The following is a 52,807-nucleotide window of genomic DNA, read 5'->3' as shown; positions in this document are numbered from 1 at the left end:
GCTGCCCCCAAGAAGGCTGCAACTGCTGCCAAGGCCGCTGCTCCCAAGAAGGCTGCAACCGCTGCCAAGGCCGCTGCTCCCGCAAAGGCTGCCCCCAAGAAGGCTGCAACTGCTGCCAAGGCCGCAGCTCCCAAGAAGGCTGCAGCAGCACCCGCTCCTGCCGCAGTAACCGAAACCGCTGCACCCGTGGCACAGACCCGCCTGGCACCTCAAGCCGCCTGGCCCTTCCCCACAGGTAACAAGCCCTGATCGGTTCGCTGACCTGCACGCCATAAAAAAGCCCGGCCTCTCTTGCGAGAGTCGGGCTTTTTTACATGCCTGATATCAGTGCCCTCAGGGCACGGACACCCAATCAGGGCTGGAAGTCCAGCTGATAGTTCTGCGGGCCGCGATGTGCAACCTTGAGCGCCCCCATGCGATTTCCCAGTTCGGCGCAACGCACCAGGTCCCAACCACGCTCCAGACCAAACAGGAAGGCACCGCGCCAGGCATCGCCGCAACCCGTGGGATCGACCACGGCAGCGGGCTTCACCGGAGCAACCAATGTCTTTTCACCCTGCTGCCAGACTTCGCAGCCTTCGGCGCCCAGGGTCACAACCAGGCCGCGCACCTTGTGCGAGATCTCGTCAAAGTTCAGGCCCGTGCGCTCGCTGAGCATCTTGCCTTCATAGTCGTTCACTGCCACCCAGTCGGCCTGCTCGATAAAAGCCTTGAGCTCGTCGCCATTGAACATGGGCAGGCCCTGGCCGGGATCGAACACAAAGGGAATGCCTGCAGCCTTGAACTGGGCGGCGTGCTCGATCATGGCTTGACGGCCATCGGGAGCAATAATGCCGATCTTGATATCGGCAGCCATGTCGGCAGTGATGCGATTCTCGTGCGCCTGCATCATGGCGCCTGGGTGGAAAGCCGTGATCTGGTTGTTGTCATGGTCGGTCATGATCATGCACTGCGCCGTATGCGTGCTCTGCAGCTGACCCACATGACGGGTCTCAATGCCCAGTTCCTTGAAGCGCTGCACATAATCCGCACCGTCGCTGCCCACCATGGCCATGGGGTGCGCATCGCCGCCGAGCAGCTTCAGGCTATAGGCAATATTGCCGGCACAGCCACCAAAGTCGCGGCGCAGCGTGGGCACCAGAAACGATACATTCAGTATGTGCAGCTGGTCGGGAAGAATCTGGTCTACGAAACGACCTTCAAAGGTCATGATGTTGTCGAATGCCAGCGACCCGCAGATCAAAGCGGCCATGGTGCGTTCTCTTTCAGAAATGAATTAGGGATAAAAAACCAGCGCCCGGTAACCCGCCACTGCAGCGCCGAGATCCTGCACCTGCACAGGAACGTTCACGCTCCACTCCTGACGGGCATGCAGCGGCTCCGGGGCACCCAGCAGCCTCAGGTCGATCACACGGCGCAGCAAAGGCCTGTCCTGTGCATCGGTCAAGGTCAGCTCGGCCATGGGCATGGCCACTGGCACATCGGAGCGGTTCTCCAATGTCAGGCTCCACTGGTACTGATGGTCATCGGCAAGTTGCTTGAAGCCCGAGCCACTGATCACCACATCGGCAATCGCGCGGCGGGCCTGCAGCTCGCAACCCGCCAGACTGCAGGCCTTGGTCAGCACAGGGGCCAGCGCCGGATATTGCGCAGCCAGCACATCGCGTTGCAGCCAGGCATATTGCCCCACGACACCGGCTACGGCTACCAGCGAGCCCAGCACCAGCGCCACACGCATGCCTGCCGAGTGCCAGAACGCCTGCCGGCGGGCCTGACGCACAAAGCCAGGTTCATTGCCGGCAATGGCAGCGGCCTCATCCTGATCCGCATCCGTGACAGCCTGCGCCTGGTCCCTGGCGGGTTGTATAGCGCCGATATCGGCATGCAGCAGCGCCTCCTTCGAGACAGCTTCGGCCTGGGCCTCATCCTTGAGGTCCTGCGCGGCCTCGGCCATCAGGACCTCGCTCGGCGGCGGCGGTACAAGCAGCTCCGGCTCGGTGGGAGCGGGAATATCACCAGACTCCAGCCCATACTCCGGCTCGCTCGCATCCAGATGAGGATCATGCTGAGCAGCCGCTGCATCCTCTTCAGTCAGAGGGCGCGCCTGATCTGCAAACGAGGGCTGTGCATCCGCCATCCCGGGCATGGACCCGGACGGCTCGGATTCGGAAACCACATCGGCAGACTCTGCTGCCGGTGCGACTTCTGCGACCTGGGCAACAGTCGGTGCCGCGTCTACCGAGTCCGATGCCAGCTCCTGCAAGGCCTCAGCCTTCTGCGTATCGGGGGCGGGAGCATCCGCGGCATCCTGCTGAGGCCAAACCGGCGTCCGCTGTTCTCCGGCTTCCGTCTGCTGCACCTCCTGCACGGCAGGCCTCTGCGGCGCATCAGCAGCTTCCGGCTGCAGCAGCTCGTCGGGCACGGACTGCAACTCCTGCGAGGCATCAAAGACGCTTTGGCACATCCCGCAGCGCACCCAGCCCTGCGAGATGCGCAGTTGGTCGGCGACCACTTTGAAGCGGGTTCCACAGGAGGGGCAACGGGTGACTTGGCTCATCAGGGTTCAATTGTAGGCAGCAACAACCCGCACACCTGCTGGCTGCGGGTTTGCGTCGCAATCAGGCTGCTCGCTGTGCAGTCATGAGAATCCAGCCGTCTTCGCTGTCGGCCACCTCCAGCTTGAGATAAGGCGCATAGGCCTCCTTCAGCTCGTCGGCCTGGCGTTCCAGAATGCCCGCCAACACCAGATTGCCGCCAGCTTGCACACGACCGCACAGCAGCGGCGCCAGCACCTTGAGCGGCGTAGCCAGAATATTGGCCAGCACGGTCTGGTACTCGCCGCCAGCCGCATCTGGCAGGCCGGCCCTGACTTCCACATGGTTGGCACTGGTGTTGTAGTTGGTCGATTCCACGGCCGCGGGATCGATGTCCACCGCATCCACATCGGTCGCGCCGAACTTGGCTGCACCAATGGCCAAAATGCCCGAGCCACAGCCATAGTCCAGCGTGCGTCCCAGGGTACCCTTGGGCTGGCGTGCAATCCAGCGCAGACACATGCGAGTAGTGGGGTGGGTGCCGGTACCGAAAGCCAGACCAGGGTCCAGACGGATGCTGACCTTGGCCTGCTCGGGCAGTTCATGCCAGGTGGGCACGATCCAGAACTCGGGCGTGATATCCACGGGCTCGAACTGCGACTGCGTCAGGCGCACCCAGTCCTGCTCGGGCACGGGCTTGAGGGCCAGAATCTTGCAGCCCTCAAAAAAGTCCTGCGGCAGCAGCAGATCACGCGCCTCGGTGGCTGCGGCTTCGTCGGGATAGAGGGCGATCACGCGGCTGCGGTTCCAGCCTTCCTTCGGTGCCGGCATGCCAGGCTCGCCGAACAGTGCCTGCTCGGCTTCGGTCTGCGCATCGGCATCTTCTACGGACACGCTCAATGCATCGAGTGCATCCAGCGCTTCGCTAATGGTTTCGACCCGATCTTCGGGGCACAGCAGGCTCAGCTCGAACATGGCCATCCTTTCTAGCAACTGCGTCTCCATGCCAGGTCAGCCCTGATGGAGAGAACGCACTTGTACTTTCCTGAAAAACGAAAATGCTGGCCTCCGTTGCCAGAGGCCAGCATGGGAACTCAGAGCAGCAAGGCTCCTGATCTCATCGCTTGTTGGGCGTGCGATGCGTCAGCCACTCTTCCAGATAGTGGATGTTGGTGCCGCCTTCCATGAACTTGGAGTCGACCATCAGATCCTGGTGCAGCGGAATATTGGTTTTGATGCCTTCCACCACGGTCTCCAGCAAGGCCGTGCGCATGCGGGCCATGGCCTGCTCGCGAGTATCGCCATAGGCAATGATCTTGCCGATCATGGAGTCGTAGTTGGGCGGCACGAAGTAATTGTTGTACACATGGGTGTCAACACGTACGCCAGGACCGCCGGGAGCATGCCACATGGAGATGCGGCCGGGCGAAGGGATGAACTTGTACGGATCTTCGGCGTTCACACGGCACTCGATGGCGTGCCCCTTGAACTCGACCTGGCGCTGGGTGAAAGGCAGCTTCTCGCCGGCAGCGATCATGATCTGGGTGCGCACGATGTCGATGCCCGTGATCAGCTCGGTGATGGGGTGCTCCACCTGCACGCGGGTGTTCATCTCGATGAAGTAGAACTCGCCGTTCTCGTACAGGAACTCGAAAGTACCCGCACCGCGATAGCCGATCTTCTTGCAGGCCGCAGCGCAGCGCTCGCCGATCTTCTCGATCAGACGACGGGGAATGCCGGGAGCCGGAGCCTCCTCGATCACCTTCTGGTGGCGACGCTGCATGGAGCAATCGCGCTCGCCCAGATACACGGCGTTCTTGTGCGTATCGGCCAGCACCTGGATCTCCACGTGACGCGGATTCTGCAGGTACTTTTCCATGTAGACGGCAGGATTGCCGAAAGCAGCGCCGGCTTCGGCCTTGGTCATCTGCACGGCATTGATCAGCGCAGCTTCGGTGTGCACCACACGCATGCCGCGACCGCCGCCGCCGCCCGAGGCCTTGATGATCACGGGATAGCCGATGGTCTTTGCAATGCGCTTGATGAGCGCGGGATCATCGGGCAGTTCGCCGTCCGATCCGGGCACGCAAGGCACACCGGCCTTGATCATGGCTTGCTTGGCCGAAACCTTGTCACCCATGGTACGGATGTTCTCGGGAGTCGGGCCGATAAAGGTGAAGCCGCTCTTTTCCACTCGCTCGGCAAAGTCGGCGTTCTCGGACAGGAAACCGTAACCGGGATGGATGGCTTCTGCATCGGTCACCTCGGCAGCCGAGATGATGGCCGGCATATTGAGGTAGGACAGCGGAGAAGGAGCCGGGCCGATACAGACGGCCTCATCGGCCAGCTTGACGTACTTGGCATCACGATCGGCTTCGGAGTACACCATCACCGCCTTGATACCCAGCTCACGGCAAGCGCGCTGGATGCGCAGGGCGATCTCGCCCCGATTGGCAACCAAAATTTTCTTAAACATGAAGTTCCTCGCAGCTTGGTGCCTGTGCCGCGGCACAGACTACTGCCAATGACTCAGTCGCGCAGCCAGTGGCTAGCGCACCTCGGCGCTGCCATGCGAACTGCACGCAACGCCTCATGATCTATCACTCGATCACGAACAGAGGCTGGCCGTATTCCACAGCCTGGCCGTTTTCACCCAGAACGCGAACAATGGTGCCGGTCTTGTCGGCTTCGATTTCGTTGAGGATCTTCATGGCTTCAACGATGCAGATGGTTTCGCCTTCCTTGACCTGGCTTCCCACATCCACAAAGGGCTTGGCGCCGGGGCTGGAGGCACGGTAGAAGGTACCGACCATGGGCGACTTGACCACATGGCCTTCAGCAGCAGCAGGTGCTGCGGCCGCCACGGGGGCAGCGGCAACGGGAGCTGCCGCCAAGGGGGCAGCCATCACAGGAGCGGCTTGCACGGGGGCAGCAACGTATTGGTGAACCACACCTTCGCTCTTGACGATACGGACCTTGCCCTCTGCTTCGGTGATCTCCAGTTCCGACACATTCGATTCGGACACCAGATCAATAAGGGTCTTGAGTTTTCGCAAATCCATGGGAGCTCCAGCGACGTATTTCTAAACAGGGCGCGAATTTACCTCAAATTCGGCCTTCTGCGTGCATTGGCAGATATTTTTCACTAACGTCGCCATGGAATTTAGTTACCTACACTTTTCTGACGACAAGAGCAATGTTCATTCGCTCTATTTGCTCCAATCTGTCAGATCTTCGCTGGAAAGCTCGCCTATTTTACGTTGCCGCACTTGCCCCTTGGCATCAAACAGAACCGTGAATGGCAGGCCTCCCTGCAAGTTACCCAGACTTCTGCTCAGTCCCAATCCCCCTTGCATGGCGATGGCTACGGGAAATTGCACAGGCTGACGCTGCAAAAAACGCAGCACGGCTTCGGATTTGTCGACCGCGAGACCAACGACCTGAATACCTTTTGCACCCTGCTGCGCCGCAAATTCGCTGAGCATGGGCAGCTCCTTGACACAGGGCGGGCACCAGGTGGCCCAGAAGTTGACCAGCAAGGGCCGCCCCTGGAAGCCTGCCATGACAAAAGGCTTGCCATCGGGCGTTTCAAAGGTCTGACCCCACAGTTGCGCCTCGATGCCAGGGCCCATGGCCTGAGGCTGGCTGCGCCACCAGGCCACGCCGGCGCCGCCCCCGGCCGCCACTGCGGCCACTGCGGCGGTCAGCCACAGACGGCGCGAGCCATTGGTCGACTTGTTCTCAGAGGTGTTTTCACTCATCGCAGCTCTCCTGCAGCAGCTTGCGCAAGGCCTTGGCATCACCACGCGGGCTGCGGCCATGGCTGTCGGACTTCATGGCACCGCGCATATCATCATGGTCGTAGACCAGCAGATGCACGCCCACGGTTTCATTGATCGGCTTGCACAGTGCATGAATGGAAAGTGCCTCGACCGGCTTGCCCTGAAAGCCTGTGACCGTGCTCGGATCGTATTGCACATGGTTGTTGATGAGCGCTATTTCGGCAGACTTGGGATCATCGCAGAACAGTTGCAGATAGATATCCGACAGCCGCGTGGCCGTGCCGCGCCAGACTGCTCCGGCCAGATGCGGGCGAAACTCCTGCAGCCTGTCCATCCAGACCAGGGCCAGCTCGCGCAGTGCCTGCAACTCCTGCGGCTGGGTGTCGCCGCAGAACAGCTCTATATATTCACGCACCGCTTCTTCAAGCTGGTCGTTGTCGGGCAGCGCCGTGCGGCCGGGCAGGCCGAGCTGACGCACGGCCCGTTGCTTGGCCGGACCCCATTCGAGGCCTTCCTCCACCACCAGGCGGGCCGCTGTCTGAGCGATTTCAGCAGTCACGTTATCCAAACTCATAGCGCTATTTCATCACGCCCGCCGCAGCAGGCGCGGCAGGTCATGCTCGCATTGTGACCCAGATGAATGACCGCACTTTGACCTGGCCCGTACAGACCAAGGTTTTGATAGCTGCTAGCGACCGCTTTGTATCGAACCGAAAGTAAAAACACATTTAAATCCATATAGGTCATGCGCAACCAGCTATCAATTTGATAAGAAAGGTTACCGTCAGCGCTCAGGCGGGCCATGGCTTGCCTCCAGGTCATGCAGGCAAACGTAGAATCCCCGGCCATGCACATACATATTCTGGGCATTTGCGGCACCTTCATGGGGGGCCTGGCCGCCTTGGCACGAGAAGCCGGTCACAGGGTGACGGGCTGCGATTCCGGTGTTTACCCGCCGATGAGCGATCAGCTGCGCCAGTTGGGCATCGAGCTGATCGAGGGCTATGGCGCCGACCAGATTGCGCTCAAGCCCGATATGTATGTGGTCGGCAACGTCGTCAGCCGCAAACGTCTGCCCGACGGGTCGCCCAAATTCCCGCTGATGGAGGCGATTCTGGACACCGGCGCCGCCTATACCAGCGGCCCGCAATGGCTGGCCGAGCATGTGCTGCGCGGTCGCCATGTGCTGGCCGTGGCCGGCACCCACGGCAAGACCACCACCACATCCATGCTGACCTGGGTGCTTGAGTGCGCAGGTCTGCAACCCGGTTTCCTGGTCGGCGGCGTACCACTGGACTTTGGCGTCTCCGCCCGCCTCGGTGCGGCCCAGCGCCCCGCCGCTGGTCCTGGCCCCGTCGGTGACGAACCCGTGTTTGTGATCGAGGCCGATGAGTACGACACCGCCTTCTTCGACAAGCGCAGCAAGTTTGTGCACTACCGCCCCCGCACGGCCGTGCTCAACAACCTGGAATTCGATCACGCCGACATCTTTGACGATCTGGCAGCCATCGAGCGCCAGTTCCACCACCTGATACGCACCGTACCGTCGACCGGTCGTGTGGTGAGCAACGGCCTGGAAGAGAGCCTGACCCGCGTACTGGCCCAGGGCTGCTGGAGCGAAGTGCGGAGCTTCGGCTCGGCTGTCAGCGATTTCAGCGCCGATGGCGATCCCAGCGACTTTGCCGTGCTGCACCGCGGCAAAAAGGTGGCGCAACTGCGCTGGAGCCTGACCGGCGTGCACAACCAGCTCAATGCACTGGCCGCCATCGCTGCCGCCGACCATCTGGGCGTTAGTGCCGAGGTGGCTTGCGAAGCCCTGTCGCGCTTTCAGAACGTCAAGCGTCGCATGGAACTGCGCGGCACGGTCAACGGCATCGAGGTCTATGACGACTTCGCCCACCACCCCACAGCCATCCGCACCACCCTGGACGGCCTGCGCCGCAAGCTCGGGGCAGAGGCCCGCATCCTGGCAGTGTTCGAGCCTCGCAGCAACACCATGAAGCTGGGCACCATGAAGAGCCAGTTGCCCTGGTCGCTGGAAAGCGCCGATCTGGTCTTCTGCCACACCGCAGGCCTCGACTGGGATGCCGCCGAAGCCCTGGAATCCATGGGCGTAGGCCCCGGCCAGCGCGCTCAGGTAGCAGGTGATATCGAGACCCTGATAGCGCAGATCAGCGCCGTCGTCCGCCCCGGTGACCATATCGTCTGCATGAGCAACGGCGGCTTTGGCGGCATCCACGCCAAGCTGCTGCAAGCGCTGAAATAAGCCCCGATAAAAGCAAATGCCCGCTCTACGCGGGCATTTTTCATTGCTCGGGAACAGACCAAGCCAGAGATGCCAAGCAAGGGCCGCCCCGCAGCAAAGGCGTCGTCCCCCTGGGGGGAAGCCGCAAAGCGGCTCAGGGGGGATCAATAGCTAATCGACATCGCAGGCACATCCACCCGGATCAAGGGCTTGGACAGCACTGCATGCGCTGCCAGGGCATAGCTGTTGCGCCAGTCTTCGTTGTCAAACAGCTCGGGGCGATTGCGCGCCTCACGCGCCACCACCACCAGCTTGTCAGCCAGCAACACCTTGCCGGTAGCCCGCAAAGGCTCGCACTCGAGCGAGACAAACTGCTGATCCAGCCAGCGTCGGCCTTCGTCCGAACTGATAGGGGACAGCGACTGGGTATCGACCCGGTATTCACGGTCGCCATCCAAAACCACGATTACTTCACTACGCATAAATCTCCTCTGACCTGGTGACTCTTGCACCATTCGTTGTCGTGGCCACAGCTTAATAGTGACCGCGGTGCTGAAGACGCTGCAAGCTGACGGCTTGCAAACAGCTGCGGCAACCAATGCATGGCCTGAAAGACTTGCATCAAGCATCACAGTGGTTACAGGAACATGGCATGCAAAGCAATGAAAAATCTTTAAATTTCATAGCATTGCTCGCATGCTTGGCAAGAATATAAGGGCAAAACTGTCTTTTTCAAGTGTCATTACGGACTCGTAACCCGCCAGTTATCTCCATCCAGGCTCCTGCCTTGAAAATGTGATGAGAGGACTTACATACTGCATAAATCTTTGACGAATACCAGTTTGCAGGCCTTGCAACGCCTTCAGGAACCATCACCATGACCGCTGAGAACATCCACCAAGAAATACGCGAGCATCTGCTGCAGCTGGAAGCCGAACTTCAAGTCCAGAAACTCTGGTCTGCCGTTGCTCCGGACCCCAAGGCGCTGGAGTCCACCACGCCTTTCATGTACGACACGCTCAAGCTGCACGAGTGGCTGCAATGGGTGTTCATCCCGCGCCTGCGCGCCGTGATCGATGCCAAAGGCAGCCTCCCCCACCAAAGCCATGTCTATCCGCTGGCCGACCACGAGTGGCAGCAGCGCACCGACTTTGACAAGCAACAGCTGCTGCGCCTGCTCAACCGCATCGATGCCACCCTCAATGGATGCGAAATGACTCCGGCATCAACGCCGGACACCAAACACTGATCGAGCAGGCAAGCAGCCCCATTCCTGTATGGAAAAACAAACAGGCCACAGGAAATACTCCCTGTGGCCTGTTTCGTTTACACCCGCTTTATCGATCAGGCGAGCACTTCTGCTTCCTGCTTGCTGGCGAGCGCAGCAGCGCGGCGCTGGCTCACGGCCTGCGACAGCTCTTGCAGCGTTGCCAGCGAATCGTCCCAGCCCAGGCAGGCATCGGTAATGCTCTGGCCGTAGGTCAGATCGCAGACTTCGTCCTTGCCGGGCGTGAACTTCTGCGCACCGCCGACCAGATGGCCTTCGATCATCACTCCGAACACGCTGCTGGAGCCTCCGGCGATCTGAGCCGCGATATCACGGGCCACATCCTTCTGACGCTCATGCTGCTTGTTGCTGTTGGCGTGGCTGCAGTCCACCATCAGCGAAGGCGTGAGGCCCGCTGTCTCCAGATCCCTGCAGGCAGCCGCCACATGCTCGGCATCGTAGTTGGGCGTCTTGCCACCGCGCAGAATCACGTGACAGTCTTGATTGCCGCCCGTATGCACGATGGCGACCTGGCCGTTCTTGTGTACCGACAGGAAATGGTGGCCGCGGCTGGCCGACTGAATCGCGTCGGTGGCAATACGGATATTGCCGTCCGTGCCGTTCTTGAAACCAATCGGCGCCGAAATGCCCGAAGCCAGTTCGCGATGCACCTGGCTTTCCGTGGTGCGGGCACCGATGGCGCCCCAGCTGATCAGATCGCCGATGTACTGGGGAGAGATCACGTCCAGGAACTCGCTGGCCGCTGGCACACCCAGGCGGTTGATGTCGATCAGGAGCTGGCGCGCAATGCGCAGGCCTTCGTCGATGCGATAGCTCTGATCCAGGTAGGGATCGTTGATCAGCCCCTTCCAGCCCACGGTGGTGCGGGGTTTTTCGAAATAGACGCGCATCACCACTTCCAGCGTGTCCTTGTACTGCTCACGCACCACGGCCAGACGGCGGGCGTAGTCCAGGGCAGCAGCCGGATCGTGAATGGAGCAAGGGCCGACGATGACCAGCAGACGGTCATCCTGCGCACGCATGATGTTGTGGATGCTGCGGCGGGTGTCGCTGATCAGCGTCTCCACGGCAGTGCCACGAATGGGGAAGAAGCGAATGAGGTGCTCTGGAGGGGGTAACACTGTGATTTCCTTGATACGTGCGTCGTCGGTCTGGCCTGTCTTGGGAGAGCCGGCGCGATACCAGGAATCGGTGGCGGAAGTGTTCAGAGCAGTCATGGCAATCTTTCGTGAGGTGTTTGATCGTTGAAAACCGGGGGTGCTGAAACGTAGGGGTGAAAAAAAACCGCCGGGCTTTGCAGCTTCGGCGGTTCTTTGGGAGGTGTTTGCAGGGTGCGCGCGTTTACCTCTCAGCCGCCGGGGGCGAGAACCAAAAGTAAAAGAAATAGGCGCGTTGCGTTTGCATGTCTTTCAATGTAGCACAGCTCTTTTGCATTGCAACATCGGCAGCTCGCACCGCTGTTCTGTCAAAAACAGGTTCTCCCTCTGAAATGGCGCATTTTTCAAAATTCATTCATTCACAATATTTTTGTGTTTTTTCTTATTTTTCAGAATTTTATTGATAAAAAATTCCAAAAATCCAGAATCAATGCAATTTTTCAGCGAATCGGCAATATTCAGGGCAAGGCCTCGAAACGCCATGAAAAAACCCTGCTGCCAGGCGATCTACAGCGGTTTGCCACAAGCTGTTTTGCCGTAAACGGTCTGTGGCGAACGGTCTGCAGCACACTGAAATGAAAAACCCCCGCTCTGCCATGCAAAGCGGGGGTTGGTGCTCGCGACGGGCAAAGCCGTCATGAAACCTCTATCAGGCCGTTCCGCCGACTGTCAGGCCGTCAATGCGCAGCGTAGGCTGGCCCACGCCCACAGGCACGCTCTGACCTTCCTTGCCGCAGGTGCCCACACCCGAGTCCAGGCGCATGTCGTTACCTATCATGCTGATGTGCTTGAGCGACTCCGGGCCGCTGCCGATGATGGTCGCTCCCTTGACGGGGTACTGGATCTTGCCGTTTTCCACCCAGTAGGCTTCGCTGGCAGAGAACACGAACTTGCCGCTGGTGATGTCCACCTGACCGCCGCCGAAGTTGGTGGCGTACAGGCCCTTCTTGATGGAGCCAATGATCTCCTGCGGATCCTTGTCGCCACCCAGCATATAGGTGTTGGTCATGCGCGGCATAGGAATGTGGGCGTAGCTTTCGCGACGGCCATTGCCCGTGGGCTTGACGCCCATCAGGCGTGCATTCATGGAGTCCTGGATATAGCCCTTGAGAATGCCGTCCTCGATCAGCACATTGCTTTGGCTGACATGGCCCTCGTCGTCCACGTTCAGAGAGCCACGGCGATCGGCAATCGTGCCGTCGTCCAGCACGGTCACACCCTTGGCGGCCACGCGCTGACCGATGCGGCCGCTGAAGGCGCTGGAGCCCTTGCGGTTGAAGTCGCCTTCCAGGCCGTGGCCCACGGCCTCGTGGAACAGCACGCCGGGCCAGCCCGAGCCCAGCACCACCGTCATCACACCGGCCGGTGCGGGACGCGATTCGAGGTTGACCAGGGCTGCATGCACGGCCTCGTCCACATACTGGCTGATCTGCTCGTCGCTGAAATAGGCCAGACCGAAGCGACCGCCACCACCGGAGGAGCCCACCTCGCGACGGCCCTTTTGCTCGGCGATCACCGTCACCGACAGGCGCACCAGCGGGCGCACGTCAGCGGCCAGCGTGCCGTCCGCACGCGCCACCAGAACCACGTCGTATTCACTGGCAAGACCGGCCATGACCTGCACCACGCGCGGGTCCTTGGCGCGGGCCAGCTTTTCCACCTTGCCCAGCAACTCGACCTTGGCCGTGCTGTCCAGCGTGGTGATGGGGTCCAGCTCGGGATAGAGCGAGCGGCTTTGTGCAATCTTCTGCGCACCCGCCTTGACGCGGCGCGTCTGGGTTGCGCTGGAGATGGAGCGCACGGTACGTGCGGCATCCAGCAGCGAGGCTTCGGAAATGTCGTCGGAATAGGCAAAAGCCGTCTTCTCGCCGCTGACCGCCCGAACGCCTACTCCCTGATCGATGGAGAAGGAGCCGGTCTTGACGATGCCTTCCTCCAGACTCCAGCCTTCCGCGCGGGTGTACTGGAAGTAGAGATCGGCGTCATCCACCTGGTGCGAGCGAATTTCGGCAAGCGCACGCGCAAGATGGGTTTCGTCCAGGCCGAAGGGCTCAAGCAGCAACTGACGGGCCGTGGCCAAGCGTTCGATGGTGGGTTCGCGGGAAATCATGAGAGCATTGTAGAGATAGCTGCAAGCCCTGACTTGTCTCGGGCTGCGCATAAAAAAGAGCGGAATGCTGCCCCACCAGGCTGAACAACATTCCGCTCCGTTCACTTAGCTTCGCACTTGCCGGGTTCCGCCCTGCCCGCTTTGCATTGCAGAACCCCACCTGGGTCTTTGCCGCTCCCGCTTGATCGGTCTTCTGACCCCCCAGAACCGTTTGTAAACGCTGTTTACAGTCGAAGCAAGACCCTGGACGGAACTACTGACATTTTTCAACGATCTAAGCCCGCCGCCCCAGCACGCAATTTCACACAAAACCATTACTCAAGGCTTGCAAAACATAGGATGGAAGCTCTCCTTTCAAGAGCATCCAATCCCTATCACGGGTCTTCACGCATGGGGAATATGCCCATCACCGCCGGGTAGTTGCCGCTGCGCCCGCGACACCGACATCAGCACGCCCAGCGCCAGGCCCAGCGTGACCATGGCCGTGCCGCCATAGCTGATGAAAGGCAGGGGCACGCCCACCACCGGCAAAATGCCGCTGACCATGCCCATGTTCACGAACGCATAGGTGAAGAAGATCATGGCCACGGCAGCTGCCATCAGCCGGCCGAACAGCGAGTTGGCATTCATGGAAATGGCCAGCCCGCGCCAGACCAGCAGCAGAAAGCCGACGATGATGAAGAGATTGCCTATGAGGCCGAATTCTTCGGAATAGGCGGCAAAGATGAAGTCGGTGGTGCGCTCTGGAATGAATTCCAGGTGGGTCTGCGTGCCAGCCATGAAACCCTTGCCCCAGACACCGCCCGAACCGATGGCAATCATGCCCTGAATGATGTGAAAGCCCTTGCCCAGCGGGTCGCGCGTGGGGTCCAGCAAGGTACAGACGCGTGTCCGCTGATAGTCATGCAGAAAATACCAGCTCACGCCATCGGCGCAGAGCTGGGGTTCAAACCAGACGATGAGGAAAATGCCGACCAGGGCCAGCAGCACGGGCGGCACGATGAGTTTCCAGGGCAGGCCGGCAAAAAAGATCACGGACAGGCCGGCAGCCATCACCAGCAGCGAGGTGCCCAGGTCTGGCTGCTTCATGATCAGGCCCACGGGCACCATCAGCAGCACAAAGGCGATGACAAAGTCCGATGCGCGCAGATTGCCCTCGCGGCGCTGGAACCACCAGGCCAGCATCAGCGGCGTGGCGATCTTCAAAAGCTCGGAGGGCTGAATCACCACTCCCACATTCACCCAGCGCGTGGCCCCCTTCTTGGTGATGCCGAACAGCGCCACCGCCACCAGCAACACCACGCCCAGGGTGTAGAGCGGCACGGCCACCTTCATCAATTGCTGGGGGGATATCTGGGCCAGCACGAACAGCAGACCCGCCGCAATCAGCATATTGCGGCCATGGTCCACAAAGCGCGTGCCGTGATCGAAACCCGCCGAGTACATGGCCAGCAGCCCCGCACCCGCCAACATGGCGATAAAGAGAAGCAGCAGGAAATCAAAGCCGCGAAACAGCGGAACAATGCGTTGCAGCAGCGAGGGCTTATCGAATTCGATGGCGGACATGGGCCGCAATTATCGTGGGAGCCGGCTGCCGTGCAGCTTGCAGGGTTGAGCTTTGCTGACGACTCAAGTCGGCCCACGCTCATTCCTCCCGCCATAGGCCTTCTCCCCTGATAGTCTTGGGGCAGACAGTCCACAATGACCGAGACAGAAGTGTTTTTACCAGAGGAGATTGCCGCTATGACGACCACCCACCTGCTGTATCTGCATGGCTTTCGCTCCTCCCCTCAGTCCAACAAGGCACGCATCATGGCGGACTATGTGGGCGCCAGACATTCCAAGGTACGCTGGTGGTGCCCTCAGCTGCCGCCCTCGCCGCGCGAAGCGGCGGCCGTGATAGCAGAGGGCATCGCCAACTGGCCACGCCAGAACATGGCCGTCATGGGCTCGTCGCTGGGCGGCTATTACGCCAGCTGGGTGGCCCAGCTGGCGCGCTGCAAGAGCGTGATGATCAACCCCGCCGTCAACCCGGCCCGCGACCTGGAAAAATACATCGGCGAGCAGTCCAGCTGGCATGACCCCGAGGAAACCTTCTTCTTTCGCCCCGAATACATTGAGGAATTGCGCCAGCTCGACACCCGCACCATGACGCCGGCAGCACCCGAGATGGTGTTGATCGCCCAGGGCGACGAGGTGCTGGACTGGAACGAGATGAGCGAGCGCTACCCTCACGCACTTCAATTGGTGCAAGAAGGCGGCGACCACGCCCTGAGCAACTTTGCCGAGTATCTGGACCGGATCGACGAATTTCTGGCCTTGGCCTGATGCCCTCGGCGACTCCATGCGCCCCCAGGGAACGGCTGTATTGCTGCAGCGTGCCCCCTTGTTCACGCCCCTGACCGCGCGGAGGCCGCGTCTGATATTGACCGACCTCAAGCATGAACTGAATCACTTCTGAGCGCCGAATGTTCGGCTCGTGGGAAAATGCGCGGTTATGCACGCACTGTTTGAAGAAGCCGGCAAATTTCTGGCCGGGCGCATCCTCTCCGAAGCCGAATCCTCTGCCCAAGTCGAGCTGGACTCGGGCAAGCGGGTCAAGGTCAAGGCCGCCAATATCCTGCTCAAGTTCGAGAAGCCGGCTCCTGCCGAGTTGGTCGCTCAGGGCCAGGCCCAGGCCGCCGAGATCGACCTGGATCTGGCCTGGGAATTTGCGCCCGAGGAAGAGTTCGGCTTTGCCGACCTGGCGCGTGACTATTTTTCCGAATCCGCGACGCTGGCCCAGCAGGCCGGTGCGCTGTTCTGCCTGTACGACGCACCGCATTATTTCCGTCGTGCGGGCAAGGGCCGCTTCAAGAAGGCTCCTGCAGAAATCCTGCAGCAAGCCCTTGCCGCCATCGAGAAGAAAAAGCAGATTCAGGCACAGATCGACGCCTGGGCCGAGGAACTGGGCCGCGGCGAGTGCCCGCAGGCAATCCGCGAACAGCTCTACAAGATTCTGTTCAAGCCCGACAAGAACGCAGCCGAATACAAGGCCGTGGTCGATGCCAGCCGCGCCACCAAGCTGGCCCCGCTGGAGCTGCTGCACCGCGCCGGCGCCATCGACTCTTCCTACCAGTTTCACTGGAAGCGCTTCCTGTTCGACAACTTCCCCAAGGGCACGGGCTTCCCCTCCGTGCAGGCCCCCCAGCCACCGGCCGACCTGCCCGTGGCCGATGTAAAGGCTTTTTCCATCGACGACTCGGCCACCACCGAAATCGACGATGCGCTGTCCGTCACGGGCCTGGGCACGGGCACCGTCACCGTGGGCATCCACATTGCCGCCCCCGGTCTGGCCATCACGCCCGGCGGCGAGCTGGACAAGCTGGGCCGCGCCCGCCTGTCCACCGTCTACATGCCCGGCTACAAGATCACCATGCTGCCCGACGACGTGGTGCATATCTACACGCTGGACGAGGGCCGCTCCAACCCCGCGGTCTCGCTGTATGTGCAGATCAACGAAGAGACGCTGGAGACCATCTCCAGCGAAACCCGTCTCGAGCGCGTGCCCGTGGAAGTCAACTTCCGCTACGACAAGCTAGATCACATCGTCACCGAGGAATGGCTGACCGACTCCTCAATCGAGGTTGAAAATACGCCTGATTCTTTGCTGGGCAAGCGCAAGGAGCTCACCTTTTTGCAGCGCTGGTCCAAGTTCCTCAAGGCCAATCGCGAAGTGGTGCGCGGCAAGCCCGAGAACTTCAACCGCCCGGACTACAACTTCCGCCTCGTCGGCAACGACGGCGCCGAGCCCAATGGCAGCGAGCAGGTGCAGATCACTGTGCGCAAGCGCGGCGCGCCGCTGGACCTGATCGTGGCCGAGGCCGCCATCGTGGCCAACAGCACCTGGGGCCTGATGCTGGCCGAGCACGGTGTGCCCGGCATCTACCGCAGCCAGGCCAGCCTGGCACCCGGCGTCAAGGTACGCATGAGCACCAAGGCCTTGCCCCATGCCGGCATAGGCGTGAAAGCCTACTCCTGGGCCACCTCCCCGCTGCGCCGCTATGTGGATCTGGTCAATCAGTGGCAGATCATTGCCTGCGCCCGCCATGGCAAGACGGCTGCCCTGGCAGCGCCCTTCAAGCCCAAGGACGCCGAGCTGTTCGGCATCATCAGCAGCTTTGACGGCGCCTACAGCGCCTACAACGGCTATCAGGCTGGCATGGAGCGCTTCTGGACGCTCAAGTATCTGGAGCAGAACGGCATCAGCGAACTGACGGCCAGCGTGTTCAAGGAAGGGCCCAACGGCTCCTTCCTGGTGCGCGCCGACAATCTGCCGCTGGTACTGCCCGTACTGGGTGCGCAGAACCTGCCGCGCGGCGCCCATGTGCGTGTCAAGCTCGGCGAGATCGACGAGATATCGCTGGACATCTCGGGCACGCTGATCGAACGCCTGGATGCAGGAGCCGAGGCCGAAAGCGAAGGTGAGGACAGCGGCGAGGACGATGACGACGCCGTGGCCGGCCCCATCTCCATTGCGGTGGACATGAACGACGCCGATCCCGCTGCAGACCAGCCCAAGTCCTGATCTCCACATCTCATCGCCCTGACGCTGCCGTGAAACTGCCCACCTCTCTTCGACGACTGAGTACGCTGCAGCTGGCGCTGGGCGTTTCCATCGCCGTCCATGCCGTGTTGCTGACAGTCCGCTTCGTGGACCCGGAACGCTTTGAGCGCGTGTTTCAGGACACGCCGCTGGAAGTGATTCTGGTCAATGCCCGCGCCAACGAGACGCCGGACAAGGCCCAGGCCATCGCCCAGACCTCGCTGGCCGGCGGCGGCGATGCCGACCAGGGCCGGGCCACCAGTCCCATGCCCTACTCGGCCCTGACGACAGTGGGCGACGATTTCGAGGAAAAACAGCGCCAGCTCGACGCCATGCAGGAGCAGCAGAACCAGTTGCTGACCCAGCTGCGCCAGCAAGTGGCCGCGCTGCCCCCGATAGACCCGCGCCTGAGCGCCGACAACAAGGCCCTGGAGGCACAGGAAGAAAAGCGCTTGCAGCTCATCAAGCTGCTGGCCGAGATTGAAAAGCGTATCAACGCAGAAAACGCCCGCCCCAAGAAGCGCTATATCAGCCCCGCCACCAAGGAGGCCGTGTACGCCGTCTACTACGATGCGCTGCGCCGCAAGGTGGAAGACAAGGGCACGGAAAACTTCCCCGAGAACAAGGGCAAGAAGCTGTATGGCGAGCTGGTCATGATCCTGACCGTGAATCATGACGGCCGCGTGCTTTCCACCGAGGTTGTGCAGGGCTCGGGTAACCGCATGCTCGATACCCGTGCCGAGGCCATTGCCCGCGCCGCAGCCCCTTACGGCCACTTCGGCCCGGCCATGCGCACCAAGGCCGATCAGATCGCCGTCGTCTCGCGCTTCAGGTTCACACGCGAGCAGACACTGGAAACAGACATAAGGTGACCCCCTGTGCCGCCTTCGGCGTCTTCCCCCGCTCTCGCATCGCCTCGCTTGCAGGCGGGGAACGCAGCCAGCGCGGCGGGACGGCCCTTGCGCGGCTGCCTTGGCTTGGGCTGCGCCGATCTCGCCGGCCACTGCCCCAACGCGTACCCAACTCTGCTCAGCGATTTCCTTCAGCCTTTTTATGACAAATACGCTTGATGCCTACTGCGTCATGGGCAACCCCGTTGCCCATAGCCGCTCTCCCTGGATTCATGCCCGCTTCGCCGAGCTGACCGGCCAGCCCGTCAGCTATGACCGCGCCCTGGTGCCGCTGGATGGCTTTGTCGACTTTGTGCGCGACTTTGCCGCACGCGGCGGCAAGGGCTGCAATGTGACCGTTCCCTTCAAGCTGCAGGCGGCCGAGCTGGCCACCAGCACCAGCGAGCGCGTGCGGCTGGCTGGTGCTGCCAATACGCTGGTATTCGGCGCCAACGGCATTCATGCCGACAACACCGATGGCCTGGGCATCGTGGCCGACATCACCCGCAATGCCGGTGTGCCCATCGCCGGGCGTGATGTGCTGCTGCTTGGCGCGGGCGGCGCCGCCGCTGGAGCCCTGGGCTCTTTGCTGGAGCAAAAGCCCCGCCGCCTAGTCGTGGTCAACCGCACTCATGCCAGGGCTCAAACGCTGGTCCAGCAGCATGCGGCCATTGCCACACTACATAACGTAGAGCTGGTAGCACTTGAAAGGCAAGTGCTTGAGACTGATCTGACCCAAAATTTCGACATCATCATCAATGCCACAGCCAGCAGCCTGGCTGGGGCTGAGGTGCCCGCGCCCGCCAGCGTGCTGCACGCACGCAGTCTGGCCTACGACATGATGTACGGCCCCGCCGCTCAGAATTTTCTGAATTGGGCCAGCAGCCACGGCGCGCTGGCGCGTGATGGTCTGGGCATGCTGGTGGAGCAGGCCGCCGAGTCCTTTGCACTATGGCGCGGCGTGCGTCCGCCCTCTGCACAAGTCCTGGCCGAACTGCGCGCTCTGCTGCACGCTGAAGCCGCTCACTAAAACCTCGCCCCACCATGAAAGCTCTTGGCCGACTGCTGTTGCTGGTGCTTTGCGCCACCCTGCTGCTGCAATTGTTTTTTGTAGCACGCATCGCAGTCATGGCATGGCTGGATCCAGAGTCCACCAGCTATCAGCGCTCCGAAGCCTGGCAGCTTGTCCGCAGCAGCGAGGGCCTGCGCTGGCGCCAGCAATGGGTGGACTACGGCCAGATCTCCAGCAACCTCAAGCGCGCTGTGATTGCCTCCGAAGATGCCGGCTTCATGGACCACCACGGCGTGGAATGGGATGCCGTTCAGAGGGCCTGGCAGCGCAACGCAAAAGCTGAGGCCAGGGCCATGCAGGCCGAAAAAGCCGGAAACAACAGCAAGCCCGCCAAGGTCTATGGCGGCTCCACCATCACCCAGCAGTTGGCCAAGAACCTGCTGCTGTCGGGCGAACGCAATTTTCTGCGCAAGGGCCAGGAGCTGGTGCTGGCGCAATTGCTGGAGCTGATGCTGAGCAAGCAGCGCATTCTGGAGATCTATCTCAACAATGTGGAATGGGGCCAGGGCGTGTTCGGCGCCGAGGCCGCCGCCCAACATTACTTCCGCAAGAGTGCCGCCCAGCTCAATGCGGCCGAGGCAGCACGACTTGCCGCCATGCTTCCGGCACCCAAGCGCTTCGAGAAAATGCCGCAATCGCGCTATCTGGCGCAGCGCAGTCGCACGATTGCGCGCTATATACCGATGGTGACGCCCCCCTGAGGCGCTTCGCCTGGGCGGCCCCGCGCCTTCCCCGAGGAGGACGGCAGCATCGCCGCGAAGCGGCTCTTGCTTGCTGTCACCCGCATGGAGCGTGAAGGTTTTGTACGTGGATAATCGACAGCCATGCGAATTCTAGGAATCGACCCTGGCCTGCAGACCACGGGCTTTGGCGTCATCGACATGGAAGGCCAGCGCCTGTCCTATGTGGCCAGCGGCACCATACGCACCAACAAGATGGAACTCGGCGACCTGCCGGGCCGTCTCAAGGTGCTGTTCGACGGCATCTCCGAAGTCGCCTCACGCTATCAGCCCGAGGTGGCTGCCGTGGAAATCGTCTTCGTCAACGTCAACCCCCAGTCCACACTGCTGCTGGGCCAGGCCCGTGGTGCGGCGCTGACGGCCCTGGTCAACGCCAATCTCGCGGTTTCCGAATACACCGCCCTGCAGATGAAAAAAGCCGTGGTCGGCCATGGTCGCGCAGCCAAGAGCCAGATCCAGGAAATGGTCAAACGGCTGCTGCAACTGCCCGGCCTGCCCGGCACCGATGCCGCCGACGCGCTGGGGCTGGCGATCACCCATGCCCATGCGGCTGCCGCCATGGGGCTGATGGCCAAGTCCACCGATCTGCGCCGCAAGCAACATGCCATGTACCGGGGCGGACGGGTCTATTGAGCTCGCCCTTAGCCGCTTCGCGGCTTCCCCTTCTCTCTTCGGAAGGGATCGCAGGATGGCTTTTCCTCACAGCCCCCGAGCTGGAGCACACACTGCTTCAAAGCTCTGCCCGATACAAATAAAGCCGTGACATGCCACGGCTTTTTTGATGGTGTGATTTGCTTAATAGGCGCTCAGCACCATGGAGGCGATCACGCCTGTGGCAATGGCAACCAGCAGATAGTCGCCGCCGTTCTGAATCCAGTGATAGCCACGCGGCGGCGCCGACAGATGGTGGCCGCGCCAGTCATTCACCACATAGTGCTGGCTGCGGTATTGCGGCGGCACGCGACTGCCCTTGTACCAGTTATGGTCGGGACCACCGCCACGGCGACCATTGTCGTGATGATCGGCACGTCGGTCGTCGCGCCTGTCATGGCGCTGCTCATGCCGACCACGATCATCATGGCGACCGCCATGGCGCATGTCCTGCGCTCCATGTCCATTGCCGCGGCCGGGCGGCGGGCCGGGCTGCGCCTGGACGGCCAGACTGCCCAGACCCAGGCAGGCGGCAATGGAGGCAGAAAGAATGCGGGTAGTCAAACGGGACATGGGTACTCCTTTGTCGAATTGTTTCGGTCAACAAGGTGTGCGGCCGGTCATGGCGGCCGCAGCAGATCCATCTTTACCCAATTTCGGCGCCGCAAGAAGTGAGCAACTGCCGATTTACCACTTTTTGCGCGCTGTTTACAGAACAGAAACCTGTGAAGCGCGAAGCCGGATTTGGCAAGCCGCTATCAATATTCATTAGTTCTCAGATGATGCGTCCGACAAACATCACGGCAAAAAAGGCCAGACCGGCAATCACCGTCCACTTGAACAGCAAAAAGCCCAGGCGCTTGTAGTGCGCCTTGCCGGTTCCCAGATAGAAGGCAAAGCTCAATGCCGAAGCCAGAATCAGCAAGGTGGCCAGCCAGCGAAAGATCAGCATGGAGGTCTCGCTCACCAGGCCTGGGCGGGCATGGCAAAGCCCTGGGGAGCCTGGCGCTCGCTCTCGAAGGTCACGAGCTCCCAGGTCTCGGGCTGCTCGATCATTGCGCGCAGCAACTTGTTGTTGAGGCCGTGACCCGAGCGAAAGGCGCTGTAGGCACCGAGAATGGGCTTGCCGATCAGATACAGATCGCCGATCGCGTCAAGGATCTTGTGCTTGGCAAACTCGTCGTCATAGCGCAGGCCGTCGCTGTTCAGGACCTTGTAGTCGTCCATGACGATGGCGTTGTCCAGCCCGCCGCCCAGTGCCAGGCCATTGTTGCGCAGCATTTCCACATCCTTGGTGAAGCCGAAGGTGCGGGCGCGGGCGATGTCGCGTGTGTAGTTGTCCAGACCCATGTCGAACTCCACGCACTGCCCCGTGGAGTCCACGGCTGGGTGAGCGAAGTCGATCTCGAAGCGCAGCTTGAAGCCATGGTAGGGATCGAAGCGCGCCCACTTGAGGTTCTGGCCTTCGCCTTCGCGCACCTCGATCGGGCTCTTGATGCGGATGAAGCGCTTGGGCGCTTTCTGCAACTCGATTCCGGCGCTTTGCAGCAGAAACACGAACGATGACGAGGAGCCATCGAGAATCGGCACTTCTTCGGCAGTGATGTCCACGTAGAGGTTGTCGATTCCCAGACCGGCGATGGCCGACATCAGGTGCTCTACCGTATGCACCTTGGCGCCGCCGCTGCCGATGGTGGAAGCCATGCGCGTATCAGTCACTGCCTCGGCGGAAATGGGGATATCCACAGGCTCAGGCAAGTCCACGCGACGGAACACGATGCCGGTATCAGGCTGGGCAGGGCGCAGCGTCAACTCGACACGCTGGCCGCTGTGCAGGCCCACGCCTACGGCACGGGAAATGGTCTTGATGGTACGTTGCTGAAGCATGCTGGTATTTTAAATGGGACAACCCCGAGCCGGCTTACGCCGACCCAGGGTTGTCTTAATCGCTGCGATACAGCGAACTGATGGGCCATCAGTCCTTAACGAACCAAAGGCCTTTGCGGCTGACTCTCAAGCGCCGGCGCACTCGGAGGCAGAGACACCGAGGAAGGGGCGCCCCGCACCGAGGGTGTCGTCCCCCTCCGGCGCAAAGCGCCAGAGAGGGGAAAGCGGCCAAGCCGCTCAGGGGGAGCTTAATCAGCCTGCTTGCGCAGAAACGCCGGGATCTCCACATCGTCCATGCCGCCAGACGCCAGCGCGCTCACGCGCTCCGAAGCCTGGGTACGGTTGGTGCGCCAGACGCTTGGCACATTGGTGTTGGCCGTGCCGTAGTCCATGCCGCCCAGGGGAGGCAGACCCACTGCCACGTTGTCGGTACCGGTACGCAGACCGCCCTGCACCACCTGGATGTTCTGGCGACGCACATTGGGACGCGACAGGCCGGTGGCCACCACGGTCACGCGGATTTCGTCGCCCAGCGAGTCATCGTAGGCAGCGCCGTAGATCACGTGGGCATCGGGAGACGCATAGGCATTGATGGTGGACATGGCCAGACGCGACTCGGACAGCTTGAGGCTCCCCTTGGCTGCAGTCACCAGCACCAGCACGCCCTTGGCGCCGGACAGATCGATGCCTTCCAGCAGCGGGCAGGCCACGGCCTGCTCGGCAGCGATACGGGCACGATCGGGACCGGCGGCCTTGGCCGTGCCCATCATGGCCTTGCCGGGCTCGCCCATCACGGTGCGCACGTCTTCGAAGTCGACGTTCACATGGCCGTACTCGTTGATGATTTCGGCAATGCCGCCCACGGCGTTCTTCAGAACGTCGTTGGCATGGGCAAAAGCCTCGTCCTGGGAGATATCGTCGCCCAGCACATCGAGCAGCTTTTCGTTGAGCACAACGATCAGCGAGTCCACATTCGCCTCCAGCTCGGCCAGGCCGGCGTCAGCGTTCTGCATGCGGCGGCCGCCTTCCCACTCGAAAGGCTTGGTCACCACACCCACCGTCAGAATGCCCATTTCCTTGGCCACTCGTGCGATCACAGGCGATGCACCGGTACCCGTACCACCACCCATGCCTGCCGTAATGAAGAGCATGTGCGCGCCTTCGATGGCAGCGCGAATATCTTCCACAGCAGCTTCCGCAGCGTCGCGGCCCTTGTCGGGCTTGCTGCCGGCACCCAGGCCGCTGCCACCCAGATGGATGGTGCGGTGAGCGCGGCTGCGCAACAGAGCTTGAGCATCGGTATTGGCCGTAATGAATTCGACGCCTTGAACGCTGCGTTCAATCATGTGGTCGACGGCGTTGCCGCCGCCGCCGCCGACGCCGATCACCTTGATCTGCGTGCCTTGGTTGAATTCTTCGGTTTCAATCATGTCGATAGGCATGGTGGTGCTCCTGTTCTCTAGTGGTGGTTTGTCGCTGCTGTGGAAAAGAAATTTCGAACTCTTGAGGTCTTCGCGGTCTTCGTCGTCGATACCGCGAAAAATCCATCTGTGGTGGTCCGGTGATGAACATGCGATAAGTGCTCATATCAGAAGTTCCCCACGATGAAGTCTTTGAACCGGCCGAAAGCGGTCTTCATGGAACCGCTCTTCTGGGCCACCTTGTAGCCACGCAGACGTGCCAGACGTGCTTCATCGAGCAGGCCCATCACCGTGGCGGCACGGGGCTGGGCGACCATGTCGGCCAGCGCACCGGAATATTTGGGAAGCCCGCGGCGCACGGGCTTGAGAAAGATGTCTTCGCCCAGCTCGATCATCCCGGGCATGACGGCGCTGCCGCCCGTGAGCACGATGCCCGAGGACAGCACTTCTTCGTAGCCCGATTCGCGGATGACCTGCTGCACCAGCGAGAAGATCTCTTCCACGCGGGGCTCGATCACGCCGGCCAGGGCCTGCTTGCTGATCATGCGCGGGCTGCGGTCGCCCAGGCCCGGCACTTCGACCTGGGCATCGGGATCGGCCAGCAACTGCTTGGCATAGCCACTCTCGACCTTGATGTCCTCGGCATCCTTGGTGGGGGTACGCAGGGCCATGGCGATGTCGCTGGTGATCAGGTCACCGGCAATCGGGATCACGGCCGTGTGGCGAATCGCACCGCCGGTGAAGATGGCCACATCGGTCGCTCCCGCGCCGATATCCACCACGGCCACGCCCAGCTCGCGCTCGTCATCGGTCAGCACGGCCTGGGCCGACGCCAGCGGATTGAGCAGCAGCTGCTCTACTTCCAGGCCGCAGCGGCGCACGCATTTGATGATGTTCTCGGCCGCGCTCTGGGCGCCGGTCACGATATGGATCTTGGCCTCAAGGCGAATGCCGCTCATGCCGATGGGCTCGCGCACCTCGTGGCCGTCGATGACGAACTCCTGCGCCTCGACCAGCAGCAGGCGCTGGTCGGACGAGATATTGATGGCCTTGGCGGTTTCCATCACGCGGGCCATATCGGTGGACGAGACTTCCTTGTCCTTGATGGCCACCATGCCGCTGGAATTCAGACCGCGGATATGGCTACCCGTAATGCCGGTGCACACTCGCTGGATCTTGCAATCCGCCATCAGCTCGGCCTCTTTGAGCGCCTGCTGGATGCTTTGCACGGTCGCATCGATATTCACGACCACGCCGCGCTTCAAGCCGTTGCTGGGGGCTACGCCCAGGCCCGCCAGCTTGAGCTCGCCATTGGACATGACCTCGGCCACCACCGCCATGACCTTGGCCGTGCCGATATCCAGCCCAACAATCACATCCTTGTATTCTCTTGCCATATCAGCTTCCGCCCCCGGTAGGTTCTGTCTTGTCTTTGTGTGCGCCTTGCATGTCTGTTCCCCTGCTCCCGCTTATCGTCTGGCCCTGGCAGCAGTTGCCGGCGCGGAGGTTCCAGTGGTCACGCCCTTGAGTCGCAAGGCATAGCCGTCTTCGTAACGCAGGTCTGCAGACTCCAGTGCCGCAGCCGAGCGCTTGTATTGAGAGGTGATCTGAGGCAGCGTGCGCACAAAGCGCTGCACGCGCTGCAATATGTCTTCGGTCGTGCCGCCGCCCAGTTCCAGCAGCGCATCGTTGTCCAGCACCAGCGTCCAACTGCCACGCGCATCCAGAGTCAGGCTGTCCAGCGCCACATCGAGCGGCTTCAAGGCCGGCTCCAGCGCTCGATACATCTGCAGAACACGCGGTGCCGAGCCCTCGGGGCCTTGCAGACGCGGCAGACCTTCGCGGTCCAGTTCGCCCAGATTGGCTTCAAACACTTCGCCGGCCTTGTTGACCAGACCGGTACCGGTCTCAGCCCCCCAGAAGGCTTCGGCCACATGCTCCTTGAGCGCAACGCGCAAGCCGTTCGGATATTCGCGGCGCACCTGCGCCTCCTGCACCCAGGGCACTTGCTCGAATGCATGCTGGGCCGCCTTCAGGTCCACCGTGAAGAAGTTGCCTTTGAGCACTGGCGCCACATTGGCGCGCAGCGTCACGGCGTTGTTATGCACCAGCTCGCCTTCCACCACGATGCGACCGATATTGAAGGCCGGAGTTCGCATCAACCACCACCCCACGGCCATCACGCACGCCGTCAAGCAGCCCATGAACATCACCGTGGCAGTGATGTTCATGAGCTTGACGTCGAACGGGACGACGGCTGTGGGCTGGTTGCGGTTCATGGCTGCTCCGCTTCTCCATCCAGCGTGCTCATGGCCAGGATGCCAAGGCACAGGTTTTCGTAGCTCACGCCGGAAGCGCGCGCAGCCATGGGGACGAGAGAATGCCCCGTCATGCCTGGAGAGGTATTGATCTCCAGCAAGAAAGGCTTGCGGTCGCTGGCGCGAATCATGATGTCGGCACGCGCCCAGCCACGGCAGCCCAGCGTGCGGAAGGCTTTTTCCACAATGCGCCGGATCTCGGCCTCCTCGGCAGCCGGCAGGCCGCTAGGGCAGTGGTACTGCGTGGTATCCGTGAAGTACTTGTTCTGGTAGTCGTAGTTGCCTTCGGGCGCAACGATTCGGATCACCGGCAGCGCACCGGCCTGGGCTCCCGTGCCCAGCACGGGGCAGGTGGTCTCGTCACCGGCAATGAACTGCTCGCACAGCACTTCTGCGTCGTACTGGGCCGCCAGCTCGTAGGCCTTGGCGCATTCGTCGGCATTCATCACCTTGGTCAGGCCGATGCTGGAGCCGTCGCGTGCGGGCTTGACGATCATGGGAGCGCCCAGGGCTTCCAGTGCGGCGCGGGTTTCAGCGGCCGAGGCGACCATGCGCCAGTCCGGCGTGGGCAGTCCTTCAAAGCGCCAGATGCGCTTGGTCATGATCTTGTCCATGGCGATGCTGGAAGCCATCACGCCCGAACCCGTATAGGGAATGTCCAGCAACTCCAGTGCACCCTGCACCGTGCCGTCCTCACCGTAGCGGCCATGCAGCGCGATGAAGCAGCGGTCAAAGCCTTGCACCTTGAGCTGCTCCAGCCCTTGTTCGGCAGGGTCGAACTTGTGGGCATCGACACCCTTGGACTGCAGTGCGGCCAGCACACCAGCGCCGGACATCAGCGAGACCTCGCGCTCGGACGAGCGACCGCCCATGAGCACGGCGACCTTGCCCAGTGCCTTCACGTCGATATTTGTACCAAACATGCTCATTGCGCGCTCCCTGCGGGCGCGGCCAGCTCTTGTTTCTGAAGCATTTCAACCAATTTCCCAGGCACGGCGCCAATCGATCCGGCCCCCATGCACAGCAATACATCGCCCGCTTGCGCATTGGCAGCGATGGCTGCCGGCATATCGGCAATGTTTTCCACAAATACAGGCTCGACCTTGCCGGCCACACGCAAGGCGCGAGCCAGGGATCGACCGTCGGCAGCCACGATGGGTGCCTCGCCCGCGGCATAGACCTCGGCCAGCAGCACCGAGTCGGCGCTGCCGATGACCTTCACAAAGTCCTCGAAACAGTCGCGTGTGCGGCTGTAGCGGTGTGGCTGGAAGGCCAGCACCAGGCGCTGCCCCGGGAAGGCACCGCGTGCCGCAGCCAGCGTGGCTGCCATTTCCACGGGGTGATGACCGTAGTCGTCGATGACGGTGAACGTGCCGCCATTGGCAGCCGGCAGTTCGCCATAGCGCTGGAAACGCCGTCCCACGCCCTTGAAGCCTTCCAAGGCGCGCAGCAGCGCCTCGTCGGAAATCTCGAGCTCCATGGCCACCGCCACGGCAGACAGGGCGTTGAGCACGTTGTGCTCGCCGGGCAGGCTCAGCACAACCTCCAGATCGGGGTAGCTCTGGCCGTTCTGGCGGCGCACGGTAAAGCGCATGCGACCGGCTTCGGCACGCACGTTCACGGCGCGCACCTGGGCATCTTCGGCAAAGCCGTAGGTCGTGACCGGACGCGCCAGCTTGGGCAGGATCTCGCGCACGGCAGGGCTGTCGACGCAAAGAATGGCGCGCCCGTAAAACGGCATGCGATGCAGGAAATCGACAAAGGCCTGCTTGAGGCGGCCGAAGTCATGGCCGTAGGTTTCCATGTGATCGGCGTCGATATTGGTGACGACGGCCATCACAGGCAGCAGATTCAGGAAGGAGGCATCGGACTCGTCGGCCTCGACCACGATGTAGTCGCCCTGGCCCAGCTTGGCATTCGCACCGGCGCTGTTGAGCTTGCCACCGATCACGAAGGTGGGGTCCAGACCGGCTTCGGCCAGCACACTGGTCACCAGGCTGGTGGTGGTGGTCTTGCCATGCGCGCCGGCAATGGCGATGCCCTGCTTGAAACGCATCAGCTCGGCGAGCATCAGCGCACGGGGAACCACAGGAATCTTTTTCTCGCGCGCAGCCAGGACCTCGGGGTTGTCGCCCTGCACGGCCGTGGATGTCACCACGGCATCGCTGCCGTCAACGTTCTCGGCCGCATGACCGACAAAGGTCTTGATGCCCAGGCCCGCCAGGCGGCGCAGCGTGGCGCTGTCGGCCAGGTCGGAGCCTGAAATGGCGTAACCCAGGTTGTGCAGAACCTCTGCAATACCGCTCATGCCGGCGCCGCCAATACCGACAAAGTGAATGTGATGAATGGCGTGTTTCATGCTGCCAACTCCTCACAAGCGGCGACCACCTTCGCGGTGGCATCAGTCTTTTGCATTTTCTTCGCGAGTTCAGCGCGCTCCAACAGCGTCGCACGCTGCATATTTTGTAGCATTTCCGCCAACCCTTGGGCGCTCAAAGTACTTTGCGGCTGTAACCAACCGCCACCAGCATCCACGAGGAAGCGGGCATTGCTGGTCTGGTGGTCATCCACCGCGGCAGGGAAGGGCACATAAACCGCTGCCGCCCCTACAGCGGCTATCTCGGTCACGGTGCTGGCACCGGCACGGCAGACGACGAGATCGGCATCCGCAAAAGCCTTGGCCGTGTCATCGATGAAGGGAGTCAGCTCGGCCTGTACGCCTGCAGCCTGATAGTTGGCACGCAACGCATCGATCTGGGCCGTACCGCTCTGGTGCAGCACCACGGGGCGCTGATCGGCAGGCATCAGGGCCAGAGCCTGGGGCACGATCTCATTGAGCGCCCTGGCTCCCAGACTGCCGCCCACCACCAGCAGCTTGAGCGGGCCGCTGCGACCGGCAAAGCGCTGGGCGGGCTCGGCCTGCTCCAGAAACGCTTGACGCAGCGGATTGCCCACCCATTCGCCCTTGGCAAATACCTTGGGGAAAGCCGTGAACACTCGCTTGGCAACCTTGGCCACGACCTTGTTGGCCATGCCGGCCACGGAGTTCTGTTCGTGCAGCACCACGGGCACGCCCGAAGCCGCAGCCATCAGGCCACCGGGCACGGTGAGGTACCCGCCCAGGCCGATGACCACATCGGGCTGCACGCGCTTCATCACGGCACGCGCCTGCGAGAAGGCCTTCGCCAGCCTGAACGGCAGTTGCACCAGGGTCTTGAGCCCCTTGCCGCGCACGCCGCCAAATTCGATCAGCTCCAGTGCAAAGCCCTGGGGCGGCACGATGCGCGACTCCATGGAGCCGGGCGCTCCCAGCCAGTGCACATTCCAGCCGCGCGCACGCAGCTCCTGTGCCACGGCCAGACCGGGGAAGATATGACCGCCGGTACCACCGGCCATCACCAGTGCCGTGCGTGGCTTGTTTGGCTTGATGAGCAGGCTCATGCGTGGCCCCCCTTCATCAGCAGCTTGTTTTCGTAATCGACTCTGAGCACCACAGCTATCGCAATCAAATTCATCAAAATGGCCGAACCGCCAAAACTCATTAACGGCAGAGTCAGGCCTTTGGTTGGCAGGGCGCCCAAATTCACACCCATGTTGATAAAGGCCTGGAAGCCCATCCAGATCGCCACGCCCTCGGCCACCAGCCCGGCAAAGACACGGTCCAGCGCGATGGCCTGACGGCCGATCAGCATGATGCGGCGGGTCAGCCAGAAGAAGACGGCAGCAATCAGCAGCAGGCCGACCAGACCAAATTCTTCGCCGATCACAGCCAGCAGGAAGTCGGTATGCGCTTCGGGCAGCCAGTGCAGCTTTTCCACGCTGCGGCCCAGGCCCACGCCAAAGATCTCGCCTCGCCCGATGGCAATCAGCGCATGCGAGAGCTGGTAGCCCTTGCCCAGCGCATGCTTCTCATCCCAGGGATCGAGGTAGGCAAAAATACGTTCGCGGCGCCACTCCGAGGTGGCGATGATCATGCCGAAGGCCAGCACCACCAGCAGTGCGATGATGAAGAACATGCGCGCATTCACGCCGCCCAGGAACAGAATGCCCATGGAGATCACGACGATCACCATGAAGGCCCCCATGTCTGGCTCGGCCAGCAGCAGCACGCCCACCACGACCACGGCCAAGCCCATGGGCAGCACGGCGCGGAAGAAGCGCTCCTTGACCTCCATCTTGCGCACCATGTAATCGGCCGCGTAGATCAGGATGGAGAACTTGGCCAGCTCGGAAGGCTGGAAGTTCATGATGCCCAGCGACAGCCAGCGCCGCGCGCCGTTGACCACCGTGCCCACATGCGGGATCAGCACCGCCACCAGCAATACGATGGAGATCAGAAACAGCTTGCGCGCCACCTTCTCCCAGACATTCATGGGCACCTGGAAGGCCAGCAGCGCGGCCACAAAGGCCATGCCTATCGACATGGTGTGGCGCAGCAGAAAGTGATAGGGCTCGATCTTGCCGAAGCGCGGGTTGTCCGGCATCGCAATCGATGCCGAATACACCATGACCAGACTCCAGGACAGCAAGGCGATGACGACCCAGATCAATGCCTGATCCAGCCCCAGTACGCTTGCCGGAGTACGGGTGGGACGGTCGTACAGCGGCCCGCCTACGCGCACGGGCAGCACGTCGATGGGCCTTTCCTCTGCGCTGCGGAACCACGAGCGCATGCGGCCGGAGAGGCTGGTCAGGAAGGCGGCTGTCATGCGCCGTCCTCCAGTTGCTGGCCGGCTTCAAGCGCCAGCTCACGCACCGCTTCCACAAACTGGTGGGCGCGGTCCGCATAGTCCTTGAACATGTCCATGCTCGCGCAGGCCGGCGAGAGCAGCACCGCATCATTGGCATGGGCCAGACGCGCGGCCTGCTGCACGGCATCCTGCATGCTTGCAGCATCGACCAGGGTCACGCCGGTGTCGCCAAGCGCCTCGCGAATCAACGGCGCATCCTGGCCGATCAGCACGGCCGCGCGCACATAGCGCGAGACGGGAGCGGCCAGCGGCGTAAAGTCCTGGCCCTTGCCCAGACCGCCCAGAATCACCACGATGCGGTGGTCCGGCCCCAGACCCATGAGGGCCGCCACGGTGGCGCCCACATTCGTGCCCTTGCTGTCGTCAAAGTATTCGACATCGCCCACCCGGCCCACGGGCTGCACACGGTGCGGCTCGCCCCGGTATTCGCGCAGGCCGTAGAGCAGCGGTGCCAGCGTGCATCCCGCACCGGTCGCCAGCGCCAGGGCCGACAGTGCATTGATGGCGTTGTGGCGGCCGCGTATGCGCAGCGCATCGGCGGGCATCAGGCGCACGATGTGCAGATCGTCGGCGTTCTTGCCCTTGCTGGTTTCGTCGGCCTCATGGGCGCGCACCAGCCAGGTCATGCCGTTGACCACCTCCAGACCGAAGTCTCCGGGGCGGCGCGGCATGTCGCCGCCAAAGCTGACATGGGCACGCTGGAAAGTCTTGCCGCGCTTGCCAGGCACCGCCACGGGCGCTGGCAGCATAGCCATGACGACGGGGTCTTCGCGATTGAGGACCATCAGAGCCTGCTCGCCAAAGACATGGGCCTTGGCATCGGCATAGGCCTGCATGCCACCATGCCAGTCCAGATGGTCCTGGGTGATATTGAGCACCGTGGCCGCCGTGGGCTCGAATGCGCGGCAGTCGTCGAGCTGAAAGCTGGACAGCTCCAGCACCCAGGCCTGAGGCAGAGTCTCGGCATCGATGCGAGCAGACAGGGTGTCGAGCAGCGAAGGACCGATATTGCCGGCCACGCCCACGCTCAATCCGCCATGCTCCAGCAGCTGACCGGTCAGCGAGGTGACCGTGGTCTTGCCGTTGGTGCCGGTGATGCCCAGCACCTTGGGCGCATAGCCATGGGCTTCGCGCAGGCCCTTGAGCGCAAAGGCAAACAGATCCAGTTCGCCGCCCGTGGGCAGGCCGATGCTGCGCGCGGCATCGAAGACCGGGGCAACGCTGGCCGGGCTCAGGCCCGGCGAACGATAGACGGAACTCAGGCTCTGGCCATCGACCAGAGCAGCCGTGAATGCGCCGGCAACAAAGCGCACGCCGGGCAGTTCGGCCTGCAGCGCAGGCAGATAGGGGGGGGCTTCGCGCGTGTCGGCCACCGTGACCTCGGCACCGGCACGCACGCACCAGCGTGCCATGGCGATGCCCGAGATGCCCAGACCCAGAATCAGCACGCGCTGGCCCTGCAGGTGCTGGGCCGCGCCTTGCGGCCAGTGCACGGGGACAGGTGGCAGCTCCACCACTGCTTCCAGCTCGGCTTCGGGCTGCGACTCGACCTCGGTCACTTCGGCATCGGCCGCATCGGAGATGCTGGGGTCGGCAAAAATCTGTGCCACGAAGGCGGCCGCGTCCCTGGCTGCCGTCAAGGTGGAGATATCGGGCACCGGCTCGGCGTCCAGCGTCTTGGCGATGATGGCAGGCGCTTGCATTTCAGGAGCTTCTGGCGCTTGCTCCTGAATCATTTCAAACATATTTCCATCTGAAATGCTTTGCATATCAGCGATAGGCGCTTGCGTTTGCATAGCATCCACAACCGCATCCGGCTGCAGAACCTGATCATCGAGCTTGAGGTCTTCGTCTTGCATTGCGACTACCTCAGCTTCAGGGTGGACAGGCCCAGCAGGCACAGCAGCATGGTGATGATCCAGAAGCGGATCACAACCTGGGTCTCCTTCCAGCCACTCTTCTCGAAGTGATGGTGCAGCGGTGCCATCTTCAGCAGACGGCGGCCCTCGCCATAGCGCTTCTTGGTGTACTTGAAGTAAGTCACCTGCAGCATCACCGAGATGGCTTCCGCCACGAAGATGCCGCCCATCACGGCCAGCACGATTTCCTGGCGCACGATCACGGCAATCGTGCCCAGAGCAGCGCCCAGCGCCAGCGCGCCCACGTCGCCCATGAAGACCTGGGCGGGATGTGCGTTGAACCAGAGAAAGGCCAGACCGGCACCCGCCATGGCGCCGCAGAACACCATCAGCTCGCCCGTACCGGGGATGCTGGGGAACAGCAGGTAGCGCGCATAGGTGGCGTTGCCGGTCACATAGGCGAAGATGCCCAGGGCCGTGCCGACCATGATGACGGGCATGATGGCCAGGCCATCGAGGCCGTCGGTCAGGTTCACGGCATTGCTGGCGCCCACGATGACCAGATAGGTCATGACGATGAAGCCCAGCACGCCCAGCGGATAGCTGACTTCCTTGAAGAAGGGCACCATCAGGCCGGCCTTGGGCGGCAGGTCCATGGAAAAGCCCGACTGTACCCAGGAGATAAACAGCGCGAAGACCTCGGCATTGCTGTTCTCGGAGATGCAGAACACCAGATACAGGGCGGCCAGCAGACCGATGACGGACTGCCAGAAATACTTCTCGCCCGAGCGCATGCCCTCGGGGTCCTTGTTGACGACCTTGCGCCAGTCGTCCACCCAGCCAATCGCGCCAAAGCCCAGCGTGACCAGCAGCACGATCCAGACAAAGCGGTTGGACAGGTCAAACCACAGCAAGGTGGATACGGCAATCGAGAACAGAATCAGCACGCCGCCCATGGTCGGCGTGCCGCTCTTGACCAGATGGGTCTCCATGGCATAGCCGCGCACGGGCTGGCCGATCTTGAGCGCGGTCAGCATGCGGATGGCCTTGGGACCTATCCACAGGCCGATCAGCAAGGCGGTGACGGCGGCCAGCACGGCGCGCAGCGTCAGGTACTGGAAGACGCGCAGAAAGCCGAACTCCGGCGAGATACCCTGCAGCCATTGAGCCAGCATCAGCAGCATGCGGCCTCCTCGCAGTTGCCCTGCTTCTTGTCTGCACAGGCCTCAATGCTCTGCACCACTTGCTCCATCTTCATGAACCGCGAACCCTTGACCAACACGCTACCTACCTTGGGTAAAACTGCGCACACCGCCTGCTCAAGGGCGGACATGCTATCAAAATGCCTAGCTCCGCTGCCAAAGGCAGAGGCCGCAAACGCGCTCTGGTCACCCAGAGCAAAGAAATGGGCAATACCTGCCTGCTGCGCCAGCGCGCCGGCCTCGGCATGGAACTGCGGGCCGTCATCGCCCACCTCCCCCATGTCGCCCAGCACCAGCAACTGCGGTGCGGGCAGCTCGGCCAGCACCGCAATGGCGGCGGCAACCGAGTCGGGGTTGGCGTTATAGGTGTCGTCGACCACCGTGACGCCCTGACCCTTGATCTGCACGGCCAGCGCGCGCGAGCGGCCCGTCACAGGCTCGAAGCCGGAGAGTCCCTGTGCAATGGCAGGCAAAGGCACACCGGCAGCATGGGCGCAGGCAGCCGCGGCCAGTGCGTTGCGCACGTTGTGGTGGCCGGCAATATGCAGCTGCACGGCTGCCACGCCTTGCGGGGTGTTCAGTGCAAAGCTCCAGGCTCCATTGGCCCAGACCACATCGCTGGCAAAAACCTGAGCCCCATCAGCGGCCTCGCCAAACATCAGGCTGGGGCGGCCAGCGCTCAGTTCGGTCCACAGCGGCGTGTACTCATCTCCGGCGGGGAAGATGGCCACTCCGTCCTTGGGCAGAAAGCGCAGCACCGATCCGTTTTCACGCGCCACCGCCTCCACCGTGCCCATGAACTCCTGGTGTTCACGTTGTGCGTTGTTGACCAGGGCCACCGTGGGCTGGCCGATGGCAGCCAGCTCGGCAATCTCGCCGGGGTGGTTCATGCCCATCTCCAGCACCGCAATGCGATGCGCGTCCGTCATGCGCAGCAGATTCAGCGGCATGCCTATGGAGTTGTTGAAATTGCCGCGCGTGGCCAGTGCTGCCTCGCCCTGCCCGCCCACATGCGCGCGCAGAATGGACGCGATCATTTGCGTGACCGTGGTCTTGCCATTGCTGCCGGTCACGGCAATCAAGGGCAGATCGAACTGCGCACGCCATGCTCGTGCCAACGCGCCCAGTGCCAGCAGCGTATCCGGCACTTCGATGCCGGCCATGCCTGCAGCCTCCAGCCCATGGCTGGCAATGGCCGCCACAGCACCGGCGGCCTGCGCCTGAGGCAGAAAATCATGGGCGTCAAAACGCTCGCCCTTCAGGGCCACGAACAAGTCCCCGTTCTGCAACGTGCGCGTATCGGTGTGCACGCGTGTCAGCTCCAGCTGGCCGTTGCCGACCAGACGGGCTTGGGGGATATGCGTCTGGATCAGCTCCAGCGCTTTTGCCAGGGTCATCATGACCGAATCTTTCCTTCGCGGGCTGCGAGCGCCTTCTGCGCCTCAGCCATGTCGGAGAACGGATGGCGCACGCCCTTCGTCTCCTGATAGTCCTCATGTCCCTTGCCGGCAATCAGCACCACGTCGCGCGCATCGGCACGGGCAATGGCTTGGGCAATGGCCGCCGCGCGGTCGGCCTGAACATGCAATGCCTGGCCCGCCTGCATGCCGGCCAGGATCTGGTCGATGATGCTTTCGGGCACTTCACTGCGCGGGTTGTCGCTGGTGACGAAAACGCCGTCGGCATGCGCCTGGGCGGCCTGCCCCATCAGCGGACGCTTGCTGTTGTCCCGGTCGCCGCCGCAGCCGAACACGCACCACAGCTTGCCCTGGCGCTGCCGCGCGGCGGGCTGCAGCGCGCGCAAGGCTTTTTCCAGCGCATCGGGCGTATGGGCATAGTCCACGGCCACCAGAGGCTGACCGGGCTTGACGATCTGCTGCATGCGACCGGGCACGGGCTCCAGATCGGCGCAGGCCTGTACGGCCTGCTCCAGCGTCAGGCCCAGGCAGCGCAGGGTGGCCAGCACCCCGAGCAGATTGGAGACGTTGTACTGACCGACCAGACGCGTATTCATGCGCAGGCTGTGACCGGCTTCCAGCACGGTAAAGCTCAGACCCTCGTCGCCCAGACCGATGTCCTTGGCCTGCAGGCGAGCCGGTCCCTGGATGGAGACGCTCCACACATCCATGGCGCGGCCTTGCAGCCTGGCCCAGAGCCTGGCGCCATGCGCATCGTCGATATTGACCACGGCGGCCGGCAGGCCGGGCCAGTCGAACAGCTGGGTCTTGGCCTGCCAGTAGGCATCCATGCTGCCGTGGTAGTCCAGGTGGTCCTGCGTGAAATTGGTGAACAACGCCACGCGAATCTTGCTGCCGTCCAGACGGTGCTCGACGATGCCGATGGACGATGCCTCGATGGCACAGGCGGCAAGACCCTGGTCGGCGTAGCTGCGGAACGCGCGCTGCAGCAACACCGGGTCCGGCGTGGTCATGCCTGTCGACTCCAATGCAGGCGGCACGCCCACACCCAGGGTGCCCACCAGCGCACAGCCGGTGCGTGTGTTCAGCGTCACTTTCGAGAGCGCATGCGCCAGCCACCAGGCTGTGGTGGTCTTGCCGTTGGTGCCGGTCACGGCCAGCACGTCGAGCTCGCCACTGGGATGTGCAAACCATTGGTCGGCAATCAGTCCCGTCGCGGCCTTCAGGCCCTTGAGAGCTGCAATGCTGTCGCCGCTCAGATCGAAGGCCTGCAGATCATCGGCCTCCACCAGCACGGCGGCGGCGCCCTGCTCCAGAGCCTTGCCCACATAGGCTCGGCCATCAGTGGCAGCACCGGGCCAGGCGACAAAGGCATCGCCGGCCTTGACCTTGCGGCTATCGGTCTGCAGGTCACCCTGCACGCGACTGCGCAGCCAGGCAACGGCCTCGGCTGCATTGTTCAGGATTTGAATGGGGGTGCTCATAGCACAGGCTCCTCAGCGGGTGCAGCCACGATCTGAGGCTTGACTTCCTTGTCGGGCTGAACGCCCATGAAACGCAATGTCTGCTGGACCACGTCCGCAAACACCGGGCCGGCCACCGTGCCACCGTAGTAGGAACCTGCCGTCGGCTCGTCCACCATCACGGCCACGATGATGCGCGGCTTGTCGATGGGAGCAATGCCCGTGAACCAGGCCCGGTACTTGCCAGCGGCATAGCTCTTGCCCACCTGCTTGCGGGCAGTTCCCGACTTGCCGCCGATGGTGTAGCCCTCGGCCTGGGCCTTCTGGCCGGTACCGCCTGGGCCTGCAGCAAGACGCAGCATGTGCAGCACCGCCTCGGCGTTTTCCTTGGAGATCACACGCACGCCCACAGGAGGCTCGTTCGTTTTCAGAATCGTCGAGGGAATGACATTGCCGTCGTTGGAGAACACGGTGTAGGAACGTGCCATCTGGAACAGCGAGGCCGACAGGCCATAGCCATAGGACATGGTGGCCTGCTCGATAGGCTTCCAGGTCTTCCAGGCACGCAGACGACCCGAGACCGCGCCCGGGAATTGAATCTGCGGCTTCTGGCCGAAGCCCAGCGCACTGAAGTACTCCCACATTTCCTGAGGTGAGAGCTTTTGCGCCACCTTGGTCGCGCCCACGTTGCTGGACTTCTGGATCACGCCCTCCACCGTCAGCGCGCCGTAGTTGTGCGTATCGGTGATGGTGGAGCCCGTCACCGTGTAGCGGCCGGGTGCGGTATCGATGATGGTGCTTGGCTTGACACGCTTGAGCTCCAGGGCTGCGGCCACTGTGATGGGTTTCATGGTCGAACCCGGCTCAAAGGTATCGGTCAGCGCGCGGTTGCGCAGCTGCTCGCCCGTCAGATTCTTGCGATGCCCCGGGTCGTAGCTCGGATAGTTCGCCAGGGCCAGCAGCTCGCCGGTGTGCGCATCCATGACCACCACGCTGCCTGCCTTGGCCTTGAAGGTCTCGACCTGCTGCTTGAGTTTCTGGTAGGCGTAGTACTGGACCTTGCTGTCGATGGACAACTGAATATCCTGCCCATCTTGCGGCGGCACTTCATCGCCCACGCCCTCCACCACGCGGCCCAGACGATCCTTGATCACACGACGCGAGCCAGCCTTGCCGGCTAGTTCCTTGTCGAACGCCAGCTCCATGCCTTCCTGACCATGGTCTTCCACATTGGTGAAGCCCACGATATGCGCCGCAGACTCCCCTTCGGGATACTGGCGCTTGTATTCCTTGCGGTTGTAGATGCCCTTGATATTGAGCGCCACGATCTTCTGGCCCACATCCCAGTCCAGCTGACGCTTTACCCAGACAAAGGTCTTGTCCTCGACATCCAGCTTCTCCATCAGGGAGCGCAGCGGCATGTCCATGAGACGCGCCACTTCCTTGAGCTTTTGCTGGACCTCAGGGTCCTTCAGATCCACGTCCTCGGGAATGGCCCAGATACTGGCCGCCGGCACGCTGGACGCAAGAATCAGGCCATTGCGATCCAGCAAACGGCCACGATTGGCCGGCAGCTCCAGAGTGCGCGCAAAGCGCACCAGGCCCTGACGCTTGAAGAAGTCGTTGCCGAAGACCTGTACATAGGCTGCACGCGCGCCCAGGCCCACAAAACCCAGCGCCAGCGCAGCCACGATGAACTTGCTGCGCCACAGCGGTGTTTTCGAAGCCAGCAAAGGGCTGGTGGTATAGAGCACGCTGCGTGTCATTGCGCAGTTCCTGCAGCCGTTTCATGCACGTACTGCGTAATGGCCTGAGAAGCCTGCTTCATCTGCAGCTTTTCGCGCGCCAAGGTCTCGATGCGCTGAGGAGCGGCCTGGGCACGCTTTTCCACCTGCAGGCGCAGTTGATCCGTCGCCAGCCGACGTGCCTCTGCCTCGGCGCGGTCCAGCTCGGTGAACAGGCGACGCGACTCATACTGGGTATGCACCAGAAAGATGGCGCTGGTCATGACCGCCAGCAGCAGCAGCAGGTTTATGCGCAGCATGGCAGCCCTCCCGCAGCCATGCTCGGAGCGGCATGGCGATGCATCATGCAGGCACCTCGGTGCGCTCGGCGACGCGCATCACGGCGGAACGCGAACGGGGATTGGCATCCACCTCGGCAGCACTGGGCTTGATGCGCTCCAGCGCCTTCAGACGCATGGGCGTGGGAGGCGCAAACGGTGCACGGCGGTCGTAGACCTCCTTGGAATGCTTGGCAATGAACTGCTTGACGATGCGATCTTCCAGCGAATGGAAGCTGATCACGGCCAGACGGCCGCCGGGAGCCAGCACGCGCAGACTGGCTTCTAGCGCTTGCTCAAGCTCCTGAAGTTCGGCATTGATGAAAATCCGAAGAGCCTGGAAGGTCCGTGTTGCCGGGTTTTGCCCAGCCTCGCGGGTCTTGACCGCGCCAGCCACGAGTTGGGCCAGCTCGGCAGTGGTGCGTAATGGGCCCTGGCTTTCGCGCCGAGCAACAATCGCCTTTGCAATGGGGCCAGCAAACCGTTCTTCGCCGTAGTCACGTATCACCTCCGCAATCTGCTGCACTTCCGCATCTTCGAGCCACTCGGCCACGCTCTGACCACGCGTGGTGTCCATGCGCATGTCGAGGGGGCCGTCAAAGCGGAAGCTGAAGCCCCGGTCCGGGTTGTCGATCTGGGGCGAGCTCACCCCCAGGTCCATCAACACACCCTGCACACTGCCTTCGGGCAGTTCGCCAAGATGGCGAAATCCTTCATGCCGAATCGAAAAACGCGCATCGGTGATGCGCGCCGCCTCAGCAATTGCGTCCGGGTCTTTGTCGAACGCGATCAAGCGCCCGTCCGGCCCCAGCCTTTGCAAAATGAGCCGGGAATGACCGCCTCGACCGAACGTCGCATCGACCCACTGGCCGGCAGGCGGCTTGGCGGCACCACCCAGCAGGGCGTCCACGGCCTCGTCCAGCAAGACGGTGATATGTTGCAACGGCTGATTCACAAGCACTTCCTACAAAACAAAATCCTGGAAAGCCGCCGGCATCGGTTGCTGGCACGCTTCCGCTTCGCGCATTTCATAAGTGGCCTTGTCCCAGACCTCGAAATGCGCCCCCATGCCCAGCATCAAGACCTCTTTGGTCAGACCTGTGGCCTCACGCAACTCGGGCGAAATCAGCAGCCGACCGGTTGCATCCATCTCCGCATCCATGGCATTGCCCAGAAAAATCCGTTTCCACCACTGAGCCGTGATCGGCAGTTGCGCGACGCGTTCGCGAAACTGCAGCCACTCGGGGCGCGGAAACAGCAACAGACAGCCATCGGGATGCTTGGTGAAAGTGACCTGCCCCTCCGCCAAGGACAAAAGGGCGTCACGATGCCGGGTCGGCACTGAGAGCCGACCCTTTCCATCGAGATTCAGCGAAGACGCCCCTTGAAACACGGCAAGTTACTCCGGTCATCTGGAGCCGCTCGTTCCCCAAAAATGGGCACGAGGGCAGCTTTCACCACTTAATTGCACTTTTTTGCACTGTATCAGCAATTTAAGGTGAATCCAAACCCGAAGGAACAATTATTTGCAATGAAATCAAGCACTTAGAGAGAAAAAGAAAAGCCTTATTCTGAAAATACCTTTCCTTTACAAGCACTTAGCAAAGTCAATGCAAGTGGACTCTCATTAGGAGACGTCAATTGCAACCATTCAATTCAATGGAAAGAACTGATTTAAGTCTCGACCTTCTCCTACAAACGCAAACTGCCCGCACAGGCGGGCAGCTCGCTTCAAGCGCTCGGTTCTTCAAAGAATGAAGCGCGACAGATCCTCATCCTTGCTCAGCACCTGCAGGCGCTGATCCACATAGGCTGCATCGATCACCACGGTCTGCCCCGAAAGCTTGGCCGCATCGAAGCTGACTTCGTCAAGCAGACGCTCCATCACTGTGGACAGACGCCGTGCACCGATGTTTTCGGTACTCTCGTTGACGTCAAAAGCAATCGTTGCCAGACGCGTGATGCCCTCGGGCTTGAACTCCAGAGTCACGCCTTCGGTCGCCAGCAGCGCCTGATATTGCTTGACCAGGGAGGCGTGAGTCTGCATCAGAATCGCCTCGAAGTCCTGTACCGACAGAGATTCCAGTTCCACGCGAATGGGAAAGCGCCCCTGCAGCTCGGGAATCAGATCGCTGGGCTTGGACAGGTGGAAAGCACCCGAAGCAATGAACAGAATGTGGTCTGTCTTGACCACACCGTACTTGGTCGAGACGCTGGTACCTTCGACCAAGGGCAGCAGGTCGCGCTGCACACCCTGACGCGATACATCGGAGCCACTGGTTTCCTGGCGCGTCGCCACCTTGTCGATTTCGTCGATGAAGACAATGCCGTTTTGCTCGGCATTGGCAATGGCGCGGGTCTTGACGTCTTCCTCATTGACCATCTTTGCTGCTTCCTCATCGGTCAGCAGCTTCAGGGCCTCGGCGATCTTGAGCTTGCGCGTCTTGCGCTTTTCCTGGCCCATATGGCTGAACATGCCGCGCAGCTGCTCGGCCATCTCTTCCATGCCCTGGGGGCCCATGATCTGCACCTGAGGCATCTGCTCGGCGATGTCGATCTCGATTTCCTTGTCGTCAAGCTGACCTTCGCGCAACTTCTTGCGGAAAACCTGACGCGCCGTGTTGTCCGCGGGTACTTCGCCGGTGCGGGCCTGCGGGATCAGCACATCGAGAATGCGCTCCTCGGCAGCATCTTCGGCGCGGGCGCGCATCTTCTTCATGTCCGACTCGCGCGTCTGCTTGACGGCAACTTCGGCCAGATCGCGGATGATGGCGTCCACATCCTTGCCCACATAGCCCACTTCGGTGAACTTGGTCGCCTCGACCTTGATGAAGGGAGCATCGGCGAGTTTTGCCAGGCGGCGTGCAATCTCCGTCTTGCCCACGCCCGTGGGGCCGATCATCAGAATGTTCTTGGGCGTGATTTCCTGGCGCAGGCCCTCGGGCACTTGCTGACGGCGCCAGCGATTGCGCAAGGCAATCGACACCGCTCGCTTGGCACCATGCTGGCCGACGATGTGCTTGTCCAGCTCGGAGACGATCTCCTGGGGAGTCATGGCAGAAGACATGTGAATTCTCAGTCAAATATGCCTCCGGCGCCCATCCATAAAGCGCCGACAGCTATCAATTCGGATAGTCGAGGTGCTTACAGCGTCTCGATCGTGTGATTCATATTGGTGTAGATGCACAGCTCGCCGGCAATCGCCAGAGATTTGCGCACCACATCTTCGGCCGACAGCTCGGTGTTGTTGAGCAAGGCCTTGGCTGCGGAATGCGCATAGGCACCGCCGGAGCCGATGGCCACAATGCCCTGCTCGGGCTCCAGAACGTCGCCATTGCCGGTGATGATGAGCGAGGTCGTCGCATCGGCCACGGCCAGCATGGCTTCGAGCTTGCGCAGCACGCGGTCGGTACGCCACTCCTTGGTCAGCTCGATCGCGGCACGGGTCAGGTTGCCCTGGTGTTTTTCCAGCTTGGCCTCGAAGCGCTCGAACAGCGTGAAGGCATCTGCGGTGGCCCCCGCAAAGCCCGCCAGCACCTTGCCGTGATAGAGCTTGCGTACCTTGCGCGCCGTGCCCTTGATGACGATATTGCCCAATGTGACCTGACCATCACCGCCGATGGCGACTTGCACGCCCTCGGGAGTCTGGCGGCGCACGCTCAAAATGGTGGTGCCGTGAAACTGTTCCATCTGAAGCAGATGGGGACAGACAAGATCGACCTCAAGAGGCCCAGAAAAATTAAATTTGCAGCGCTTGCTGTGGATAAGGCCTCAAACGGCCCGACTCCAGCCGGAGACGCCGCCTCTTGGGGGGAGGCGGCATAGCCACCCAGGGAGCTAGTCCCTCCTTGGGATCACCTGTGCATGTTCCTGAATGCCAACAACATTGAAGAACACCGCCAGCAACTGGTGCAACTGACCGAACTGCAACACATGACCCAACTCCTGCATCTGCGCAGCCCAGTTCAGCACCGAGCCTGCGGCAGCAAAGTCCATGCGCACCAGGCGCGCGCAGTCAATGGCAATGGCTTCGCCAAGCTTGGCCTTTTCCTGAACCTCGGCCAGCCAGGGCAATGCATCGCCGTCGATCACGCCTTGCAGCGCAAAACGCGGCTGATGCTCCTTCCAGAGCATGCCGGGCTGAATCGTCTCCGGCCCCAAGAGACGGCTATCCTGGGCACGCAGGTTCTGCGCCTGCCCTTCGTTCGAATACGCACAGACCGGATCGTCCCACGAGGGTGGCGACAGCTCGTAGGTCACGCAATAGTCCAGCGCCGTCAGCTCAAATTCGTCCTGCAGATGCATCAGGCGCTGCATGGCCAGACGCAAATACCACCAGTCCTGATCGACGGCTCGATCACCGGAAGGGGTGTGCTTGCTGAGCACGGCCTGCAATCTTTCATGGCCGGCAAAAACCAGTGATCCCTTTTCGTCGGCCCATCGCTGTGCCGCATCCAGCAGCGGCTTCTTCACGCCGGGGTCGAGGCTCTCCAGAACGCTCCAGTCCATGACCGAGCTGCCGACGCTGCGCGCCTTGCTGGCCAGCAGCGCCTTGAAGCCAGGCTCATCCAAATGCACAGGAGCCTGCCAGCGAAAGCCGGTCTGCACTGCTGCGGCATCCGGCGCGGTTTCGCTAAGCCTGCCCGCCTGCTGCGGCATCACAAACCATTGCGGGGCCGAACGGCCGAAGCGCGCCACAAAGTCCATGGCAGCGTCTTCAAACTCAGCCTGCATGCCTGCTGCGCGGTACATGTCCAGCAGTGCCAGCCAGACCTGCAACTGTGCCGGCGTATCCTGAGCACGCTCGGCAATCAAGGCCTTGAGACTGGTCTCGGCTGCTACGCTGTCACCGCTGGCAAAGACAATCGCAGCATCCTCCAGCGCGGCATCATGCTCGAAGCGCGCAAAGGACGGCGGAACCATGTTGATATCGGTTGGAGCGGAGACCTCGGTCGTGGCAAACGCCGGCGAAAAGTCCGTCTCGCCACGCAGGCCCGGCAAAGCAACAGGATTGCCCTGCCGCCCCGATTGCGGCAGCTCCAGATCGCCTGGCAACACATCCTGAAGCAGCGGCAACGTGCTGATCGAAAGCGGCTGGCTTTTAAATACCGAAGGCATGCTGCCTCCGACCTCGGGCAGTTGCAGCGGCATGGTGGCGGCATCAGCGGCCAGCTTGCCGCGCCACCATTGCTGGGCCATTTGCGCTTCGATCTCGTCGATCTTCTTGATGGTTTCTGCGCGCTCGCCCGGTACGGAGCTTTGGGCAGTCTGCAAAAAAGAGGAAGGTGCCAATGGGGTCGGCGTCTCGAGCGGAGCCCTGGCAGTCACCGCCGTCTTGGACAGCTGAGCCTGACGCAGCTTGCGCAGCTGGTCAAACTCGCGCTTTCGCACAAAGTCGTTCTGGCGCTTGCGCTCCAGCATCTCCTTGAGCGCCTGCTTGCTGTACTGGCTTTCTTCGCTTTCCTGGTTGAGATTTTCCAAATCGGACCAATTCACGGTCGGGTGGCGCACGAAACGCACCACCTTGGACAGCAACCCTCCCGACTTGTTTTCTTCTTTCACCATGGTCCTCTACTTTGCTGCCTGCAGCCCCGCCAACGCCTGACGCAGATCAATCGCCGTACATCTTCTGCTTGAGTTCACGGCGCTGCTGGGCTTCCAGCGACAGTGTAGCGGTGGGGCGAGCCAGCAGCCGTCCCACCCCGATTGGCTCGCCGGTTTCGTCGCAGTAGCCGTAGTCGCCGGCATCAATGCGGGCAATGGACTGATCGATCTTCTTGAGCAGCTTGCGCTCGCGGTCACGGGTGCGCAGCTCGAGAGCGTGCTCTTCCTCGATGGTGGCACGATCGGCAGGATCGGGCACCACGACGGTGTCTTCACGCAGGTTTTCCGCAGTCTCGCCCGCATTCACATGCATATCGTTCTTGAGCGCGACCAGCTTGCGACGGAAGTAGGCCAGCTGGGCGTCGTTCATGTAATCGTCATCAGACATGGCCAGCACTTCAGCATCGGTCAGCTCCTCTACCGACTTGGTCTTCCAGGCGTTGGCCAGCTTGGGATCTTTCTTGGGCACAGCTTGCTTTGTGTTGGTCATTGCTTTCGTATCTCTCATGGTTGCCGCAGCCTTGACTGCCGAAGCTGCCAGGGGCGGAACATCTGTTTCAGGCTGCCGCGCTGGAGGCGATGCAGAACGCTTGGATCTGGACGATTTGGAAGATTCTCCCGCTGCTGCAGGTACCAGCACCGGGTTGTCCAACGCGGCGTCCACCAAAGAGGTCTCGACGCTGCGGGGGTGCACAGCCGCTGCCGCAGCTTTGGCTGCAGCCTTGGGCAGATTACTTTTCACAGCGGTCACGTCCTGTCTCCTTACAGTACAGAGCCCTTGCAGGGCCGGATTGCTCCAACACCCTCTTTAGGGCCGGCATTGTAGCCACGCCAGTCCCCCCATCCCGGCTCCGTTGCACATACCCCACAATTTGCAACAAAGCCTGCGCCTGTTTCGGTCAGTTTGCGAGAAATAACAGACAAACAAAACGGCCTGCTTGGCAGGCCGTCAGTCATTGTCAGCAAACCGTTAGCTTTCGCCGAAACAGCCCCCAAACCCAGGGTTTACACCAGACATTGATCCAGTCCCTGGCGAAGAATGTCCTGCGGCAGGTCGATGCCGATGAAGACCATTTTGCTGACTCGCTTTTCATCGGCTTCCCACTCTGGGCCCAGATCGCTGCCCATGAGCTGGTGCACGCCCTGGAAGATGACCTTGCGGCTGGTGCCCTTCATGTCGAGCACGCCCTTGTAGCGCAGCATCTTGGGGCCGTAGATATTGACGATGGCGCCCAGAAAGTCTTCCAGCTTGGCCGGGTCGAACGCGCGATCGGCGCGGTAGACAAAGCTCTTCACGTCATCGTCGTGATGATGGTGATGTGGGTGATTGCAGTGCTCGCCATGCTCGTGGTCATGGTGGTCGTGGCCGCAATGCTCGTCGTGCTGGTGTTCATGATCGTGTTCGCATTGGCCATGGTCATGGTCGCAAGCGCTGTGGTCGTGATGATCGTGGTCGTGATCATCTTCCTTGAGGAAATCAGGGTCGATGTCCAGCTTGGCGTTCAAGTTGAAGCCACGCAGGTCGAACACTTCGCTCAGGGGCACATCGCCAAAATGAACGGCACGGATGGGCGCGCGCGGGTTCATGTGCTTGAGGCGATGGATCAGCGCCTCCTTTTCCGCATCCGTCACCAGATCGGTCTTGGACAGGAACATCTGGTCGGCAAAGCCCACCTGACGGCGCGCTTCCTGGCGATCGTCGAGTTGCTGGTTGGCATGCTTGGCATCCACCAGAGTGATGATGGAGTCGATCAGATAAGTCTCGGCGATCTCGTCATCCATGAAGAAGGTCTGGGCCACGGGACCGGGATCGGCCAGGCCGGTGGTCTCGATCACGATGCGGTCGAAGTCCACCTGCCCCTTGCGGCGCTTGGCGGCCAGCAACTGCAAAGCCTCGCGCAGGTCTTCGCGGATGGTGCAGCAGATGCAGCCGTTGCTCATCTGCAGAATCTGTTCTTTGGATTCGGTCTTGAGAATGTCGGTGTCGATGTTCTCCTCGCCGAACTCGTTCTCGATCACGGCAATCTTCATGCCGTGGGATTCGTGCAGCACGCGCTTGAGCAGCGTGGTCTTGCCCGAGCCCAGAAAGCCCGTGAGGATGGTGACTGGAATGAGAGCCATGCGTTGAAACCTCTTGCTGCGGCCAGCCGCCACATGCGGCTGTCCAAAAAACACGGGCGGCGCATCCCTATGCGCGCTCCGGTGATAACAGCTGGGGAGTGTAGCGGTGCTTTCAAGCGCGCATGGGCAGCAGGGATGGCAGAAATTTCAGCAAAAAATCACCTCCATCACATACTCAACAATCACTTCAAGCTATCAAATCAGGACTCTTCAGTTTTGCTCTTCGTCGTCCGGCATGCGCAATGGAGCGGGCGTCTCTCCGACGCTGCTGCGCTGCGCACGCGGGTGGGCTTTTTCATAAGCCTGGGCCAGATGCTGGAAATCCAGCCGCGTATATATCTGCGTGGTGGCAATGCTGGAATGCCCGAGCAGCTCCTGCACGGCACGCAGATCGCCACTGGACTGCAGCATATGACTGGCAAAGGAGTGACGCAGCACATGCGGGTGCACGCCAGTCGCAAGCCCCGCCTGCTGGCCTCGCTGCTTGAGACGCGACCAGACCGACTGGGCGCTGAGCCGCTCGCCCCGGCGGCCGACGAACAAGGCCGCTTCATCCTGTGCCTTGAGCTGTGCAGTCCCGACCAGCGCGCTGCTGCGCAGCGCCAGCCAGCGCTGCAAGGCCTCGATCGCCATGCGCCCCACGGGCACGATGCGGCGCTTGCTGCCCTTGCCCTGAACATGGGCGTCACCCGCCTCCAGGTCAATCCAGCCTCTGCCTTCATGCCGGCTCTGCTGGTCGGGCCGCAAATCCAGCCCCACCAGTTCGGCCACACGCAGGCCACAGCTGTAGAGCAGCTCGGTCATGGCGACGTCACGCGCCTCCATCCACGGGTCCGCCTCGGGGTTGTGAAAGCTGGCCAGTTGCACGGCATCGTCCACAGCCAGTGCCTTGGGAAGAGGCTTGGCGGCTTTGGGGCCGCGCACGCCCTCCACGGGGTTGAAAGGTACCAGCTCCCGCTGGGCCGCCCAGCGGAAAAAGCTGCGCCAGCCCGAAAGAATCAGTGCGATACCGCGTGCACTGCGGCCGGCGCCATGCATTTGCGCAGCAAAGCGGCGGATATGCGAGGGTTGCAGCGTCAAAAGCTCCTGAGCTGCCGCCTGCGCAAAGCTCTGCAGCTTGATCAGGTCCAGCGCATACAGCGTATGCGTGCGCTCGGCCAGGCGCTTTTGCACACGCACATGCTCCAGATAGCTGTGGACAACTTCCGGAAGCTGCGCGTACTGCTCCTCAAAAGAGGGCTGCTCGCGCTCTTGCATCGGTATCTACCCCCTTTTGCAGCCTCAGCCTCAGCCGTGCGCCAGCGTCAGCGCAGGAGCGCGCATGCGCGAGAGCGAGGCACTGGCCAGCTCGGAGATGCGGGAGAGGAATTCAAGACCCATGGTGGCATCGAAGCGCAACGGGTCGGGCGAACCCAGCACCAGCATGCCAAAGGCATTGGAAGTGCTGTCCATGGCACCGTCATGCAGAGTCAGCAGCGCGACCGATTGCACCGCATTGGGGTTGGGCAGCCAGGTCACGGGTTCGAAGCCCATATTGGGGCCGCAGAACGGCATGGTCAGAGACGAAGCAAAGGCCTTGGCATCATCGCTGACTCCCATGGTGTAGACGGTGCCGCTGTGCGCGCCCGCCACATTCCACAGACGCAGTGCGACCTGGGGGACATCAAACGTGTGCTGCAGGCTGGCGGTGAGCGCATGGGGCAGCTCGCGCAGGTCCTGCACCTTGACCAGGGCATGGGTCCACTGATGAATCTTGTTGGCGATGGAAGCGTTCTCGCTGCCATGGCGCACCATGTCCATGATGCGATGCTCCAGACCCTTGATCTTTTCGCGCAGCATCTCGGCCTGACGTTCCTGCAGGCTGACGGCACGTGGGCCATGGCCGCTGATCAAACGCACGCCGGTCAGCATCTCGGCATGGCGCTCGAAGAAATCGGGGTTTTCCTGGAGGTAATCGGCAATCGACTCTTCGGTCATGGCGGTATCGGTCAAGCTGTTCATAAGGTATCAGGTATGTCGATCTGGCCTTCAAAAACAAATTCGGCAGGGCCGGTCATGCGCACGCGATCGTGCGCACCGCCAGTCCATTCAATGGTCAGCAGACCGCCGCGGGTATGCACATCGACGCGCTGATCGAGCAGGCCCCAGCCAATGCCGGCCACCACGGCGGCACAAGCCCCCGTACCGCAGGCCAGGGTCTCGCCGGCACCACGTTCATAGACACGCAAGCGGACTTCACCGCGGTTGAGGATCTGCATGAAGCCGGCGTTCACGCGCTGAGGAAAACGGGCATGGTTCTCTATCAGCGGGCCGTGCAGCCCCACCAAAGCGGCATCCACATCGTCCACCAACTGCACCGCATGCGGATTGCCCATGGAAACGGCTGCTATCCAGACTGTAGCCGGCTGCAAAGGCGCATCAAGCGTCAGAGGCCATTTTTGCGTCGAACCCAGAGTCTCGGCCTGCAGACCGTCGGTCGTGAACGGCACCTTGGCCGGATCCAGCTGAGGCGCCCCCATATCGACCGTGACGCGGCCATTGCCATGAATTTCGGGGGCGATGACGCCCGAGAGGGTCTGTACGCGGATCACGCTCTTGTCGGTCAGACCCTTGTCATGCACATAGCGCGCAAAACAGCGTGCGCCGTTTCCGCACTGCTCGACCTCGCCACCGTCGGCGTTGTGGATCACATATTCAAAGTCCACGCCCTCTGCGGGTGCCGGGCGCACCGTCAGGATCTGGTCGGCGCCCACGCCAAAGTGACGATTGGCCAGGTAGCGGTACTGGGCGGTGCTCAAGCCCAGGCGAGCCTGGGTTTCGTCGAGCACGACAAAGTCGTTGCCCGCACCTTGCATCTTGGTAAAGCGAATCTGCATGATGCCGCACATTATCGCGCCGGGCGCAGGATCTGCGCCATGCCATGGGATCAGCGATACAGCTTTTGCAACAACTCCATGAGCTGCACCTGCTCGGCAGCACTCAGATGCGCGATGGCACGGGTCTCGCTGCTCTTGAGCTCGGGCTCGGCCGTATCCACCAGCTCGCGCCCTGCCGCGGTCAGGTACAGGCCCGTGGCGCGGCCGTCTCGCGGGTGCGGACGCCGTTCCAGAAAGCCGCGTTTGCCCAGCGCATCGATCATGCCCACCATATTCGGCGGCAGCACGGCCAGTTGCTGACAGAGCTGACGCGAGGTGATACCCGGATTGCTGCCCACCAGAGACAGCACGGAGAACTCGACGATCTTGAGGTCAAAACGCTCCATGCAGCGCATGAAAACTCCCACCAGAGCCAGCGAGGCGCGCCTGGCGTTGTAGCCCAGCAGCGACTCCAGAAAGCTGGCATCGACCTGATCGACGGCAAAAACCTCGGCACTGTCCCTGGGCTCCTGCCCCGAGCCCGGGAGGTCCGTACCCACCTCTCTGGAGCGCGTGCCGCGCAAGGAGCGTGCAGGTTTGGAGTCTGGTTCAGCAGTCTTGTGAGCGAGCATTGGCGATGTCAACTTCGAAGGCAAAAGAGCAATCCAGGAGCGCGATGAAAAGACCGCAATTGTGCCGGTATTGCTCGCATCTTGCAGCCATTTTGATCAATGCGCGGAGGTGAACAGCTGGTTGCCGTGTACGACGGAAGCCTGCGCCCACTGCGCCTTCATCAGAGTCAGACGCCAGTCCATTTCGGGCAATATGCGCTGCTGCACCTGCTTGCAGGGGCCTCGCCAGCGCTCACTATCGCCCCCCGCTGTGGCCGCAATACGTGCCCACGCCCAGCCCAGCAGCACCACGGCCACGCAGCGCAGGTAGTCGTCGGCCACGCGCCAGGCCAGGGTGTCATCTTCCTTGCAGGCCTGCGCCAGCACCGTGGTGAAGTAGCGCAGCTGGGCCAGGCAGCGCAGCACCTCTGCATCCAGCGCCCGACCTGCATCCAGGCTGTTGCGCAAAGTCAGCAGCCATTGCCCCATGGCCTGACCACCGTCCGACAGCACCTTGCGCACCAGCAGATCGATGGCCTGAATTTCATTCGTGCCTTCGTAAATCATGGCCACGCGCGAATCACGCACGATCTGCTCTATGCCCCACTCGCGGATGTAGCCATGGCCGCCGAATACCTGCAGGCAGGCGCTGGAGCCCTCGAATGCCTGCTGGGTCCAGGCGGCCTTGAGCACGGGCGTGATCAGGCTGCACCACTGCTGGGCCTGCTCGCGCTCGCGGGCGCTTTCGGCATGTCGCGCCACATCGAGATAGATACCGGTCTGGTAGGCAAGCACACGCCCGCCATCCACCCAGGCACGCTGCAGATCTAGCGTGCGGCGAATGGCCGGATGCTCGATGATCAGATCTGCTGCATCGCCTGCGCCACGCGAGGCCGGCACCGCCCCTGGCGCTCGCATCTGACGGCGCTCCTGCGCATAGACATGGGCCTTCTGCCATGCCGCGTCCAGCAGGCCTATGCCCTGCAGCGCCACATGCAGGCGCGCGGCATTCATCATGACGAACATGGCGTTCAGGCCCGCTCCGGGCTGGCCTATCAACCAGCCTGCAGCCCCATCAAAGCGCATCACGCAGGTGGGGCTGCCATGCAGGCCCATTTTTTCCTCGATGCGCTCACAGACCACGCGGTTGCGCTCGCCGCCTGGCAGCAGCTTGGGCACGAGAAACAGCGACAGGCCCTTGGGCCCTGCCGGAGCTCCGGGCAGACGCGCCAGCACCAGATGCACGATGTTATCGGTCAGATCATGCTCGCCGCCCGAAATGAAAATCTTGCTGCCGCTGATCTCGAAGCGCTCGCCCTGCTCGGATTCGCCAACCGGCACGGCTTGCGTGCGTACCTCCCCCAGGTCGCTGCCCGCATGGGCCTCTGTCAGACACATGGTTGCCAGCCATTCACCGCTGGCCACCTTGGGCAGATAGGCGGCCTTGAGCGCATCGCTGCCATGGTGCTTGAGGCACTCATAAGCACCATGCAGCAGGCCCGGCGCCATGGTCCAGCCATGATTGGCGGCACTCAGCCATTCGTACAGCACGCCTTCCAGCACCCAGGGCAGCCCCTGGCCGCCGTCCTCCTCGGCACAGGCCAGTGCAGGCCAGCCCGCCTGCCAGAAGTCCTGATAGGCCTGGGCAAATCCAGGCGGCGTGGTGACCTTGCCCGCTGCAAACTGCACGCCGACCTCATCACCTTCGCGCGACAGCGGCGCCACCACCTCGCCCACCCATTTGCCGGCCTCTTCCAGCACCTGCTGCATCAGCGCCTGATCCGTTGCGGCATGCGCCGGCAGGCGCTGCAACTGCTCATCGGCCTTGAGCACATCAAAAAGAAGAAACGCGTTATCGGCACTGGCAGGCAAATAAGACATACATAACCGGCTGCAACGCAGCAAATGAAAATCTCTAAATAACGACCCCATACGCGCCGAGCGCGGCCCATGCCAGAGATGCCAAGCAAGGGCCGTCCCGCCGCGAAGGCATCGTCCCCTCCCGCGCAGCGAGAGAGGGGGAAGCCGCGAAGCGGCTCAGGGGGTGTATCAGGTATCAGCCGTAAAGCCGATCTGCTTGACCAGCGGTCCCCAGCGCTCGAATTCGGCCTGCTGCGAACGGGCCATTTCCTCGGGCGTGGAGCTGGTGGCGATCAGGCCGACCACCCCCACGCTTTCCTT

The 52,807-nt window shown here is 62.0% G+C and carries 49 protein-coding genes and 2 pseudogenes; 10 read left to right on the top strand and 41 right to left on the bottom strand.

The window, feature by feature from the left end:
• Positions 1 to 249 (top strand): annotated as a pseudogene (locus tag JAO85_RS23235) (hypothetical protein); the annotation flags it as partial.
• 103 nt (positions 250 to 352) lie between these two features.
• On the opposite strand, the gene JAO85_RS23230 reads toward JAO85_RS23235, so the two are convergent.
• From JAO85_RS23230 to JAO85_RS23195, 8 genes are all read right to left on the bottom strand, one after another.
• Complete coding sequence (locus JAO85_RS23230) at positions 353 to 1,252, bottom strand: carbohydrate kinase family protein (RefSeq protein ID WP_046460600.1); 900 nt, start codon at positions 1,250 to 1,252, stop codon at positions 353 to 355.
• A gap of 24 nt (positions 1,253 to 1,276) precedes the next feature.
• On the bottom strand, positions 1,277 to 2,557 hold the full coding sequence (locus JAO85_RS23225; protein WP_202789136.1) for a zinc-ribbon and DUF3426 domain-containing protein: 1,281 nt from the start codon (positions 2,555 to 2,557) through the stop codon (positions 1,277 to 1,279).
• A 61-nt stretch (positions 2,558 to 2,618) separates the two neighbouring features.
• A complete protein-coding gene (prmA, locus tag JAO85_RS23220) occupies positions 2,619 to 3,509 on the bottom strand; it encodes a 50S ribosomal protein L11 methyltransferase (protein WP_003068930.1) in 891 nt (296 codons plus the stop codon).
• A gap of 142 nt (positions 3,510 to 3,651) precedes the next feature.
• Positions 3,652 to 5,010, bottom strand: coding sequence for an acetyl-CoA carboxylase biotin carboxylase subunit (gene accC / locus JAO85_RS23215; protein ID WP_003068932.1), 1,359 nt, complete (start codon positions 5,008 to 5,010; stop codon positions 3,652 to 3,654).
• Positions 5,011 to 5,134: 124 nt separating this feature from the next.
• The gene (accB, locus tag JAO85_RS23210; RefSeq protein WP_003068934.1) at positions 5,135 to 5,596 is read right to left on the bottom strand and encodes an acetyl-CoA carboxylase biotin carboxyl carrier protein; all 462 of its coding nucleotides are present in this window, start codon (positions 5,594 to 5,596) and stop codon (positions 5,135 to 5,137) included.
• Between the two features lie 147 nt (positions 5,597 to 5,743).
• Positions 5,744 to 6,295: a TlpA disulfide reductase family protein gene (locus JAO85_RS23205; protein WP_087865533.1), complete on the bottom strand. Its 552-nt coding sequence runs from the start codon at positions 6,293 to 6,295 to the stop codon at positions 5,744 to 5,746.
• A complete protein-coding gene (locus JAO85_RS23200) occupies positions 6,288 to 6,890 on the bottom strand; it encodes a hypothetical protein (RefSeq protein WP_202789135.1) in 603 nt (200 codons plus the stop codon). The genes JAO85_RS23205 and JAO85_RS23200 overlap by 8 nt, the downstream gene beginning before the upstream one ends.
• On the bottom strand, positions 6,887 to 7,120 hold the full coding sequence (locus tag JAO85_RS23195; protein ID WP_164091265.1) for a hypothetical protein: 234 nt from the start codon (positions 7,118 to 7,120) through the stop codon (positions 6,887 to 6,889). The genes JAO85_RS23200 and JAO85_RS23195 overlap by 4 nt, the downstream gene beginning before the upstream one ends.
• Before the next feature lie 43 nt (positions 7,121 to 7,163).
• On the opposite strand from JAO85_RS23195, the gene mpl reads away from it, so the two are divergent.
• Positions 7,164 to 8,582: a UDP-N-acetylmuramate:L-alanyl-gamma-D-glutamyl-meso-diaminopimelate ligase gene (gene mpl, locus JAO85_RS23190; RefSeq protein ID WP_039050230.1), complete on the top strand. Its 1,419-nt coding sequence runs from the start codon at positions 7,164 to 7,166 to the stop codon at positions 8,580 to 8,582.
• A gap of 143 nt (positions 8,583 to 8,725) precedes the next feature.
• Here mpl and JAO85_RS23185 read toward each other — a convergent pair whose 3' ends face one another.
• Entirely contained in the window at positions 8,726 to 9,043 is a 318-nt protein-coding gene (locus JAO85_RS23185; RefSeq protein WP_012839818.1) for a hypothetical protein, read from the bottom strand.
• Between the two features lie 395 nt (positions 9,044 to 9,438).
• On the opposite strand from JAO85_RS23185, the gene JAO85_RS23180 reads away from it, so the two are divergent.
• A complete protein-coding gene (locus JAO85_RS23180; RefSeq protein WP_012839819.1) occupies positions 9,439 to 9,810 on the top strand; it encodes a YqcC family protein in 372 nt (123 codons plus the stop codon).
• Between the two features lie 95 nt (positions 9,811 to 9,905).
• Here the strand turns inward: JAO85_RS23180 and JAO85_RS23175 are convergent, their stop codons facing one another.
• On the bottom strand, positions 9,906 to 11,066 hold the full coding sequence (locus tag JAO85_RS23175; protein WP_003068944.1) for a 3-deoxy-7-phosphoheptulonate synthase: 1,161 nt from the start codon (positions 11,064 to 11,066) through the stop codon (positions 9,906 to 9,908).
• A 216-nt stretch (positions 11,067 to 11,282) separates the two neighbouring features.
• Between JAO85_RS23175 and JAO85_RS23170 the strand changes: the two genes are divergently transcribed.
• A complete protein-coding gene (locus JAO85_RS23170) occupies positions 11,283 to 11,585 on the top strand; it encodes an ABC transporter (RefSeq protein WP_202789134.1) in 303 nt (100 codons plus the stop codon).
• Positions 11,586 to 11,655: 70 nt separating this feature from the next.
• Here the strand turns inward: JAO85_RS23170 and tldD are convergent, their stop codons facing one another.
• A complete protein-coding gene (tldD, locus tag JAO85_RS23165; RefSeq protein WP_202789133.1) occupies positions 11,656 to 13,116 on the bottom strand; it encodes a metalloprotease TldD in 1,461 nt (486 codons plus the stop codon).
• A gap of 384 nt (positions 13,117 to 13,500) precedes the next feature.
• Positions 13,501 to 14,682 carry a rod shape-determining protein RodA gene (rodA, locus tag JAO85_RS23160; RefSeq protein ID WP_003068946.1) on the bottom strand — a complete coding sequence of 394 codons (1,182 nt, stop codon included), beginning with the start codon at positions 14,680 to 14,682 and terminating at the stop codon, positions 13,501 to 13,503.
• A 177-nt stretch (positions 14,683 to 14,859) separates the two neighbouring features.
• Between rodA and JAO85_RS23155 the strand changes: the two genes are divergently transcribed.
• From JAO85_RS23155 to ruvC, 6 genes are all read left to right on the top strand, one after another.
• Positions 14,860 to 15,444, top strand: a complete 585-nt coding sequence (locus JAO85_RS23155) for a YqiA/YcfP family alpha/beta fold hydrolase (RefSeq protein WP_003068947.1) — start codon at positions 14,860 to 14,862, stop codon at positions 15,442 to 15,444.
• Between the two features lie 169 nt (positions 15,445 to 15,613).
• Complete coding sequence (locus JAO85_RS23150) at positions 15,614 to 17,683, top strand: ribonuclease catalytic domain-containing protein (RefSeq protein ID WP_039049994.1); 2,070 nt, start codon at positions 15,614 to 15,616, stop codon at positions 17,681 to 17,683.
• A 29-nt stretch (positions 17,684 to 17,712) separates the two neighbouring features.
• Positions 17,713 to 18,573, top strand: coding sequence for an energy transducer TonB (locus JAO85_RS23145; protein WP_003068949.1), 861 nt, complete (start codon positions 17,713 to 17,715; stop codon positions 18,571 to 18,573).
• A gap of 181 nt (positions 18,574 to 18,754) precedes the next feature.
• On the top strand, positions 18,755 to 19,621 hold the full coding sequence (aroE, locus tag JAO85_RS23140) for a shikimate dehydrogenase (protein ID WP_039049995.1): 867 nt from the start codon (positions 18,755 to 18,757) through the stop codon (positions 19,619 to 19,621).
• A gap of 14 nt (positions 19,622 to 19,635) precedes the next feature.
• Positions 19,636 to 20,364: a monofunctional biosynthetic peptidoglycan transglycosylase gene (gene mtgA / locus JAO85_RS23135; RefSeq protein WP_202789132.1), complete on the top strand. Its 729-nt coding sequence runs from the start codon at positions 19,636 to 19,638 to the stop codon at positions 20,362 to 20,364.
• A gap of 123 nt (positions 20,365 to 20,487) precedes the next feature.
• Positions 20,488 to 21,036 (top strand): crossover junction endodeoxyribonuclease RuvC, encoded by a 549-nt coding sequence (gene ruvC, locus JAO85_RS23130; RefSeq protein ID WP_003068955.1) that lies wholly within the window; start codon positions 20,488 to 20,490, stop codon positions 21,034 to 21,036.
• Between the two features lie 162 nt (positions 21,037 to 21,198).
• On the opposite strand, the gene JAO85_RS23125 is transcribed toward ruvC, so the two are convergent.
• The 29 genes and pseudogenes from JAO85_RS23125 to JAO85_RS22985 form a co-directional block, all read right to left on the bottom strand.
• Positions 21,199 to 21,627: an RcnB family protein gene (locus JAO85_RS23125; protein WP_034377101.1), complete on the bottom strand. Its 429-nt coding sequence runs from the start codon at positions 21,625 to 21,627 to the stop codon at positions 21,199 to 21,201.
• A 202-nt stretch (positions 21,628 to 21,829) separates the two neighbouring features.
• A complete protein-coding gene (locus JAO85_RS23120) occupies positions 21,830 to 22,006 on the bottom strand; it encodes a hypothetical protein (RefSeq protein ID WP_003068960.1) in 177 nt (58 codons plus the stop codon).
• A gap of 11 nt (positions 22,007 to 22,017) precedes the next feature.
• Positions 22,018 to 22,941 carry a UDP-3-O-acyl-N-acetylglucosamine deacetylase gene (gene lpxC, locus JAO85_RS23115; RefSeq protein WP_003068962.1) on the bottom strand — a complete coding sequence of 308 codons (924 nt, stop codon included), beginning with the start codon at positions 22,939 to 22,941 and terminating at the stop codon, positions 22,018 to 22,020.
• A gap of 248 nt (positions 22,942 to 23,189) precedes the next feature.
• Positions 23,190 to 24,383 carry a cell division protein FtsZ gene (gene ftsZ, locus JAO85_RS23110; RefSeq protein ID WP_003068965.1) on the bottom strand — a complete coding sequence of 398 codons (1,194 nt, stop codon included), beginning with the start codon at positions 24,381 to 24,383 and terminating at the stop codon, positions 23,190 to 23,192.
• A 146-nt stretch (positions 24,384 to 24,529) separates the two neighbouring features.
• Positions 24,530 to 25,759, bottom strand: coding sequence for a cell division protein FtsA (gene ftsA / locus JAO85_RS23105; protein ID WP_003051293.1), 1,230 nt, complete (start codon positions 25,757 to 25,759; stop codon positions 24,530 to 24,532).
• Between the two features lie 72 nt (positions 25,760 to 25,831).
• Positions 25,832 to 26,641, bottom strand: a complete 810-nt coding sequence (locus JAO85_RS23100; RefSeq protein ID WP_003068968.1) for a cell division protein FtsQ/DivIB — start codon at positions 26,639 to 26,641, stop codon at positions 25,832 to 25,834.
• The gene (locus JAO85_RS23095; protein WP_202789131.1) at positions 26,638 to 27,609 is read right to left on the bottom strand and encodes a D-alanine--D-alanine ligase; all 972 of its coding nucleotides are present in this window, start codon (positions 27,607 to 27,609) and stop codon (positions 26,638 to 26,640) included. The genes JAO85_RS23100 and JAO85_RS23095 overlap by 4 nt, the downstream gene beginning before the upstream one ends.
• Positions 27,606 to 29,039, bottom strand: a complete 1,434-nt coding sequence (gene murC, locus JAO85_RS23090; RefSeq protein WP_003068975.1) for a UDP-N-acetylmuramate--L-alanine ligase — start codon at positions 29,037 to 29,039, stop codon at positions 27,606 to 27,608. Before murC ends, JAO85_RS23095 begins: the two co-directional genes overlap by 4 nt.
• Positions 29,036 to 30,121, bottom strand: coding sequence for an undecaprenyldiphospho-muramoylpentapeptide beta-N-acetylglucosaminyltransferase (gene murG, locus JAO85_RS23085; protein WP_003068977.1), 1,086 nt, complete (start codon positions 30,119 to 30,121; stop codon positions 29,036 to 29,038). Before murG ends, murC begins: the two co-directional genes overlap by 4 nt.
• A complete protein-coding gene (ftsW, locus tag JAO85_RS23080) occupies positions 30,118 to 31,389 on the bottom strand; it encodes a putative lipid II flippase FtsW (RefSeq protein WP_012839829.1) in 1,272 nt (423 codons plus the stop codon). The genes murG and ftsW overlap by 4 nt, the downstream gene beginning before the upstream one ends.
• Positions 31,386 to 33,290 (bottom strand): UDP-N-acetylmuramoyl-L-alanine--D-glutamate ligase, encoded by a 1,905-nt coding sequence (murD, locus tag JAO85_RS23075; RefSeq protein WP_202789130.1) that lies wholly within the window; start codon positions 33,288 to 33,290, stop codon positions 31,386 to 31,388. The genes ftsW and murD overlap by 4 nt, the downstream gene beginning before the upstream one ends.
• Before the next feature lie 5 nt (positions 33,291 to 33,295).
• Positions 33,296 to 34,474, bottom strand: a complete 1,179-nt coding sequence (gene mraY / locus JAO85_RS23070) for a phospho-N-acetylmuramoyl-pentapeptide-transferase (protein ID WP_012839831.1) — start codon at positions 34,472 to 34,474, stop codon at positions 33,296 to 33,298.
• On the bottom strand, positions 34,465 to 35,892 hold the full coding sequence (gene murF / locus JAO85_RS23065) for a UDP-N-acetylmuramoyl-tripeptide--D-alanyl-D-alanine ligase (RefSeq protein WP_202789129.1): 1,428 nt from the start codon (positions 35,890 to 35,892) through the stop codon (positions 34,465 to 34,467). The genes mraY and murF overlap by 10 nt, the downstream gene beginning before the upstream one ends.
• Positions 35,889 to 37,394 carry a UDP-N-acetylmuramoyl-L-alanyl-D-glutamate--2,6-diaminopimelate ligase gene (locus tag JAO85_RS23060; RefSeq protein WP_202789128.1) on the bottom strand — a complete coding sequence of 502 codons (1,506 nt, stop codon included), beginning with the start codon at positions 37,392 to 37,394 and terminating at the stop codon, positions 35,889 to 35,891. The genes murF and JAO85_RS23060 overlap by 4 nt, the downstream gene beginning before the upstream one ends.
• Positions 37,391 to 39,139, bottom strand: coding sequence for a penicillin-binding protein 2 (locus tag JAO85_RS23055; protein WP_003068995.1), 1,749 nt, complete (start codon positions 39,137 to 39,139; stop codon positions 37,391 to 37,393). Before JAO85_RS23055 ends, JAO85_RS23060 begins: the two co-directional genes overlap by 4 nt.
• Positions 39,136 to 39,417 (bottom strand): cell division protein FtsL, encoded by a 282-nt coding sequence (gene ftsL / locus JAO85_RS23050; RefSeq protein ID WP_003068998.1) that lies wholly within the window; start codon positions 39,415 to 39,417, stop codon positions 39,136 to 39,138. Before ftsL ends, JAO85_RS23055 begins: the two co-directional genes overlap by 4 nt.
• A gap of 43 nt (positions 39,418 to 39,460) precedes the next feature.
• Positions 39,461 to 40,390, bottom strand: coding sequence for a 16S rRNA (cytosine(1402)-N(4))-methyltransferase RsmH (gene rsmH / locus JAO85_RS23045; protein WP_039050001.1), 930 nt, complete (start codon positions 40,388 to 40,390; stop codon positions 39,461 to 39,463).
• A gap of 9 nt (positions 40,391 to 40,399) precedes the next feature.
• Positions 40,400 to 40,828 carry a division/cell wall cluster transcriptional repressor MraZ gene (gene mraZ, locus JAO85_RS23040; protein WP_202789127.1) on the bottom strand — a complete coding sequence of 143 codons (429 nt, stop codon included), beginning with the start codon at positions 40,826 to 40,828 and terminating at the stop codon, positions 40,400 to 40,402.
• A 354-nt stretch (positions 40,829 to 41,182) separates the two neighbouring features.
• On the bottom strand, positions 41,183 to 42,502 hold the full coding sequence (hslU, locus tag JAO85_RS23035; RefSeq protein ID WP_003051251.1) for an ATP-dependent protease ATPase subunit HslU: 1,320 nt from the start codon (positions 42,500 to 42,502) through the stop codon (positions 41,183 to 41,185).
• Positions 42,503 to 42,579: 77 nt separating this feature from the next.
• The gene (gene hslV / locus JAO85_RS23030; protein WP_003051248.1) at positions 42,580 to 43,125 is read right to left on the bottom strand and encodes an ATP-dependent protease subunit HslV; all 546 of its coding nucleotides are present in this window, start codon (positions 43,123 to 43,125) and stop codon (positions 42,580 to 42,582) included.
• Positions 43,126 to 43,272: 147 nt separating this feature from the next.
• Positions 43,273 to 45,000 carry an STAS domain-containing protein gene (locus tag JAO85_RS23025; RefSeq protein ID WP_012839835.1) on the bottom strand — a complete coding sequence of 576 codons (1,728 nt, stop codon included), beginning with the start codon at positions 44,998 to 45,000 and terminating at the stop codon, positions 43,273 to 43,275.
• 46 nt (positions 45,001 to 45,046) lie between these two features.
• A complete protein-coding gene (gene dksA / locus JAO85_RS23020; protein WP_003069012.1) occupies positions 45,047 to 45,790 on the bottom strand; it encodes an RNA polymerase-binding protein DksA in 744 nt (247 codons plus the stop codon).
• Between the two features lie 254 nt (positions 45,791 to 46,044).
• Positions 46,045 to 47,160 carry a GTP-binding protein gene (locus tag JAO85_RS23015; protein WP_034362970.1) on the bottom strand — a complete coding sequence of 372 codons (1,116 nt, stop codon included), beginning with the start codon at positions 47,158 to 47,160 and terminating at the stop codon, positions 46,045 to 46,047.
• A gap of 210 nt (positions 47,161 to 47,370) precedes the next feature.
• On the bottom strand, positions 47,371 to 48,417 hold the full coding sequence (locus tag JAO85_RS23010; RefSeq protein WP_012839837.1) for a tyrosine recombinase XerC: 1,047 nt from the start codon (positions 48,415 to 48,417) through the stop codon (positions 47,371 to 47,373).
• A 30-nt stretch (positions 48,418 to 48,447) separates the two neighbouring features.
• Entirely contained in the window at positions 48,448 to 49,161 is a 714-nt protein-coding gene (locus JAO85_RS23005; RefSeq protein WP_003069020.1) for a DUF484 family protein, read from the bottom strand.
• Entirely contained in the window at positions 49,158 to 50,036 is an 879-nt protein-coding gene (dapF, locus tag JAO85_RS23000) for a diaminopimelate epimerase (RefSeq protein ID WP_054073899.1), read from the bottom strand. The genes JAO85_RS23005 and dapF overlap by 4 nt, the downstream gene beginning before the upstream one ends.
• A gap of 50 nt (positions 50,037 to 50,086) precedes the next feature.
• Entirely contained in the window at positions 50,087 to 50,647 is a 561-nt protein-coding gene (locus JAO85_RS22995) for a MarR family winged helix-turn-helix transcriptional regulator (protein ID WP_202789126.1), read from the bottom strand.
• Between the two features lie 96 nt (positions 50,648 to 50,743).
• Positions 50,744 to 52,507: an acyl-CoA dehydrogenase family protein gene (locus tag JAO85_RS22990; RefSeq protein WP_202789125.1), complete on the bottom strand. Its 1,764-nt coding sequence runs from the start codon at positions 52,505 to 52,507 to the stop codon at positions 50,744 to 50,746.
• A gap of 168 nt (positions 52,508 to 52,675) precedes the next feature.
• Positions 52,676 to 52,807, bottom strand: a pseudogene (locus tag JAO85_RS22985) (twin-arginine translocation pathway signal protein); the annotation flags it as partial.

The organism is Comamonas sp. NyZ500, from assembly GCF_016772095.1.
Lineage (GTDB): Bacteria > Pseudomonadota > Gammaproteobacteria > Burkholderiales > Burkholderiaceae_C > Comamonas > Comamonas thiooxydans.
The sequence above is the reverse complement of the archived record's forward strand: the minus strand, read 5'-3'. Positions and strand labels throughout refer to the sequence as shown.

What these genes read in the sequence shown, in the direction of transcription:
- JAO85_RS23230 (WP_046460600.1), bottom strand. Translation starts at nt 1,252, where the DNA reads ATGGCCGCTTTGATCTGCGGGTCGCTGGCATTCGACAACATCATGACC.
- JAO85_RS23225 (WP_202789136.1), bottom strand. Translation starts at nt 2,557, where the DNA reads ATGAGCCAAGTCACCCGTTGCCCCTCCTGTGGAACCCGCTTCAAAGTG.
- prmA (WP_003068930.1), bottom strand. Translation starts at nt 3,509, where the DNA reads ATGTTCGAGCTGAGCCTGCTGTGCCCCGAAGATCGGGTCGAAACCATT.
- accC (WP_003068932.1), bottom strand. Translation starts at nt 5,010, where the DNA reads ATGTTTAAGAAAATTTTGGTTGCCAATCGGGGCGAGATCGCCCTGCGC.
- accB (WP_003068934.1), bottom strand. Translation starts at nt 5,596, where the DNA reads ATGGATTTGCGAAAACTCAAGACCCTTATTGATCTGGTGTCCGAATCG.
- JAO85_RS23205 (WP_087865533.1), bottom strand. Translation starts at nt 6,295, where the DNA reads ATGAGTGAAAACACCTCTGAGAACAAGTCGACCAATGGCTCGCGCCGT.
- JAO85_RS23200 (WP_202789135.1), bottom strand. Translation starts at nt 6,890, where the DNA reads ATGAGTTTGGATAACGTGACTGCTGAAATCGCTCAGACAGCGGCCCGC.
- JAO85_RS23195 (WP_164091265.1), bottom strand. Translation starts at nt 7,120, where the DNA reads ATGGCCCGCCTGAGCGCTGACGGTAACCTTTCTTATCAAATTGATAGC.
- mpl (WP_039050230.1), top strand. Translation starts at nt 7,164, where the DNA reads ATGCACATACATATTCTGGGCATTTGCGGCACCTTCATGGGGGGCCTG.
- JAO85_RS23185 (WP_012839818.1), bottom strand. Translation starts at nt 9,043, where the DNA reads ATGCGTAGTGAAGTAATCGTGGTTTTGGATGGCGACCGTGAATACCGG.
- JAO85_RS23180 (WP_012839819.1), top strand. Translation starts at nt 9,439, where the DNA reads ATGACCGCTGAGAACATCCACCAAGAAATACGCGAGCATCTGCTGCAG.
- JAO85_RS23175 (WP_003068944.1), bottom strand. Translation starts at nt 11,066, where the DNA reads ATGACTGCTCTGAACACTTCCGCCACCGATTCCTGGTATCGCGCCGGC.
- tldD (WP_202789133.1), bottom strand. Translation starts at nt 13,116, where the DNA reads ATGATTTCCCGCGAACCCACCATCGAACGCTTGGCCACGGCCCGTCAG.
- rodA (WP_003068946.1), bottom strand. Translation starts at nt 14,682, where the DNA reads ATGTCCGCCATCGAATTCGATAAGCCCTCGCTGCTGCAACGCATTGTT.
- JAO85_RS23155 (WP_003068947.1), top strand. Translation starts at nt 14,860, where the DNA reads ATGACGACCACCCACCTGCTGTATCTGCATGGCTTTCGCTCCTCCCCT.
- JAO85_RS23150 (WP_039049994.1), top strand. Translation starts at nt 15,614, where the DNA reads ATGCACGCACTGTTTGAAGAAGCCGGCAAATTTCTGGCCGGGCGCATC.
- aroE (WP_039049995.1), top strand. Translation starts at nt 18,755, where the DNA reads ATGACAAATACGCTTGATGCCTACTGCGTCATGGGCAACCCCGTTGCC.
- mtgA (WP_202789132.1), top strand. Translation starts at nt 19,636, where the DNA reads ATGAAAGCTCTTGGCCGACTGCTGTTGCTGGTGCTTTGCGCCACCCTG.
- ruvC (WP_003068955.1), top strand. Translation starts at nt 20,488, where the DNA reads ATGCGAATTCTAGGAATCGACCCTGGCCTGCAGACCACGGGCTTTGGC.
- JAO85_RS23125 (WP_034377101.1), bottom strand. Translation starts at nt 21,627, where the DNA reads ATGTCCCGTTTGACTACCCGCATTCTTTCTGCCTCCATTGCCGCCTGC.
- JAO85_RS23120 (WP_003068960.1), bottom strand. Translation starts at nt 22,006, where the DNA reads ATGCTGATCTTTCGCTGGCTGGCCACCTTGCTGATTCTGGCTTCGGCA.
- lpxC (WP_003068962.1), bottom strand. Translation starts at nt 22,941, where the DNA reads ATGCTTCAGCAACGTACCATCAAGACCATTTCCCGTGCCGTAGGCGTG.
- ftsZ (WP_003068965.1), bottom strand. Translation starts at nt 24,383, where the DNA reads ATGCCTATCGACATGATTGAAACCGAAGAATTCAACCAAGGCACGCAG.
- ftsA (WP_003051293.1), bottom strand. Translation starts at nt 25,759, where the DNA reads ATGGCAAGAGAATACAAGGATGTGATTGTTGGGCTGGATATCGGCACG.
- JAO85_RS23100 (WP_003068968.1), bottom strand. Translation starts at nt 26,641, where the DNA reads ATGAACCGCAACCAGCCCACAGCCGTCGTCCCGTTCGACGTCAAGCTC.
- JAO85_RS23095 (WP_202789131.1), bottom strand. Translation starts at nt 27,609, where the DNA reads ATGAGCATGTTTGGTACAAATATCGACGTGAAGGCACTGGGCAAGGTC.
- murC (WP_003068975.1), bottom strand. Translation starts at nt 29,039, where the DNA reads ATGAAACACGCCATTCATCACATTCACTTTGTCGGTATTGGCGGCGCC.
- murG (WP_003068977.1), bottom strand. Translation starts at nt 30,121, where the DNA reads ATGAGCCTGCTCATCAAGCCAAACAAGCCACGCACGGCACTGGTGATG.
- ftsW (WP_012839829.1), bottom strand. Translation starts at nt 31,389, where the DNA reads ATGACAGCCGCCTTCCTGACCAGCCTCTCCGGCCGCATGCGCTCGTGG.
- murD (WP_202789130.1), bottom strand. Translation starts at nt 33,290, where the DNA reads ATGCAAGACGAAGACCTCAAGCTCGATGATCAGGTTCTGCAGCCGGAT.
- mraY (WP_012839831.1), bottom strand. Translation starts at nt 34,474, where the DNA reads ATGCTGCTGATGCTGGCTCAATGGCTGCAGGGTATCTCGCCGGAGTTC.
- murF (WP_202789129.1), bottom strand. Translation starts at nt 35,892, where the DNA reads ATGATGACCCTGGCAAAAGCGCTGGAGCTGATCCAGACGCATATCCCC.
- JAO85_RS23060 (WP_202789128.1), bottom strand. Translation starts at nt 37,394, where the DNA reads ATGAGCACCCCCATTCAAATCCTGAACAATGCAGCCGAGGCCGTTGCC.
- JAO85_RS23055 (WP_003068995.1), bottom strand. Translation starts at nt 39,139, where the DNA reads ATGACACGCAGCGTGCTCTATACCACCAGCCCTTTGCTGGCTTCGAAA.
- ftsL (WP_003068998.1), bottom strand. Translation starts at nt 39,417, where the DNA reads ATGCTGCGCATAAACCTGCTGCTGCTGCTGGCGGTCATGACCAGCGCC.
- hslU (WP_003051251.1), bottom strand. Translation starts at nt 42,502, where the DNA reads ATGTCTTCTGCCATGACTCCCCAGGAGATCGTCTCCGAGCTGGACAAG.
- hslV (WP_003051248.1), bottom strand. Translation starts at nt 43,125, where the DNA reads ATGGAACAGTTTCACGGCACCACCATTTTGAGCGTGCGCCGCCAGACT.
- JAO85_RS23025 (WP_012839835.1), bottom strand. Translation starts at nt 45,000, where the DNA reads ATGGTGAAAGAAGAAAACAAGTCGGGAGGGTTGCTGTCCAAGGTGGTG.
- JAO85_RS23015 (WP_034362970.1), bottom strand. Translation starts at nt 47,160, where the DNA reads ATGGCTCTCATTCCAGTCACCATCCTCACGGGCTTTCTGGGCTCGGGC.
- JAO85_RS23010 (WP_012839837.1), bottom strand. Translation starts at nt 48,417, where the DNA reads ATGCAAGAGCGCGAGCAGCCCTCTTTTGAGGAGCAGTACGCGCAGCTT.
- JAO85_RS23005 (WP_003069020.1), bottom strand. Translation starts at nt 49,161, where the DNA reads ATGAACAGCTTGACCGATACCGCCATGACCGAAGAGTCGATTGCCGAT.
- dapF (WP_054073899.1), bottom strand. Translation starts at nt 50,036, where the DNA reads ATGCAGATTCGCTTTACCAAGATGCAAGGTGCGGGCAACGACTTTGTC.
- JAO85_RS22995 (WP_202789126.1), bottom strand. Translation starts at nt 50,647, where the DNA reads ATGCTCGCTCACAAGACTGCTGAACCAGACTCCAAACCTGCACGCTCC.
- JAO85_RS22990 (WP_202789125.1), bottom strand. Translation starts at nt 52,507, where the DNA reads ATGTCTTATTTGCCTGCCAGTGCCGATAACGCGTTTCTTCTTTTTGAT.